Source organism: Agriterribacter sp. (assembly GCF_035444585.1).
Lineage (GTDB): Bacteria > Bacteroidota > Bacteroidia > Chitinophagales > Chitinophagaceae > Agriterribacter.
Genome location: NZ_DAOMOZ010000008.1, coordinates 1 through 49,060, shown reverse-complemented (window position 1 = coordinate 49,060; position 49,060 = coordinate 1). Strand labels below are relative to the sequence as shown.

The 49,060-nt window shown below is 43.0% G+C and carries 44 protein-coding genes and 1 tRNA gene; 26 read left to right on the top strand and 19 right to left on the bottom strand.

Features of this window, described 5'->3' with window-relative positions:
* Positions 1 to 348 precede the first annotated feature (348 nt).
* Positions 349 to 2,196, top strand: coding sequence for a molecular chaperone HtpG (htpG, locus tag PLH26_RS01725; protein ID WP_349770411.1), 1,848 nt, complete (start codon positions 349 to 351; stop codon positions 2,194 to 2,196).
* A 73-nt stretch (positions 2,197 to 2,269) separates the two neighbouring features.
* Here the strand turns inward: htpG and PLH26_RS01720 are convergent, their stop codons facing one another.
* The 3 genes from PLH26_RS01720 to PLH26_RS01710 are packed head-to-tail and all read right to left on the bottom strand — an operon-like array spanning position 2,270 to position 5,640.
* Complete coding sequence (locus PLH26_RS01720; RefSeq protein ID WP_324584247.1) at positions 2,270 to 2,953, bottom strand: class I SAM-dependent methyltransferase; 684 nt, start codon at positions 2,951 to 2,953, stop codon at positions 2,270 to 2,272.
* Complete coding sequence (recJ, locus tag PLH26_RS01715; protein ID WP_324584246.1) at positions 2,950 to 4,659, bottom strand: single-stranded-DNA-specific exonuclease RecJ; 1,710 nt, start codon at positions 4,657 to 4,659, stop codon at positions 2,950 to 2,952. The genes PLH26_RS01720 and recJ overlap by 4 nt, the downstream gene beginning before the upstream one ends.
* 18 nt (positions 4,660 to 4,677) lie before the next feature.
* The gene (locus PLH26_RS01710) at positions 4,678 to 5,640 is read right to left on the bottom strand and encodes a polyprenyl synthetase family protein (protein ID WP_324584245.1); all 963 of its coding nucleotides are present in this window, start codon (positions 5,638 to 5,640) and stop codon (positions 4,678 to 4,680) included.
* Positions 5,641 to 5,822: 182 nt separating this feature from the next.
* Between PLH26_RS01710 and PLH26_RS01705 the strand changes: the two genes are divergently transcribed.
* From PLH26_RS01705 to PLH26_RS01650, 12 genes are all read left to right on the top strand, one after another.
* Complete coding sequence (locus PLH26_RS01705; protein ID WP_324584244.1) at positions 5,823 to 7,478, top strand: OmpA family protein; 1,656 nt, start codon at positions 5,823 to 5,825, stop codon at positions 7,476 to 7,478.
* Between the two features lie 163 nt (positions 7,479 to 7,641).
* Positions 7,642 to 8,445 carry an outer membrane protein assembly factor BamD gene (locus PLH26_RS01700; RefSeq protein WP_324584243.1) on the top strand — a complete coding sequence of 268 codons (804 nt, stop codon included), beginning with the start codon at positions 7,642 to 7,644 and terminating at the stop codon, positions 8,443 to 8,445.
* Positions 8,442 to 8,786 (top strand): DNA-directed RNA polymerase subunit omega, encoded by a 345-nt coding sequence (locus tag PLH26_RS01695; RefSeq protein ID WP_324584242.1) that lies wholly within the window; start codon positions 8,442 to 8,444, stop codon positions 8,784 to 8,786. The genes PLH26_RS01700 and PLH26_RS01695 overlap by 4 nt, the downstream gene beginning before the upstream one ends.
* A gap of 106 nt (positions 8,787 to 8,892) precedes the next feature.
* Positions 8,893 to 10,089, top strand: a complete 1,197-nt coding sequence (gene coaBC / locus PLH26_RS01690) for a bifunctional phosphopantothenoylcysteine decarboxylase/phosphopantothenate--cysteine ligase CoaBC (protein WP_324584241.1) — start codon at positions 8,893 to 8,895, stop codon at positions 10,087 to 10,089.
* Complete coding sequence (gene porD / locus PLH26_RS01685; RefSeq protein WP_324584240.1) at positions 10,082 to 10,999, top strand: type IX secretion system protein PorD; 918 nt, start codon at positions 10,082 to 10,084, stop codon at positions 10,997 to 10,999. Before coaBC ends, porD begins: the two co-directional genes overlap by 8 nt.
* The gene (locus tag PLH26_RS01680; RefSeq protein WP_324584239.1) at positions 10,996 to 11,349 is read left to right on the top strand and encodes a DUF4296 domain-containing protein; all 354 of its coding nucleotides are present in this window, start codon (positions 10,996 to 10,998) and stop codon (positions 11,347 to 11,349) included. The genes porD and PLH26_RS01680 overlap by 4 nt, the downstream gene beginning before the upstream one ends.
* 88 nt (positions 11,350 to 11,437) lie before the next feature.
* Complete coding sequence (locus PLH26_RS01675; RefSeq protein ID WP_324584238.1) at positions 11,438 to 12,196, top strand: hypothetical protein; 759 nt, start codon at positions 11,438 to 11,440, stop codon at positions 12,194 to 12,196.
* A 106-nt stretch (positions 12,197 to 12,302) separates the two neighbouring features.
* Positions 12,303 to 13,721: a CCA tRNA nucleotidyltransferase gene (locus PLH26_RS01670; RefSeq protein WP_324584237.1), complete on the top strand. Its 1,419-nt coding sequence runs from the start codon at positions 12,303 to 12,305 to the stop codon at positions 13,719 to 13,721.
* 88 nt (positions 13,722 to 13,809) lie between these two features.
* Positions 13,810 to 14,376, top strand: coding sequence for an IS1096 element passenger TnpR family protein (locus tag PLH26_RS01665; RefSeq protein WP_324584236.1), 567 nt, complete (start codon positions 13,810 to 13,812; stop codon positions 14,374 to 14,376).
* 87 nt (positions 14,377 to 14,463) lie between these two features.
* A complete protein-coding gene (gene miaA, locus PLH26_RS01660) occupies positions 14,464 to 15,369 on the top strand; it encodes a tRNA (adenosine(37)-N6)-dimethylallyltransferase MiaA (RefSeq protein WP_324584235.1) in 906 nt (301 codons plus the stop codon).
* Between the two features lie 56 nt (positions 15,370 to 15,425).
* Entirely contained in the window at positions 15,426 to 16,877 is a 1,452-nt protein-coding gene (locus tag PLH26_RS01655; RefSeq protein WP_324584234.1) for a RapZ C-terminal domain-containing protein, read from the top strand.
* A 75-nt stretch (positions 16,878 to 16,952) separates the two neighbouring features.
* Positions 16,953 to 17,717: a nucleotidyltransferase family protein gene (locus PLH26_RS01650; protein ID WP_324584233.1), complete on the top strand. Its 765-nt coding sequence runs from the start codon at positions 16,953 to 16,955 to the stop codon at positions 17,715 to 17,717.
* A 109-nt stretch (positions 17,718 to 17,826) separates the two neighbouring features.
* Here the strand turns inward: PLH26_RS01650 and PLH26_RS01645 are convergent, their stop codons facing one another.
* Positions 17,827 to 18,351, bottom strand: coding sequence for a DUF6702 family protein (locus PLH26_RS01645; RefSeq protein ID WP_324584232.1), 525 nt, complete (start codon positions 18,349 to 18,351; stop codon positions 17,827 to 17,829).
* A 76-nt stretch (positions 18,352 to 18,427) separates the two neighbouring features.
* On the opposite strand from PLH26_RS01645, the gene PLH26_RS01640 reads away from it, so the two are divergent.
* The 4 genes from PLH26_RS01640 (at position 18,428) to PLH26_RS01625 (ending at position 22,873) form a co-directional block, all read left to right on the top strand.
* Positions 18,428 to 19,009 carry a HupE/UreJ family protein gene (locus tag PLH26_RS01640; protein ID WP_324584231.1) on the top strand — a complete coding sequence of 194 codons (582 nt, stop codon included), beginning with the start codon at positions 18,428 to 18,430 and terminating at the stop codon, positions 19,007 to 19,009.
* 37 nt (positions 19,010 to 19,046) lie between these two features.
* The gene (locus tag PLH26_RS01635) at positions 19,047 to 21,347 is read left to right on the top strand and encodes a M1 family metallopeptidase (RefSeq protein ID WP_324584230.1); all 2,301 of its coding nucleotides are present in this window, start codon (positions 19,047 to 19,049) and stop codon (positions 21,345 to 21,347) included.
* A 150-nt stretch (positions 21,348 to 21,497) separates the two neighbouring features.
* The gene (locus PLH26_RS01630; RefSeq protein WP_324584229.1) at positions 21,498 to 21,725 is read left to right on the top strand and encodes a hypothetical protein; all 228 of its coding nucleotides are present in this window, start codon (positions 21,498 to 21,500) and stop codon (positions 21,723 to 21,725) included.
* Positions 21,726 to 21,835: 110 nt separating this feature from the next.
* Entirely contained in the window at positions 21,836 to 22,873 is a 1,038-nt protein-coding gene (locus PLH26_RS01625; RefSeq protein WP_324584228.1) for a Fic family protein, read from the top strand.
* A gap of 294 nt (positions 22,874 to 23,167) precedes the next feature.
* Here the strand turns inward: PLH26_RS01625 and PLH26_RS01620 are convergent, their stop codons facing one another.
* Both PLH26_RS01620 and PLH26_RS01615 read right to left on the bottom strand, forming a co-directional pair.
* The gene (locus tag PLH26_RS01620) at positions 23,168 to 25,699 is read right to left on the bottom strand and encodes a bifunctional UDP-N-acetylmuramoyl-tripeptide:D-alanyl-D-alanine ligase/alanine racemase (protein ID WP_324584227.1); all 2,532 of its coding nucleotides are present in this window, start codon (positions 25,697 to 25,699) and stop codon (positions 23,168 to 23,170) included.
* A gap of 15 nt (positions 25,700 to 25,714) precedes the next feature.
* Positions 25,715 to 26,686, bottom strand: coding sequence for a TerC/Alx family metal homeostasis membrane protein (locus PLH26_RS01615; protein WP_324584226.1), 972 nt, complete (start codon positions 26,684 to 26,686; stop codon positions 25,715 to 25,717).
* Positions 26,687 to 26,888: 202 nt separating this feature from the next.
* Between PLH26_RS01615 and PLH26_RS01610 the strand changes: the two genes are divergently transcribed.
* From PLH26_RS01610 to PLH26_RS01600, 3 genes are all read left to right on the top strand, one after another.
* Positions 26,889 to 28,154 carry an adenylosuccinate synthase gene (locus tag PLH26_RS01610; RefSeq protein WP_324584225.1) on the top strand — a complete coding sequence of 422 codons (1,266 nt, stop codon included), beginning with the start codon at positions 26,889 to 26,891 and terminating at the stop codon, positions 28,152 to 28,154.
* Between the two features lie 92 nt (positions 28,155 to 28,246).
* Positions 28,247 to 28,687 carry a hypothetical protein gene (locus PLH26_RS01605; RefSeq protein ID WP_324584224.1) on the top strand — a complete coding sequence of 147 codons (441 nt, stop codon included), beginning with the start codon at positions 28,247 to 28,249 and terminating at the stop codon, positions 28,685 to 28,687.
* Positions 28,688 to 28,696: 9 nt separating this feature from the next.
* Positions 28,697 to 30,004, top strand: a complete 1,308-nt coding sequence (locus PLH26_RS01600; RefSeq protein WP_324584223.1) for an anthranilate synthase component I family protein — start codon at positions 28,697 to 28,699, stop codon at positions 30,002 to 30,004.
* Positions 30,005 to 30,010: 6 nt separating this feature from the next.
* Here the strand turns inward: PLH26_RS01600 and PLH26_RS01595 are convergent, their stop codons facing one another.
* Together PLH26_RS01595 and PLH26_RS01590 are read right to left on the bottom strand one after the other, a co-directional pair.
* Positions 30,011 to 31,171 carry a lytic transglycosylase domain-containing protein gene (locus tag PLH26_RS01595; RefSeq protein WP_324584222.1) on the bottom strand — a complete coding sequence of 387 codons (1,161 nt, stop codon included), beginning with the start codon at positions 31,169 to 31,171 and terminating at the stop codon, positions 30,011 to 30,013.
* 296 nt (positions 31,172 to 31,467) lie between these two features.
* Positions 31,468 to 32,058: an RNA polymerase sigma-70 factor gene (locus PLH26_RS01590; protein WP_324584221.1), complete on the bottom strand. Its 591-nt coding sequence runs from the start codon at positions 32,056 to 32,058 to the stop codon at positions 31,468 to 31,470.
* A gap of 184 nt (positions 32,059 to 32,242) precedes the next feature.
* Between PLH26_RS01590 and PLH26_RS01585 the strand changes: the two genes are divergently transcribed.
* Positions 32,243 to 32,316 (top strand) — tRNA-Ile (locus PLH26_RS01585).
* Between the two features lie 83 nt (positions 32,317 to 32,399).
* Here PLH26_RS01585 and PLH26_RS01580 read toward each other — a convergent pair.
* Complete coding sequence (locus tag PLH26_RS01580) at positions 32,400 to 34,052, bottom strand: M28 family metallopeptidase (protein WP_324584220.1); 1,653 nt, start codon at positions 34,050 to 34,052, stop codon at positions 32,400 to 32,402.
* A 232-nt stretch (positions 34,053 to 34,284) separates the two neighbouring features.
* On the opposite strand from PLH26_RS01580, the gene PLH26_RS01575 reads away from it, so the two are divergent.
* The 3 genes from PLH26_RS01575 (at position 34,285) to PLH26_RS01565 (ending at position 36,647) form a co-directional block, all read left to right on the top strand.
* Positions 34,285 to 35,007 carry an outer membrane beta-barrel protein gene (locus tag PLH26_RS01575; protein ID WP_324584219.1) on the top strand — a complete coding sequence of 241 codons (723 nt, stop codon included), beginning with the start codon at positions 34,285 to 34,287 and terminating at the stop codon, positions 35,005 to 35,007.
* Positions 35,008 to 35,094: 87 nt separating this feature from the next.
* Positions 35,095 to 36,288 carry a GTPase HflX gene (gene hflX, locus PLH26_RS01570; RefSeq protein ID WP_324584218.1) on the top strand — a complete coding sequence of 398 codons (1,194 nt, stop codon included), beginning with the start codon at positions 35,095 to 35,097 and terminating at the stop codon, positions 36,286 to 36,288.
* 23 nt (positions 36,289 to 36,311) lie between these two features.
* Positions 36,312 to 36,647, top strand: a complete 336-nt coding sequence (locus tag PLH26_RS01565; RefSeq protein WP_324584217.1) for a Rieske (2Fe-2S) protein — start codon at positions 36,312 to 36,314, stop codon at positions 36,645 to 36,647.
* Positions 36,648 to 36,709: 62 nt separating this feature from the next.
* Here the strand turns inward: PLH26_RS01565 and PLH26_RS01560 are convergent, their stop codons facing one another.
* Both PLH26_RS01560 and PLH26_RS01555 read right to left on the bottom strand, forming a co-directional pair.
* Complete coding sequence (locus tag PLH26_RS01560) at positions 36,710 to 37,501, bottom strand: carboxypeptidase-like regulatory domain-containing protein (RefSeq protein ID WP_324584216.1); 792 nt, start codon at positions 37,499 to 37,501, stop codon at positions 36,710 to 36,712.
* Complete coding sequence (locus PLH26_RS01555) at positions 37,461 to 38,942, bottom strand: xylulokinase (protein WP_324584215.1); 1,482 nt, start codon at positions 38,940 to 38,942, stop codon at positions 37,461 to 37,463. The genes PLH26_RS01560 and PLH26_RS01555 overlap by 41 nt, the downstream gene beginning before the upstream one ends.
* A gap of 259 nt (positions 38,943 to 39,201) precedes the next feature.
* On the opposite strand from PLH26_RS01555, the gene PLH26_RS01550 reads away from it, so the two are divergent.
* A complete protein-coding gene (locus PLH26_RS01550; protein WP_324584214.1) occupies positions 39,202 to 41,076 on the top strand; it encodes a BatD family protein in 1,875 nt (624 codons plus the stop codon).
* A gap of 160 nt (positions 41,077 to 41,236) precedes the next feature.
* Here PLH26_RS01550 and PLH26_RS01545 read toward each other — a convergent pair whose 3' ends face one another.
* The 8 genes from PLH26_RS01545 to PLH26_RS01510 form a co-directional block, all read right to left on the bottom strand.
* Complete coding sequence (locus tag PLH26_RS01545) at positions 41,237 to 41,662, bottom strand: hypothetical protein (protein WP_324584213.1); 426 nt, start codon at positions 41,660 to 41,662, stop codon at positions 41,237 to 41,239.
* A gap of 132 nt (positions 41,663 to 41,794) precedes the next feature.
* A complete protein-coding gene (locus tag PLH26_RS01540) occupies positions 41,795 to 42,502 on the bottom strand; it encodes a hypothetical protein (RefSeq protein WP_324584212.1) in 708 nt (235 codons plus the stop codon).
* A gap of 32 nt (positions 42,503 to 42,534) precedes the next feature.
* A complete protein-coding gene (locus PLH26_RS01535) occupies positions 42,535 to 43,086 on the bottom strand; it encodes an RNA polymerase sigma factor (protein WP_324584211.1) in 552 nt (183 codons plus the stop codon).
* Positions 43,087 to 43,109: 23 nt separating this feature from the next.
* Entirely contained in the window at positions 43,110 to 44,066 is a 957-nt protein-coding gene (locus tag PLH26_RS01530; RefSeq protein ID WP_324584210.1) for a transketolase family protein, read from the bottom strand.
* A gap of 37 nt (positions 44,067 to 44,103) precedes the next feature.
* Positions 44,104 to 45,159, bottom strand: coding sequence for a UDP-glucose 4-epimerase GalE (gene galE / locus PLH26_RS01525; RefSeq protein ID WP_324584209.1), 1,056 nt, complete (start codon positions 45,157 to 45,159; stop codon positions 44,104 to 44,106).
* Between the two features lie 19 nt (positions 45,160 to 45,178).
* Positions 45,179 to 46,039 carry a glucose-1-phosphate thymidylyltransferase RfbA gene (gene rfbA, locus PLH26_RS01520; RefSeq protein ID WP_349770410.1) on the bottom strand — a complete coding sequence of 287 codons (861 nt, stop codon included), beginning with the start codon at positions 46,037 to 46,039 and terminating at the stop codon, positions 45,179 to 45,181.
* A 295-nt stretch (positions 46,040 to 46,334) separates the two neighbouring features.
* Complete coding sequence (locus tag PLH26_RS01515; RefSeq protein ID WP_324584208.1) at positions 46,335 to 47,528, bottom strand: inorganic phosphate transporter; 1,194 nt, start codon at positions 47,526 to 47,528, stop codon at positions 46,335 to 46,337.
* Positions 47,529 to 47,586: 58 nt separating this feature from the next.
* A complete protein-coding gene (locus PLH26_RS01510; RefSeq protein ID WP_324584207.1) occupies positions 47,587 to 48,231 on the bottom strand; it encodes a DUF47 domain-containing protein in 645 nt (214 codons plus the stop codon).
* Between the two features lie 210 nt (positions 48,232 to 48,441).
* On the opposite strand from PLH26_RS01510, the gene PLH26_RS01505 reads away from it, so the two are divergent.
* A partial coding sequence (locus PLH26_RS01505) for a carboxypeptidase-like regulatory domain-containing protein (protein WP_324584206.1) occupies positions 48,442 to 49,060 on the top strand: 619 nt, incomplete at its 3' end.

Here is a 49,060-nt window from a genome sequence, read left to right as displayed (position 1 = left end):
ATAATTGTTCATTACCCTGAATTTTGGTTTAAAAAAATATGGGGTGCAAAGGTAGTTTTTTTTGCTATATCTTATGGAAATATTTATGTAGGTAGAAGGCACAGGGTAAGAGGCGTAAGGCAACCTGTAACCTGAAACTTGCAGATTGCAAATGCATATAGATGCAAAGGCCTGGAAGATAAGGCATAAAAAACATGGTGCGTTATGCCGGCAAAGCATTTTTACCCTATACCCTAACCCCTGCACCTTACGCCTACCCCCGGTTGTCAACCTGTCAGTAAATCTATCAGTGGCATTTTATTTGTCTGCTGGTTCCTGCTATTTATAACTTAACTGAATCTAAGCATTATGCAAAAAGGAAACATAAGGGTACAAACGGAAAACATATTCCCTATCATTAAAAAATTTCTTTACAGCGAACACGATATTTTTTTAAGGGAACTGGTCAGCAATGCCGTTGACGCCACTCAAAAACTAAAAACACTGTCTTCCATCGGAGAGGCCAAAGGCGAATTGGGTGAATTGCGGATAGATGTAAAGCTGGATTCCGAAGGTAAAACCCTCACCATTTCTGATAAAGGCGTGGGAATGACTTCAGAAGAAGTAGACAAATACCTTAACCAGGTAGCGTTTAGCGGTGCGGAAGAGTTCCTGGAAAAATATAAGGGACAAAATGAAAGCAATATCATAGGTCATTTCGGGCTGGGCTTCTATTCTTCCTTTATGGTGAGCGATAAGGTTGAAGTAATAACACAGTCATACCAGGATAAGCCGGCTGTAAGGTGGGAATGTGATGGCAGCCCGGCCTTTACACTCGAAGAAACGGACAGGCCGGACAGGGGTACCAATATTGTGCTTCATATTAATGAAGAAAACAAGGAATTTTTAGAGGCAGGAAAAATCAGGCAGATACTGGAAAAATTTTGCCGGTTCTTACCCATCCCTATTTTCTTTGAAGACAAGCAGATCAACAATACTGCTCCCGCATGGACCAAAAAACCTTCTGAACTGACAACAGAAGATTACCAGAATTTCTATAAGGAGCTATATCCTTTCAACGAAACACCGCTTTTCTGGATCCATCTGAATGTGGACTACCCGTTCAACCTTACCGGTATATTGTACTTCCCCAAAATTAAGCAGAGCTATGAAATACAAAAAGATAAAATTCAACTGTACAGCAACCAGGTATTTGTTACCGAAGAAGTAAAAGATATTGTGCCCGAATTCTTAATGTTGCTCCAGGGCGTGATTGATTCGCCGGATATACCGCTCAATGTAAGCCGGAGCTATTTGCAGGGCGATCCCAATGTGAGAAAGATCAACAATCATATCACTAAAAAGGTTGCCGATAAACTGGAAGAAATATTTAACAGGGACAGGAAAGCGTTTGAAGAAAAATGGGAACATATCGGCCTGTTCGTGAAGTATGGTATGATGACCGACGATAAGTTCCTGGAAAGGGCCAATAAGTTCCATGTATTTGAAGATGTGGAAGATGGAAAATTTTATACGCTTGAAGAGTACAGGACCGCAACAGAAGCCTTACAAAAGAACAAAGATGGAAAGCTGGTGATATTGTACACCACTAACCCGGTGCAGCAGGATGCATATATTCAGCAGGCCAAAGCCAAAGGATATAAGGTTGTAAAAATGGAAACCCTGGTAGACGCTGCATTCATAAGCCAGGTAGAGAACAAATGGGAGAATGTGCATTTTACCCGTGTGGATGCAGATATTGCCGATAATCTTATTGATAAACAGGAAGCCGGGGAAACCGTACTCAGCAAGGAAGACGCCGATGCATTAAAAGATCTGTTTAACGTTCAAAGGCCCGAGATCAATATGTCTGTTGAAGTGAAAGGGCTGAATGCTGATGCTCCGCCGGTAGTTGCCACGCGCCCCGAGTTTATGCGGCGCATGAAAGATATGGCCGCCGCAGGCGGGCCCATGGCCGGTTTTTATACCAATATGCCGGATGAGGTAACGCTTACTGTTAACGGCAATCACCCCGTTTTTCAAACTGTATTACAGGAAAACGATAAAGCTAAAAAAGAAAAGGTTGTGCACAACCTGGCCGACCTGGCCTTATTATCGCAGGGTTTGCTGAAAGGGAACAATCTTACAGATTTTATTAACCGAAGTGTGGAACTGATGAGCGGAACGCAGAAAGGTAAGATCATTCTGGAGAGCTGATAATTAATCAATAAAAGCAAATGCCCGGGTTATTGTTCCGGACATTTGCTTTTATGCTTTTTTGTTGAAAACGCTATGCTGTACTTTCTTTTTTCAGTATCACACCATCCAGCCACTTCAGCTTTCTTTTACGGTATACAGGCTCATATTCAAATTCGAAAAATGTTTCTATATACCTCGGGCTCACGTATAAAAAATAAATCGTGCGGGGGTATTGCTCTATTGAAACATTTACTTTTTCGAGGAACCCTGATATGGTGTCATCGCTAAAGGGATTGAACATAAAGAAAACAGATTCGTTGGGCTGTATATCATATTCCAGTACATTCTTACATAAAACTTTGTATTCCATTAGAGGAAACTGAGAACTGATCTTTTGCATATGCTGTTCTGCAATGCTGCACACTTCCTGTGCAAAGTCTACGCCTTTAATTGATGTAAATCCATAATGAGCCGCCACCACCATCGCCCTTCCTTTTCCACAGCCAAGGTCGGTAAAAGAGTTGTCGGCACAAATTTCACGCAACCGCTTCAGCAAAGCTTCCAGTATATAAAAATTTACCGCCTCGTATCTTGATGAATGCCGGATATCTCCGCCGGTAATGGTAAGCTGTGATAATTCAATGGGTTTGGAAGTATCAATCCCGAATCTTTTTTCTCCTCTTATTTCATGCATCAAAATAAAACCGGCAAGAACCGGGTTCCAGTTGAGGGCAAAATACCCGTATAATTTTATATAATTAAGCCATTTTTTCAATTGCTGCTCAGTCTGAGATCAATCACTTTTAATTGCAGGCTCTTTTCGCCGTTCCATTCATTTTCGTCAATAGTAAAAACAATATCAACAGGCTTTTGGGATTGGAGTATGCCGAAATGCTGTACCATATTAAATCCAATGCCGTTCATTACTGTATTGTTCTGCTTTATTGAAAATTTAATATGTTGTTCCTTCACAATTCTGGAATAGCCGGTGTCTGTAATTTTCCTGCATACAAAAACGGGTCGCAGGTTTTCGGGTCCGAAAGGCTCCATCTGGCAGATGATCTTATACAAAACCGGTTTAATATCGGCAAGTTCAATTTCCGCATCAATAAAAAGAACGGGGATGCGTTGGGCAGGTTTGATCTGAGCTTTAACTACTTCTTCAAATTTGTTGCTGAAAGCCTCTACATGTTCGGGACGCATCGTCATGCCGGCCGCTGCAAAATGCCCGCCATATCCCAGTAAGTGCTGCCGGCAGGCATGAACGGCCTCGTATAAATTAAAACCGGGCACACTCCGGGCGCTGCCGGCCACTATTTCGCCACTTTGTGTTAGCACTACAGTAGGCCGGTAGTATTTTTCTATAAGCCTGGAAGCTACAATACCCACCACTCCTTTATGCCAGTGCGGCTGGTAAACCACCGTTGTTTGCCGCTGTACCAGTGTTTCATCGCTTTCAATAATACTTAAGGCCTGCTCTGTGATGCTGCTGTCGGCTTCTTTTCTTTCATCATTGTCGGAATGAAGCATGCCGGCATATACAATGGCTTTTGCGTAATCTTCTTCAATGAACAACTGAACGGCTTTACGTGCATCATCCATGCGCCCGGCAGCATTTATACGCGGGGCTATAACAAAAACAAGGTTGGTAATATGGATCGTTGATTTTTGAAGTCCGCTTAATTCAATAAGCGCCTTTATGCCGGGTGAGGGGTTTTCGTTTACCTGCTTTACGCCATAATAGGCAAGTATCCTGTTTTCCCCCGTCATGGGTACAATGTCGGCTGCAATGGCGGTTGCCACCAGGTCGAGATAATTAAAGCATTCGTTTTCGTTGAGCCCCAGATGCCGGCTTAGCGCGCAAATGAGCTTAAACCCTACCCCGCACCCGCATAATTCTTTGTACGGATAGGGGCAATCTTTTTGTTTGGGATTTAATATGGCAGCAGCAGGCGGAAGTTCCTCGTCGGGCAAATGATGATCGCAAATAATAAAATCAACGCCCACCAACCCGGCATACCGCACAAGTTCTACCGATTTAATACCGCAATCCAGGGCTATGATAAGGGTAATATTATTCTCAAGAGCGTAGTCAATACCTTCCCTGGAAACGCCATAGCCTTCACGATAACGATGGGGAATGTAAAATTCCACATTTTCGGAGATGTAGATTTTTTGCAGAAAACGGAACATGCATGATACCGCCGTGGTGCCGTCTACGTCGTAATCACCAAATACGAGGATTTTTTCTTTTTTTTCAAAAGCGGTAACGATTCTCCCTACTGCCTTGTTCATATCTTTCATCAGCATAGGATTATGCAGGTCTGACAGTTGGGGGCGGAAATAATCTTTAGCCTGATCGTAGGTCTCAATTCCTCTTTGTATTAGTATTTTACACAGCGCCGGATGTATGGTAAGCGCATTGAATAGATGCTTCACTTTATTTTCGGGAGCCTCAAGTATATGCCATCGTTTTTCCATTGGTGTTTATTTGGCTAACTAATGCTTTCTGTCGGTTGTGTAATTTACCATTTCTTCCAATGCATCGCGCATTTCTGAGGGAGGAAATTCATGCAGCACCAGAAGTGCCTTTTCCCTGTATTCCAGCATCTTTTGCTCCCCGTATTCAATTCCTCCGGTTTGTTTTACGTTTTCTATCACATAATTCACTTTCTCTTTCCTGCGGTTCTGGTTCTTTATTATATATATGAGCTCTCTTCGTTTTGAAGGGGTGGCATGGTTTAGCGTATATATTAAAGGAAGCGTAATTTTTTTTTCTTTAATATCGTTGCCGGTTGGTTTGCCGATGCTATCGGTTCCGTAATCAAAGAGATCATCTTTTATCTGGAAAGCCATACCTGTATATTCTCCGAATTGCCTCAGTTTTTCCGTGATGTCTTCATCCCGGGATCCCGACCAGCCCCCTGCTGCACATGCCGAGGCCAGCAAAGAAGCTGTTTTGGTTTTGATAATTTCAAAATAAATATCCTCATTCAGGTTCAGTCCCCGTGCTTTTTCGATTTGTAAAAGTTCTCCTTCGCTCATCTGACGTACTGCATCGGAAAGAATATGCAGTATGCGATAATCCTGTCCGTTCAGGGATAAAAGCAACCCCTTGCTGAGCAAATAATCGCCCACGAGAACAGAAACCTTGGTTTTCCATAAAGCATATGTAGAAAAAAATCCCCTTCTTTCATACGATTCATCCACCACATCATCATGTACGAGAGTAGCAGTATGTAACAATTCCACCAGGGAAGCTGCACGGTAAGTTGAATCGTTGATGCCGCCGGCAAGTTTGGCCGAAAGTAAAACAAACATAGGCCTGAGTTGCTTCCCCTTCCGCTTTACAATGTACTGCATGATCCTATCGAGCAAAGGAACATTGCTTTTTACTGAAGCCTTGAATTTTGATTCAAAAACCGCCAGTTCATCCGATATAATTCGCTTTGCTGTATTCATCTTATAAAAAAAGGCATAAATGTTGCAACCAATACGTTCAGTCTGCTGTCTGACGTAAAACACTGCAAGTTAACTGTGTAATTTATTATTTTTAAAAAATTTGGTATTTGACACTCAATCAATACTTTTGCATATAACCTTTTGTAAGATCACCGTATTCACTCACTAATATTTTAGACATTATGGCAACCAAAAGGATTTTCTTACTACTGGGGGTTTTTACTTTGCTGACGACATACCTGTTTGCCCAGGAAACCACCGGTAGTTATGACTGGAGAGATTCTTCTTTAATTCCTTCAAAAAGACTGGGCCAGCATAACGAGTTTTTGAATAACCAGTATAATTTTCCTGCAAAGCCAAGAAGCCAGTGGGAACTGGGGTTAAAAATAGGAACGTTTAATATATTGGGAGATGTGGCATCGCAGTTTCCTACACCGGGATTTGGCGTACATGTAAGAAAGGCGCTGGGTTACCTGTTTTCTGTGCGGGCTGAATACGTATATGGTATGGCAAGAGGCGTGAACTGGAAGGAAAGAACGAGTGGATTTGCCAACCATTGGCGCGACGCAGGCTACGGTGCCGGACAAACCGTTTTTGATAACTATAAGGCAAATGTTCAGGATCTGTCATTGCAGGGTGTGTTTACTTTCAACAATATCCGTTTTCATAAAGGTAAAACAGGATTTGTAGTGTATGCACTCGCAGGCTTGGGTGCCACCGTATATGAAACAAAAACCAATGTTACACCGGGTACTGGTGTGTACAATTTCAGTACGATAGGAGTGAGCAATGTTTATAAAGACAGGAGGCAAACCATTAAGGATGTTAAAAATCTGCTTGATGCCGGAAGCTACAATACACTTGCTGAAAATGAAGGCAATGCAAGAGCAAAGCTTTTTGGTAAAACACTTCGTTTTTCCAGAACAGTAGGCGCAGGAGTTGCCATAAAATTAAGCGACAGGTTAAATCTGGCCATCGAAGACAGGTTAACTTTCACGGGAGATGATCTGCTGGATGGCGTTCGCTGGCAAAATACCAGTACTCCGGGAAATCCTGTTGCAGGCAGGGTACTTACCCCAAGCAATGATGTATATAATTATGCCAGCTTGGGACTAAACATCAATATCGGTTCAAAGGCTGTTCAGCCGCTGTGGTGGCTCAACCCATTGGACTATGCCTACAGCGAGCTCAATTCTCCCAGGCATATGAAAATACCCAAGCCGGTATTGGATGATGCTGATGGTGATGGCGTTGCCGATCAGTTTGATATGGAGCCCAATACCCCTGCCGGAGCCTCGGTTGATACACACGGTGTGAGCAGGGATACAGACGGCGACGGTGTGCCTGACTATAAAGACAAGGAATTGATAACACCAACAGTTTGTCAGCCGGTTGATGCCGATGGTGTAGGCAAATGCCCCTGCCCCGATGAGTCATGCTTCGAGGGATATGTTGCTAAAAGGGGAGGCAGTGACTGCGGAATAGGCGATTTACCGAGCATTTCCTTTAATGCCAAAGCATTTAAAATTTCACAGGATGCTGAAGCCGTGCTGGCTAATGTAGCAGACAGGCTTCGTCAAAACCCCAATTGCAGGGTGGTGGTAACAAGCTATACCTGTGAGCCTTCCAAGTCTTCACAACAATTGAGCTGGGACAGGGTAAATGTAGTCATTAACTATCTGGTAGAAAAACAGGGTATCAGCTCCGACCGGCTAATATTTAAATATGGTGAAATCGGCGGAGACTGCAATACCGTAGATCTTAGGGCAGCCGACATAAGCGATGAAGGTCCAAATACAGTTCCTGCACCACATCCTAACCTGAGAAGAAGAGGGTAATAATTTGATTATCAATAAATAATGATGATATCTCAAAGCTGGCTCAGCAAACAAACTGCAGCCAGCTTTTTTTTATCAATACCTTAACGTGTTGCTAAATATCAGAAGTTTACATTTATTCACCCAGATTGTATTATAAAACAATTATTTTTGCCCGCCTTTTATGAGAGTAGTTAAATATCTTTTTTTGCTGGTTGGCGCAGTTTGTATTTTTTCGTCCTGCTCGAAATTTTCTAAAGTAATGAAAAGCAAGGATTATGAGTATAAGCTCAGAATGGCGGATCAATACTTTGTGAAGAAGAAATATCGCTTTGCCCAGCAGTTATACGAAGACCTGTTCCCTGTGTTCAAGGGCTCTAACAAATTTGAAGATATTCATTATAAATTTGCCTATTGTGCCTATTATCTGAAAGATTATATCAGTGCCGAAAACCTTTTTAAAAGCTTTCTTGAATATTTTCCCAATAGTGCCAAAGCGGAAGAAGTAGACTTTATGCACGGCTTTTGTTATTTTAAGCAGTCGCCAAGGCCTGAATTGGATCAAACCAATACCATAAAAGCTATGGGACAAATGCAGACTTTTATCAATACGCATCCGGGATCTGAGCGCAATAAAGAAGCCCAGGAGATCATAGCACAATGTTATAGCAAATTGATAACCAAGGATTATAACAGCGCTGAGTTGTATTATAACCTGGGGCAGTACAAGGCGGCAGCTATTTCCTTCTCAACACTGCTGAACAGCTACCCGGATGCACCCAATGCAGATGAATTTAAGCTTTGGGTAGTAAAGTCGTATTATAAATATGCCTCTATGAGCATACCGGATAAGCAAAATGAGCGTTATGGACAGGCAATAGAAGAGGCCCAGGATTTCCAGGACAGGTTTCCCGAAAGTAAACTGTTGAAAGAAGCGGAACGTTACTTAACTTTGTCGCAAAACAATTTAAAAACCATTTCTCAATGAGCAGATTAAGAAAACAATGGGGGGCAAATACTACTGCCAATGTAGTAGAAACCAGGAATGTGATTGATATTAAGAGTAAGACGGGGAATTTATACGAATCTATTGCTATTATTGGCAAAAGAGCCAACCAGATCAATATAGCACTTAAAGAGGAGCTTCATAATAAGCTAGAAGAGTTTGCCAGTCATACAGATAGTCTGGAAGAAATTCACGAAAATAAAGAGCAGATAGAGATATCCAAGGCTTATGAAAGGATGCCTAACCCTGCACTACTCGCAACACAGGAGTTTTTTGATGATAAAATTTATTATCGTAAAAGCGATAACGACCTGTTCAGTTAAAGTTTTTACAGGCTGTACTTTTAAACTCTTTTGCGGCAATTAATACCTGCCGCTTTTGTATTTTTAGGGCACACTTGATGCAGCACCTTATTACAAGAAATATAAAATGCTAAAGGGAAAAAAAATTGTATTGGGTATTACGGGCAGTATTGCTGCTTATAAAGCCGTGTTGCTGGTAAGAAGCCTTATAAAAGAAGGCGCCGAAGTAAAAGTAGTAATGACACCGGCTGCAAAAGATTTTATATCACCCATTACCTTGTCAACGCTTTCAAAAAATCCTGTACTGATTGATATCTTTAAGGAAGACACCTGGGCCAATCATGTAATGCTGGGCCGCTGGGCCGATATGATGCTGGTAGCCCCTCTAAGCTGCAATACCCTCGCTAAAATGGCTGCAGGGATTTGTGACAACTTATTGTTGTCTGTTTATCTTTCGGCAACCTGCCCGGTAATGCTTGCGCCTGCCATGGATGAAGACATGTGGAAGCACCCTGCTACCGGGCGTAATCTCCAAACCCTCGCATCTTATGGCAACAGTATTGTTCCGGTATCCAATGGTGAACTGGCAAGTGGCTTATTTGGCGAAGGACGGATGGCTGAGCCTGAAACAATAATAGAATACCTGCTTCAGCATTTCAAAGATGCCGCAAGGCTGAATGGGAAAAAGGTACTGGTTACAGCCGGGCCAACCTACGAACATATTGACCCGGTTCGTTTTATCGGCAATCATTCCAGCGGAAAAATGGGGGTGGCCATTGCCAGGGAATTTTTAAACAGCGGGGCAGAGGTCACCCTGGTATTGGGCCCGGCGCCGGGAGCATTATATTTGGACGGGTTAAATGTAGTGCGGGTGCAAACCGCCGGTGAAATGCATGATGCCTGTCACCGGGTTTTGGGAGAAACAGACATTGCCGTAATGGCAGCTGCGGTGGCCGATTACTCGCCCGTTGCTATAGCCACCGAAAAGATAAAGAAAAAAGAAGAAAGCTGGTCTGTAGTACTGAAAAAAACACCCGATATTTTAAAAAGCCTTGGACAAAAGAAAAGAGATGACCAGGTATTGGCCGGCTTTGCGCTCGAAACCCATAACGAACGTGAAAATGCATTGACCAAATTACAGCAAAAGAATGCCGACATTATTGTACTTAACTCATTGCGTGATGAGGGTGCGGGTTTTGGAAAGGATACGAACAAGGTAACTGTTTTTGACAGAAAGGGCGGGGAGAAGACCTTTGACCTGAAACCCAAAACCGCTGTGGCTAAAGATATCGTTGATTATATAATTGAATACATTCATGCATAAAGTTTCAGTTTTATTGGTTGGGTTGCTGTTCTGCTGCTGCGTTTCAGCACAGGAGTTGAATGCTAAAGTGTCTGTAATGGCCGGACAGATTAAAAGCTCGGTTGATAAAAAAGCATTTCAAACTTTGCAAACGGCATTAACCAGTTTTCTTAATAACAGAAAATGGACAAATGATACGTATCAGCAGCAGGAAAAAATCGTTTGTAATTTTCTTTTAAATCTCACACAGGATATTGAGCCTAATGTATACAGGGCCGTTTTAACGATACAAGCAGGCCGCCCGGTATATAACAGTGGTTATGTTTCGCCCCTTATCAACTTCCAGGACAATGATGTAACCTTTAAGTACATTGAATTTCAGCAGGTAGAATTCAATGAGAGCAATATAATGGGCACAGACCCCGCAGCCTCTAATCTTACCGCCATATTTGCGTATTATGTTTACATGATACTTGGGCTTGATTACGATTCTTTTTCGCCCAGAGGTGGCGATCCGTATTTTAAAAGAGCTCAGAATATAGTGACCAACGCCCCCGATGGCCGTAATATTACCGGCTGGAAAGCCTTCGACGGGCAGCGCAACAGGTATTGGCTGGCTGAAAATTTCAACAACAGCAAATATTCATTGCTGCATGATGCATATTATGCCTATTACCGGTTGGGTATGGATAAAATGTATGAAAATGAAAATGAAGCGCGGCAGCAGATCCTTAACAGCCTCAATCATTTAAATACGCTCAGTACAGATAACCGCAATCTTATGGCGCTTCAGTTTTTCTTCCTGGGAAGAAGTGAAGAATTGTCGAAGCTGTTTAAAAAATCACCGCCACAGGAAAGAGTCAGGGCTTCGGAGCTGTTGCAAAGACTGGATATTTCTAATGCAGACCGGTATAAACAGGAATTAAAATGAGGATGGGTTTATATATTGTGCTGGCAGTTCTTTTATTAACAGGCTGTTCACGGAACAAAGTTCCGGATGATGTTATACAGCCGCATGAAATGGGGAATATCCTTTTTGAAATAACAATGGCCGAAGAGTTTGTGAATGCTTATGTAGCAAAGGATTCTTCCAAAAGCAGGGAAGCTGAGATCCAGAAAGAATACCAGAAGATTTTTTTATTGCATGAAATAACAGAAGCGCAATTTAAAGAGAGCTATGATTTTTACAGGTCTCATACCGGTATTTTTAAAACAATGATGGATTCCTTAAATGCCAGGGCCCAGCGAAAAAGAAATGAGCTGTATCATATGCCAAATTGATGCGCCATGTGGGTTGTTGTAACATACTGAGGGTTCAAATCAATATTCAGCAGGTTACTATACAAAAGACTAAAGAAAATTTTTACCAATGTTTACAAGCAAGGATGATCTTAAGCTGGGTTATGGTGTTGACATGGAAATAGGGAAGTTTTTGATTGACCGAAAAGTACCTGCCAATAATTTGTACTGGAAGAACCGGCTGTTGTATATTATACCGATGCCCGGTTATTTGTTTATACCCCTGTATATGGATCTGCAATTGCGGTTAGGGCTTCAAAAATCCGAATTGCTGTCGGAACCGCATCTGCAGTTGATGGAAAGCATATTGCACAGCGCGGCAAAGCTTGAGCATAAAGAAATTAATTTTGAAGAACATATTGCAGAGTGCATTGCCTTAACAAAGCCGCACTGTAAAAATCCATCCTTTCTGCAGGATCTTATTTATTATTTTTCGGGAGAAAAGGAAAAAGCCGGTGTAACACTGGGCACGCCGTTCAAATCCCTCACCCGCGCCGATGCTTACCTGTTCAGCCTGTGCTATTTTGAGTTTAATGATGCATTAAAAAAGAAGCTGGTGGATGCATGGTATGCTTTGATCACATATTATCTTATTGTTGATGACCTTGAAGATATTGAGGCCGATTTTGAACAACAGGAAGAAAATGCGGTGCTGGAAGCCGGCTTATCGGGGGAAGGGGCAAAAGCGATAGAGACCCTTATTCACCAAAGCTATCACGTAATGAACGCGGTAAACCCTGTAATAGCCAACCGTATTGATCACAAAAGACAGGTGATGAATGTAAAAGCAATTATCGATGCTTTTTTGCAAAAAAGGCAACAGGGTTAAAACCTGCTGGAACTTTAGGGATATATAAAAATGCGGCTGACTGAAAAGGAATATTTTGCCAAAAATTGCTCAAACAAAGTGACATCTTCTGCATCTTTGTGTTCATATGTTTATCAATTGCACGGAAAAGGAAAGATTTATTTTTAAGAAGATAGCCCATGCCGCAGAAGCGTTGAACATGGATTGCTATATCGTTGGTGGATTTGTGCGCGACAGGCTTATTGGGCGCCAAACAAGTGACGCCGACATTGTTTGCGTGGGCGATGGCATCGCCCTCGCACATAAAACCGCAGCACAGTTTTCTCCGCCGCCTAAAGTTTCTTTTTTTAAAAACTACGGAACAGCGCATATCCGGATAGACGGATTTGACATAGAGTTTGTGGGTGCCAGGCGCGAAAGCTATCGCTACCATTCCCGCAATCCCGAAGTAGTGCCCGGCACATTGCATGATGATCAGAACAGGAGAGACTTTACGATCAATGCGATGGCTGTAAACTTAAGTAAAGAGCATTACGGCGATCTTGTTGATCCTTTTGGGGGAATAGCCGATATAAAAAATAAGATCATCAGAACACCGCTTGATCCTGCTCAAACCTTTAGTGATGATCCTTTGCGTATGATGCGGGCCATTCGCTTTGCTTCACAGTTGCAATTTACCATTGATAATGATACGTGGCAGGGGATAAAAGATAATGTGGAACGGATACACATTATATCGCAGGAACGCATAACCGATGAATTGAATAAAATTTTACTCAGTGAAAAACCTTCTGTTGGCCTGGATTTGATGTACAGGTCAGGCTTAATGCACCTGGTTTTTCCGCAAATGGTTGATCTTGCCGGCGCTGAATATATAGATGGGTTGGGTCATAAAGATAATTTTTATCACACCCTCCAGGTGGTGGATAATATTTCGGCACATACAGATGACCTGTGGCTGAGATGGGCAGCAGTATTGCATGATATTGGCAAGCCGGCCACAAAAAAATTTGAAGAAGGACACGGATGGACATTTCACGGGCATGAAGTGGTAGGGGGGAGGATGGTCCCCAAAATATTTACCAGGCTGCGTCTTCCGCAGGACAATAAAATGCGCTTCGTAAAGAAAATGGTAGAGCTGCATTTGCGTCCCATCAGCCTTACAAAAGAAAATATCACCGATTCTGCCATACGCAGGCTTTTGTTTGACGCGGGCGATGATATAGAAGCATTGATGACTTTGTGCAAAGCAGATATCACTTCAAAGAATAAACAAAAAGTGAAACGATTTCTCGATAATTTTGAAATGGTGCGGCAGCGTTTGTATGAAGTGGAGGAAAAAGACCGGATACGCAACTGGCAGCCACCCATCACCGGTGAAATGATCATGGATATTTTTGGTATTGGGCCCTGCAAGAAAGTGGGCGATATCAAAAGTGCAATAAAAGATGCCATACTGGATGGAGAAATAGAAAACAATTATGACGCTGCATATGATTATATGCTAAAAAAAGCTATGGAGTTAAACCTCACACCTGTAAAGTAATGCAGTGCGAAAGGGGTATACATTATACTCGGGGATTTATATTATTTTTGACAAATCTTGTACGATATTCAACACCTAAAAAATACACATGGCTATTTTAAAGTTCAGGGCATATTTTGAAGAAGATGACAGTATTTACCGGGATATTGCCGTTAAGCACACCCAGTCTTTTTTAGATTTGCACTTTATAATTTTAAAAAGTTTTGAATTCGACAATAAACATCAGGCTACGTTTTACAGAAGTAACGACAAATGGCAGCGCGGACGTGAAATAAGCATCGAAAAATACGATAAGCCATACCAGGCCGAACCGCTTATTATGTCGGCTACTACCGTTGGCTCCGAAATACGCAATCCCAATGAAAAGTTCATTTATGTATATGACTTTTCCCGGAACTGGACTTTTTTGGTAGAGCTGATCAATGTATCGAAGGATGAAAATCCTAAATTAACCTATCCTGCCATTATCCGCAGTGAAGGAATAGCCCCCAGCCAGTATGGAACAAAAAGCATACTTGGCGACCGTTTCGTAGATGTGGAAGAAAAATACGATCTTACCAAAGGGGTAGAGGGCTTTGGCGAAGAAGGCGATAGTACTGATGATGATACTACGACAGAGGGTGAAAGCGGGGCAGACGATAAGGAAGAAGTATGATTGTGTATAGCGTTCTTATCACTTACCACGTCCGAACGCCCGCCTGACCAGATTCGGGCAGGCGGGCGGCACTTACCCCTTCTTTTAATGCCCGATAAAACCTGTATAATAATCGTTGGCCCTACAGCAGCAGGTAAAACAGCACTGTCCCTGCAATTGGCGGAATATTTTGATACGGCGGTCATTTCTGCAGACTCACGGCAATGCTACCGGGAACTGAATATCGGCGTTGCCAAACCGGATGCTGCCGACTTACAAAAAATCAAACATTATTTTATCAATTCCCATAGCATACACGAAGTGGTAAATGCAGGTGTGTTCGAAACCTATGCTTTGCAGGCTGTAGATGAAATTTTCGGCAGCCGCAATATCGCTGTTATGGCGGGTGGCACCGGGCTGTATATAAAAGCGTTTTGTTGCGGAATGGACGACATCCCGGAAGTTAAAGAAGAGGTGAGGCAAGGGGTGAGACAGCAGTACCATGTGCTCGGCATAAGCTGGTTGCGGGAAATGCTGCAGCAGCACGACCCGTTATTTTATACAAAAGGAGAAATGCAGAATCCTCAAAGGATGATGCGGGCGCTGGAAATAAAGTTGTCATCAGGTACTTCTATTTTAAAATGGCATTCCCTGCCGCAAAAGCAAAGAGATTTTTCCGTTATAAAAATAGGCGTTGAGCTTCCGCGCAAAGAAATATACCATAACATAAATAAAAGGGTAGACGCAATGATGGAGCAGGGGCTGCTGGAAGAAGTAAAAAGCCTTTACCCCTACCGAAACATCAATGCTTTGCAAACCGTAGGATACAGTGAGCTTTTTGACTATATAGATGGTAAGCTTACATTGCAGCAAGCGGTTGATGCCATTAAGAAAAATACCCGGCATTATGCAAAAAGACAGATCACATGGTTTAAAAGAGACCATACCATTAACTGGTTCGCTCCGGATAATAAAGTTGACATTATAGAGTTTATTGAGAAACAGGTACATTAGCTTACAGGCATTGGTCGTAGCGCTGATGTATTATCTTTGGCCGCTAAAATGCTTTCATGGCAGATACAGTAAACGAAGTAAAAGATTTTTTTGAGCAGTGGGCAAAGCAACCGGCGCGTGAATTGTTTACGCTCAGGCAGGCAGGCAGCAACCGCCAGTACTTCCGTGCTGCAGCAGCTTCCGGGTCTTTTATTATTACCAGCAATCCCAATAATATTCCCGAGAACAATGCTTTTATAGCGTTTGCCAGGCATTTTTACAGCAAGCAGCTTGCCGTGCCCGAAATACTTTTTGCCGACGATGAAAAAACCATGTATATCCAAACGGATTTTGGCGACATTTCCCTGTTTGACGTAATTAAGCAGGAAGGCTATAGTACAAGGGTGAAAGAACTATACCGTAAAGCCTTTGCGCAACTGGCCCGGCTGCAGGTGCAGGGCGGGGAAGGGCTCGACTATAACAATTGCATCGCTACCAGGTCTTTTGATAAGCAGGCCATTTATTCCGATCTTCTATATTTCCTCTATTATTTTGTACGGGCGCTCGATCTGCCCTACGATAAAAATTTATTGCTGAATGATTTCGAACTGCTGAGCAGCTATCTCATGCAGGAAGAGGCTAAATATTTCATGCACCGCGACTGCCAGAGCCGCAATGTGATGATCAAAGATGAACGGGTGTATTTTATAGACTTCCAGGGCGGCATGCAGGGAGCGTTGCAATACGACGCTGCTTCCATGTTATGGCAGGCAAGGGCTGCACTGCCCCACGAGTGGAAAGAGGAACTGGTGAGTTACTATTTTGAAAAAGTAAATGAGCTATTGAATAACAGGCTGAATAAAAAAGATTTTTTAGACAGCTATGACGGTTTTGTACTGATAAGGATGCTGCAAACACTGGGCGCCTATGGTTTCCGGGGGCTTTTTGAAAGAAAGCAGCATTTTATTACCAGTATCCCTTTTGCATTGAAGCAATTGCGCTGGTTTTTGGAGAACAAAAAAATACCCATCCGTTTGCCCGAATTGCAAAAAGTATTGTGGCATATTGTGGATGATTCGGTCATTGAGCGCTATGAAACGGTAAAAGCAACTCCCGACAGTTCACTGGTGGTATATATCAACAGCTTTTCCTACCGCAATGGGATACCCGAAGCAAATGCTGAAAACGGGGGTGGATTTGTTTTTGATTGCCGCGGTATTTTTAATCCCGGCCGGTTCGAAGAATATAAAAAGCTTACGGGCCGCGATAAGGAAGTACAGGAATTTTTGCTGCACAAAAGCGAAATGCCTTCATTTTTGCAATACGTGTATGGCATAGTGGATATTTCCGTAAATGATTATATCCGGCGCAACTTTAAGAGCCTGGTGGTGCATTTCGGCTGCACCGGGGGGCAGCACCGCAGCGTATTTGCGGCCGACAGTCTGGCCAAACACCTGCAGGAGAAATTTGGCGTAAAAATAACCGTGCATCATTTGGTGCAGGAAGCAAAGAATTGGGTGAATGGATGATGCAAGGAAGTAAGTAGTACGACTACTCACTACTCACAACTCACTACTCACAACTCACTATTCACAACTCACAATATGATGAGCAATACCCGTGAAGATTTTATACAAACCGAAAATGGCTTAACCGCTGCTATGATCTTTGCCGCGGGGTTGGGTACAAGGTTGAAGCCATGGACAGATCATCGTCCCAAGGCATTGGCCTTAGTGAACGGCAAGCCTTTGCTGCAGCGCAATATTGAATACCTGCAGCGATTTGGCATTGTAAACCTTGTTATTAACGTACATCATTTTGCCGGGCAGGTCATTGATTTTCTAAAAAGGCATCATTATTTCAACTGTAACATCACCGTTTCGCATGAAAAAGAGGAGCCATTAGAGACGGGTGGCGGATTAAAAAAGGCCGCATGGTTTTTACGGCAGCATAATCCTTTTTTTGTGATCAATGCCGATATTTTAACCAACCTTGATATCAATACCATGCTGCAATTCCACCGCCGGCATAAACCATTGGTTACGCTGGCTGTAACCAACAGGAAAGCTTCCCGTTCTTTTTTGTTCAATAACCACGATCAGTTGTGCGGGTGGCGGAACAATGTTTCGGGACAGGAAAGGATCTCGATCCCGGCAGCAGGTAACATATCCAAAGCATTCAGCGGTATCCATATCATTGATCCGGCCATTTTTGAATTGATCACAGAAGAAGGAAAATTTTCTTTGGTGGATCTGTATCTCCGTTTATCCCAACACCATTCCATCATGGGCTATGATCACTCCGGCGATGTATTGATTGATGTGGGTAAGCCTGAAGCCATTGAACAGGCTGAAAGATATTTTCATTGATTGCAGGTACCGGCTGCCGGCAATTGGCCATCAGCTTTCAGCTACGAGGATACAAACACTCCATCCTGTTAGGATAGCCGTTTACTGGTAATAAATTATTTCATTCCGGCTAAAATGAAAATTCAGTGCTGGTATCCGGGTACGAGAGCCTTGCGCTTTTCCGGTTGCCGTTCACCCTGGTGTGCATCATGTTTACCTGTTCCTTTTTGTATTCGTATAAAATGTCGTTGAAAACCCCGATGTTTTTTACCGCCGGGATATTGCCTGCCGAAAAAAAACACCATGCCGCTTCTCCTTCAATTTCATAGCCCACATAATTCAGTTTCACCGTTTTATTGTCTGCCTTTAAATAAAGGTGTTTTTGAATATACCCCGCGATTTGCTTGTCCAGCAAGGCTTTGTCCTGAGGGTGGTACAGGTCAGTTTTTGTATGATACATGGCTTTTAAGGCCTGTTCAAAATTATCTGTAAATATTTTACAGGCTACCTGTATCTCCTGGTCAGGATGGCTGTACTCAATTTCCGTTACACTCACATAATAAGGATGATATTCATGGCTTGGAGTGCCGGAAAATAAATTTCCTGTTGTAAAAAAAGGAAGGAGCAATAACCACTTGTATAAAGATATAGCCATCAGGCATCGCATTTTTTGTAGATACAAAAGTCTGATTTATTTTACTATTTCTGTGTTATCGCAGAGATTTGCCGGTATGAATGACTTTTTATTTTATTTCAGGGAAGGCATTTACCATATCACGGATATCAGGGGCTATGATCATATTTTATTTGTTGCGGCACTCTGTTTGCCCTACCTCATAAAAGACTGGCGTAAGGTACTGGTGCTGGTCACTGCGTTTACCATCGGGCACTCTGCTACACTGGCATTGAGCATATACAACAAAATACTGGTATCCAGTTCGTGGATAGAGTTTTTAATTCCGGTTACCATTGTAATTACCGCTGTGGAAAATATAACGGTAAAGCGGTTCGATTTCAAAAAGATCAATATACGTTATGCTTCTGCGCTGGTCTTTGGATTGATACATGGTATGGGCTTTTCTAATTACCTGCGCAGCATGATGGGAAAAGATGAAAGCATTTTTGCACAATTGCTGGCTTTTAATATAGGACTTGAGATCGGCCAGTTGCTCATTGTGCTGGTTGTTATGCTTGTAGCATTTATATTTGTGAATATTTTAAAAGCGCCGCGAAGGGAATGGCTGCTGTTTATTTCAGGCGGTATTTTCGCTATTGCTGTATTGATGGCTGTTGAAAGAGCGCTTGTATTGTAACCACGGTCTTATTTCTAATCAGGAAAACAACATAGTGATGAATAAAATCTTGTTTGGTTCCGTGCTGCTGGTAATATGCTGTACTGCCCGGGCGCAACATCTCAATAATCCCGGTTCCGATCATGGTAACCGCTTTGAACAATTGAGCTACTTACTGCCCACGCCCAATGAGTACCGAACAGCAAGTGGTGCCCCCGGCCCTGAATACTGGCAGCAACGCGCTGATTATGACATCAGTTGCGAACTGGATGAAAGCAATCTAAGCCTTAAGGGCACGGAAACCATAACCTATTACAATAATTCACCGGATCCTTTAAGCTATTTATGGTTGCAATTAGATGAAAACATCCACGATGCCAACAGTGATAATAATCGCAACAACCGTTCTGCCATGAAGTCGCAAATGAACGACAGGGAGTTAACAGACCTGGAGCCCTGGCGCAAAATGGATGGCTATGGAATAAAGATCACGCGTGTTGAGTCTTCTGGCAAAGCATTGCCTTATACTGTTAATCAAACCATGATGCGCATTGACCTGGCTGCTGCTTTACAGCCCGGGCAGAAATTTATTTTTAAGGTAGACTGGCATTATAAAATTCCCGACCGTACTTACCAGATGGGACGTGGAGGGTACGAGTTTTTCCCGGCCGATGGCAATTATGTATTTACCATGAGCCAGTGGTATCCGCGAATGGCCGTATATTCCGATTTCCAGGGATGGCAGAACCTGCAGTTTGCCGGTGGGGCCGAGTTTGCATTGACTTTTGGCAATTTTAAAGTGAAAATGACGGTACCTGCCGACCATATGGTGGCAGCCACCGGGCAATGCCGCAACTATAACCAGGTATTGACCGCTGCACAATTCAAAAAATGGCAGCAGGCTCAAAATGTTCATGATCCTTTGGAAATTGCTACCAGAGATGAAGCGGTAAATAACGAGAAAGATAAAAGCACAGAAAAGAAAACATGGATATACGAGGCAGAGAATGTGAGAGATTTTGCATGGACGGCATCACGTAAATTTATTTGGGATGCCATGCCGGTAAATGTTGATGGAAAAAGGGTAATGGCAATGAGCTATTATCCCAAGGAAGCGTACAATTTATATCGTAAATATTCTACGAAAGTAGTTGCACATACCCTTAAAACATATTCCAAGCATACCATACCTTATCCCTACCCGGTAGCCATTTCTGTAGAAGCTTCCAGCGGCATGGAATACCCGATGATCTGCTTTAACTACGGGCGCACCGAAGCCGATGGCACGTACAGTGAAGCCATTAAATACGGAATGATCAGTGTGATCATTCACGAAGTGGGACATAATTTCTTTCCCATGATCGTGAACAGCGATGAAAGGCAATGGTGGTGGATGGATGAAGGATTGAATACGTTTTGCCAGTTCCTTACCGAGCAGGAGTTTGATAACAATTATCCTTCACGCCGCGGTCCCGCTTATCTTATCACCGACTATATGAAGCAGCCTGAGAACAGTCTTGAACCCATTATGACCATGGGCGACAATGTGCTGAGCGTGGGATGGAATGCTTATGCCAAAGCGGCTACCGGCCTAAATATCCTGCGCGAAACCATCATGGGGAGGGAATTGTTTGATTATGCATTTAAGCAGTATGCCCGCCGCTGGGCGTTTAAGCACCCAACACCTGCCGATCTGTTCAGAACGATGGAGGATGCCAGCGGGGTGGATCTGGATTGGTTCTGGAGGGGATGGTGGTTTGGTACGGAGCCCGTGGATATTGCAGTTGACAGTGTAAAATGGTACAAATCGGATGATCCTCAGAATGCGCAGGCATTATCAAAAGAGTCTTTTACACATATCGGTCAGCAAAGAAATAAAGAAGATGAAAGCATCCGGTTTTATACCGATACCGACACCACGCTCCGCGATTTTTATTATTACAACCGCGGCGCCGATGAAAAAATGAAGCAGGATCAGCGGGACGCGTTGCTCGTTAAAGACGAAGCGAACAGTAAAAAATGGGCCGGTAAGCAGTTTTATGAGCTGAGCTTTTCCAATAAAGGAGGTATGGTGATGCCCGTTATCATTGAATGGACGTATAAAGACGGCACTAAGGAAATTGATCGTGTTCCGGTAACCGTATGGCGGTTGAATGAAGAAAAATTCACCAAGGTATTTATCAAAGACAAAGAAGTGGCTGCAATAAAAGTTGATCCCTACCGCGAAACCGCCGATATTGAGGAAGGCAATAACATGTGGCCGGTGAAAGAATTGCCCAGCAAATTTCAATTGTTTAAAGCCGCACAAGGTCCTGCAAGAGGCGCCAGCAGCGGCGGAAATGCCATGCAGAAGCAGTAACCTGTAAGGTCTTCCGGGCTGCAACGGAGCTGAGCAATACCTTGCAGGTTTCAGCTTCCCGGATAGCGGTCGGTACGCGACAAAGGAACGTCAGACCGCAGTGGAATGAGTCGAATTGACGGCTCTTGAGTTTATTCCTAATTTAGGACAATGAAAAGTAAAATCGAATACCAGGATGCTGCACTTGTAATTACATTGCCATGCACTGACCCTGCAGCTTTACATGCTCAATTGATGCAAAGTATCACTGCTGGTATTCATTATGCTTCGGCAGCGAAAGATAAAGCATCCAACTACCTGGACGAGATAGAGCCGATTATTACGCTGCTTAAATGTCTTCTGCCTGGCGAAAGAGAGCTTATGAAAGCTTACCAGTAAATCAAAAAGCTGAGAAGTAAATATTTCGGGCTCACTCAAAGTATAAAAAAAGCTCAAAATCTACTATAATTGAGCTCTATTCCGTATCTTTGTGAGCTCAATTTGTTGAAATGGACGATAAAGAACAGCGGGTAATTGATTTTATAAAAGAAAAGGGGGAATGTTCATCAAAAGAAGTTTTTGACGGGGCACACCTTCCTGTAAGCTATGCTACACTTAAAAGAATATTGGCAAAACTTATTGACCGGCATTTTCTTTCAGCAAAAGGAAAGGGAAAGGGCACAAAATATGTTGTTTCCCCTACTTATGAAATCATTCAGCCTATAAACATTGATAAATATTACGAAAAAGAAATTGATGACCGGAAAATTAAAGTAGGATTTAATTTTTCTGTTATAACTGACGTACTGGCATCATATAGTGTTTTTACCGAAATCGAATTACAGCAACTCGCACAACTTCAGCAACTTTTTGAAAAGAATATTTCTCTGCTTTCATCAAATGAATACAAAAAGGAACTGGAACGGTTATCAATAGACCTGAGTTGGAAATCTTCTCAGATTGAGGGAAATACCTATTCCCTGCTCGAAACAGAAAAGCTTTTGAAAGAAAAAGAAACTGCACCGGGAAAAACAAAAGAAGAGGCTATTATGTTGTTGAACCACAAGTATACCCTGGATTTTATTATTGATAATACAGACTACCTTTATCCCCTGACGGTTTCAAAAATTGAAGATATCCACAGTATGCTTGTAAAAGAGCTGGGCGTTGATCGAAACATTAGAAAAAGACGTGTAGGTATTTCAGGGACCAATTACCGTCCCCTGGAAAATGAATTTCAAATAGCGGAGGCATTGCAAAATGCCTGCAACGTGATCAATAATAAGAAAAGTGTATTTGAAAAAGCGTTGCTGGCACTGGTACTCATTTCATATATACAGCCGTTTATGGATGGAAACAAACGTACTGCAAGAATAGTGAGCAATGCTATATTGATGAATGCCGGATATTGTCCTTTATCTTTTCGCACTGTTGATTCTATTGACTACAAAAAGGCAATGCTGTTGTTCTATGAGCAAAATAACATTTCAAATTTCAAACGTATTTTCATTGAACAGTTCGACTTTGCCGTCAAAGCTTATTTTTAATCAGACCGTGTTATTGAAAATATATGGGTATGCGTATATGTAACCTTCATTATTGTTGGCGATACCCTGAACACATTATCTTTCTCATGAACACCGGCAACGGCAAAGAAACACATGAGGCATATGCTTTCGCTGAGATGGGAAGAACCTGAGGCCTGGGTTTATGCTTAGTGGGGCTGACTAAAAAGTAATATTTTGCCACATGAAAGCACGAAGAAAAAATAAATCTGGAGATCACGACTTTGTGTCTTAGAGCCTTAGTGGCACATCTTTAGTCTGAAACCTTGAATGAAGCTACTCCTCATAATACACCCGCTGTACCCTTTGAGAAATGCCGGTCATTATTTCATAAGGAATGGTTTGTGCCCATTGCGCTAACTGAGTAATAGAAAGTCCTTTCCCAAAAACAACAACATCATCCCCTTCACGTACGCCCGGTATATCTGTTATATCAATCATGGTCATGTCCATCGCAATATTGCCAACAACGGCAGCCGGTTTTCCGTTTACCAGCACCTTGCCGGCGCCATTGCTTAAATTGCGGCGGTAACCGTCGGCATATCCGATGCGTATGGTGGCAATAGTGCTGTCTCTTTGCAGTACGCCTTTCCGGGTATACCCGACCGTTTCGCCGGCTTTTATCTTTTTGATCTGGGCAATGGTTGTTTTTAATGTAACCGCTTCCTTAAGCTCAAGGATATGCATAGCCGTACTGTCGGCACCATACAGCCCGATGCCCAACCTCACCATATCAAGGTGCAGCTGCGGATGGCGGATAATGGCCGCCGAATTGGCGATATGGCGGATAAAGGAATAAGGCAATGCTTTTTGCAGTATGGAGCAGGCTTGCAGATATTGTTCGGCCTGCCACTCCGTAAAATCATCTAAAGCAGCGTCTTCGCTGCCCGCAAGGTGACTGAATACAGATTGAACGGTGAAAAGGTTATGACCGGCAAGTTCTTTGGCTAAAGTGGCTGTTTCGCCGGGTTCGAAACCGAGGCGGTGCATGCCGGTATCTACTTTTATATGTACGGGGTAGTTTTGCAAGCCCTGATCCTGCAAAAACTTCCGGAAAGATGCTAAAACAGGAAAAGAAAAAACTTCCGGCTCCAGGTTGTTTTCTGTAATAGCATGGTAGCTGCTTTCTTCCGGGTTCATTACCATAATGGGAAGACTTATACCTGATCTTCGCAGTTCCGCCCCTTCATCGGCATAAGCAACGGCCAGGTAATCTATTTTATGGAACTGCAGAATATTTGCTATTTCGTAGCTGCCGCTGCCATACGAAAAGGCTTTCACCATAGCCATCACTTTGGTAGAAGGTGGCAACAATTGCTGGTACTGTTTGAGGTTGTTCACAATAGCAGTAAGGTTCACCTCGAGAACGGTTTGATGCGCTTTTTGTTCCAATAGTGTGCTGATCTGTTCCAGTGCAAATATCCTGGCGCCTTTTATGAGTATGGCTTCGTCGTTGAACTGTGTGCCGTGAAAGCGGGTAATAAAGTTTTCTGTTGAATCATAAAAAGCCGTTTCAGCTACCGCCTGTTCAAATTTGTTTTTATGCTGGGAAAGATGGCTGCCTATGCCGATAAAACGGTTGATCTTCTTCTGCTGTAAAGCAAAAGCGATCTCACTGTACAGATTTTCGGGATCTCTTGTTTCGGCAAAGTCCGAAAGTATAACTGTGCGTTTGCGGTGTTGCCGTTGCTGCTCCAAAAAATCAAGAGCGATACGCAATGAGCTGATGTCTGCTATATAACTATCGTTAATAATGGAACAGTTATTAATGCCCCTTTTCATTTCGAGGCGCATTTCCACAGGTTTCAGCAGGGCCATGCGCTCAGTTATGATCTCATTGTTATACCTCATGGCCAGCAATACACTGCAGCAGGTAATGGCATTTTCTGTGTAAGCATCGTCTGTAAAAGGGATGTGGACGGTAAGTGAGGAGTGAGGGGTGAGGGGTGAGGGGTGAATGGTGAATGGTGAATGGTGAATGGCATTTATTGCTTCCCGGTTTACTTCAAGGCGGATGGTTGTATGAGCACCGGCTTTTTTAGTATCGGTTATCCGGATAGCACAATGCGCTTCCTTCCCCCAAAAAATGCAGGGAATGGCTGATGCTTCAATGGCTTCAACTGTCAGGGGATCATCACCGTTGGCGATCATCTGGTCTGCATCCCTGAACAATAACAGCTTTTCCTTTATTTTTTGCTGCTGATCCTTAAAGTTTTCATCATGCGCATCTCCCATATGGGTAAGCACGCCAAGAGTGGGCCGGATGATCTTTTGCAGGGCCTCCATTTCTCGGGGTTGCGAAATGCCGGCTTCAAACAAGCCAAGCGTATGCATGCTGTTCATTTGCCATACGCTCAATGGTACGCCGATCTGCGAATTATAGCTTTTAGGGCTGCGAACAATCTGGTGATCTTTTTCGAGCAGCAGGTTCAGCCATTCTTTTACAATTGTTTTCCCGTTGCTGCCGGTAATGCCCACCACCGGTATGCTGAACTGTGAGCGATGAAATATGGCAAGGGCCTGAAATGCGGTCAGTACGTTAATTACGCGTATGAAATTAGCGCCGGGATAGTCCTTTGCTTCAAATGAGACTTCAACAACAAAATTTTTAACGCCCCGTGCATATAATTCCGGTATAAAACGATGCCCGTTGCGCCGTGGCCCGGGTAAGGCAAAAAACAGGGAGGTGGCTGCATGCACTACTTTACGGCTGTCGGTAAGCAGGTTGTCAATTAAAGCGTCCGGGTTGCCGGCCTCCAGCTTTCCCTGCACGATTGCCGAAATTTTTCCGATGGGATAACTGCCCATTATACGATAATGGTTTTATGGTTCTTTTATTTGCTTTGGCATTTTCCGGTTATGATAAACAGAATACAAAATGGAAGCCGTAAGACATACTACGATTACTGCCAGCGAAATGTATATGGAAATATGAATATCAAAAAATTCAATCAGCATCTTAATGCCAATGAATATCAATACCACGGCAATACCCTGCTGCAGGAAATCGAATTTGTTTACCGCGCCTTTGAGCAAAAAAAACAGCGCCCGTAAGCCCAGGATAGCGAAGATATTGGAGGAATAGATGACCAGCACGTCATCCGGCGAAAAAGGAACGTCGGCCCGTTCCCGTACAATGGAAACAACGGTAGGAATAGAATCAAGGGCAAAAACAATATCAATAGCGGCCAGCATAAATACAACAACAGAAAGGATGGTGAAATATACTTTCCCGTTGCGTTTAATTATATATTTTCCCCGCGGTTCCATAGTAGTAAGCCGGAAATACTTTCTTAAGAACCGGTATAGCTTCGACTCTCTCGGGTTGAACTCTTCCTCATCTTTTTTAAAGAAAAGCTTGTAGCCGGTATACACCAGGAAAATGCCGAAAATATAGAGTATCCAGTGAAACCGTTCTATGAGCCCGATACCGATAGCTATAAAAATGATCCTGAAAACGATTGCCAGCAGTATGCCGATCAGCAAGGCCCTCGCTGTATCGGAGTCGGCTATCTTAAAAGAGCTGAAAATGAGTATGAATACAAAAATATTATCAATGCTGAGCGATTTTTCCATCAGGTACGCCGTCAAAAACTTGGTGGCCACTTTTGAACCGTCTTCAAAAAAGAGAAACACACAAAAAGCAATAGAGATCAACACCCAGAAAACGCTTTGGTAAAAAGCGCTCCTCATGGTTACGTGTGAGTTTTTTTTGCTGAACAAGCCAAAATCAAAAATCAGTGCTATCAAAAGAACAATGCCAAAAGTGAGGTAAGAAATTTCTGTAGGTGTCATTAAACCGCAATATTTCATTCAAAGATAGGGGCAATTTTTGATGACGGATAAATTGTTGAAAGCTATTGGGAAGAGTAGCAGGTGTCTGGTGTTAGGCGGTTAGCGTTTTATTTTTAAATTTTCAAATTGGCACATCCTCACATTTTATTTCCCTTATTCCCTTCATTCTTCTATTTTTGCGCTCTCCCAAATTTGCATTTCAATGGTTGATGTATTATTAGGCCTCCAGTGGGGCGATGAAGGAAAAGGTAAGATTGTAGACTATTTCGCGCCTGCATATCATGTGATCGCCCGTTTTCAGGGTGGGCCTAATGCAGGACATACCCTGTATGTAAAAGATAAGAAAGTAGTATTGCACCAGATCCCTTCCGGGATATTTCACAGCGATATCATTAATCTGATCGGAAACGGGGTGGTATTAGACCCGGTTACCCTTAAAAGAGAGTGCGAAACAGTGGCTACTTTTGGGGTTGATTATGCTAAGAATCTGTATATTTCAGAAAGAACCAATCTTATTTTACCCACGCACAGGGCGCTCGACAAAGCTTCTGAAGTATTGAAGGGAAATGATAAAATTGGCTCCACACTAAAAGGTATAGGACCTGCCTATATGGATAAAACAGGCAGGAACGCCTTACGGGTAGGGGATATCCTTGATAAAAACTTTACATCGCAATATATCAGGCTTCGGCTTAAGCACCAGAAGCTTTTAGACAGCATGCAGTTTCATGAAGATATTTCCGCGTGGGAAGACGAGTTTTTTGAAGGTGTTGAGTTCATGCGCCGGTTTAAGATCATAAACGGCGAATATTTTATTAATGAAAAGATAAGTGAGGGCAAAAAAGTACTGGCGGAAGGCGCGCAGGGGAGCATGCTGGATGTGGATTTTGGAACCTTCCCTTTTGTAACCTCTTCCAATACCATATCGGCAGGCGTATGTACAGGGCTGGGAGTGGCTCCGCAAAAAATTAAAGAAGTGATTGGCGTAACCAAAGCCTATTGTACGAGAGTGGGCAGCGGGCCTTTCCCTACCGAGCTGCATGACGGGGTGGGAGACGAACTGCGTAAAACCGGTAATGAGTTTGGCGCCACAACAGGGCGTCCGCGCCGGTGCGGCTGGATTGACCTGGTGGCATTGAAATTTGCCTGTATGATAAACGGCGTTACACAATTAGTAATGACCAAAGCCGACGTGTTAGACGCGTTTACTGAGCTGAAAGTATGTGAAAATTATAATATTAACGGAAAACTGCAGCAGCAGGTGCCTTACCAAATGGCAAAGCTGGCTATAGATCCGGTATATACTTCATTTAAGGGATGGGATACAGACATTACCGAAACAACTTCGTTTGCTTCCGTTCCCCAGGCTATGAAGGATTATATAAACCATATTAACGGTTATTTGGGCGCAGAGATAAAATATATTTCCAATGGACCGGGAAGAGACCAGATAATTCCGGTACTTTAATTGTTGTATTGTATTACAATAAAAATTATTTTTGAAATTATTTGGCTATCTCAAAATCTCGTAGAAATTTTACGTTGTTAATTTAGTCAGCTATGGCAAAATCTGAAAGAGAAAAAAAAGCTGCTGGCAGGGGAGCCTCTGCTAATAGTGGCAAAGCAAAGCCCTCAAAAGCCTCGTCCAAATCAAAAAAGAAGGAAGAAGATCAGGATGAAGAAGATGATGATCTGGAACTTGATGAAAAACCAGTAAAAAGGAAATCTGCATCTGCCTCTAAATCTGTAAAAGATGAAGATGAGGACGATGATGATGATCTTGAAGATGAAAAAGATGACTGGGAAAAGGTGGATGAGGATGATAACTGGGATCCTGATTTCGATGAATTTGATATACCCAAATCTAAAGCAAAGAAAGCAGGTGGGAAGAAAGGGAAAGATGATGATGACGATGATTTAGGCCTTGATGATGAGTTTAAGGACATGGGTTTGTTTGATGATGGTGGTCGCGGGTTTGATGACGATGACGATGACTTTTAATTGCATAGCGTGAAAAGAACTTTTTGTTCCTTTCCGGTTCATGATTTTCTACAGGTTAAAGAGCAGATGCTGAGTTGGGCAAACCAGTTCAGCATCTGTTGTTTTTTAGATGATCACCAATACCGTTTGCCGGAACACAGCTTTGAATGCATACTCGCCGCCAATGCGCAAAGCATTCTTCGGGCCGGCCCGCACAATGCATTTGAACTGCTTCAAATCTTTATTGATCAGCACAACGACTGGTGTTTCGGACACCTGGGATACGACCTTAAGAACGGGATTGAAGCGCTGGAGTCTGGTAATACAGATCTTCTGAAATTTGATGACCTTTTCTTTTTTGTTCCCGAGTTCATTTTAATACTTCGTGATACCGAGCTGCTGGTAGGGATGAAAGCTCCCGGGCACGAAACGATAGCCAATGCTGTTTTTAATGCCCCTCCCATACCCCGGGGCGCCGGCTTGCATATTGAAATAAAATCGCGGTTTTCCCGCCCTGATTATATAAACACAGTTCATAAGCTGCAACAGCACATATTGCGGGGTGATTGCTATGAAATTAATTTTTGCCAGGAATTTTACCATGAAAATGCGGTAATCGATCCGCTGCAGGTATACAGGTCGCTAAGCAATGAATCGCCCAATCCTTTTTCCTGTTATTATAAGCTGGAAGATAAATACCTGCTTTGTGCCAGTCCTGAACGTTATTTGCGCAAGACCGGGAACAAAGTCATATCGCAGCCCATAAAAGGTACAATGCACCGAAACGGCAGCAATGCCGGCGCCGATATATTGAATAAAGATGCATTACGGCAAAGTGCAAAAGAACGTTCAGAGAATATAATGATCGTTGACCTGGTGAGGAATGACCTGGCCAAGGTATGTATAGAGGGCAGTGTAAAAGTAGATGAGTTAACGGGTATATATGCTTTTCCCCAGGTATACCAAATGATCTCTACTATAAGTGGTGAAATACATAACCAGGCTTCTCTTACCGACCTCTTTAAGGCAACTTTTCCAATGGGAAGCATGACAGGCGCTCCCAAGAAAAGGGTGATGCAACTGATTGAACAATACGAGAGAACCAGGCGCGGCTTATTTTCGGGTTCGGTAGGCTACATTTCGCCCGAAAGAAATATAGATTTTAATGTGGTGATCAGGAGTATACTGTATAACGCATCAAACCGGTATCTTTCTTTTCAAACCGGTTCTGCCATTACTTATTACAGTAATGCTGAAGCAGAATACGAAGAATGTATCCTAAAAGCAGCAGCCATAAAAAAAGTGCTGAATTCAGATATTCAGCACTTTATCGGATAATCCCCTTTATTTTCTTCTTATATTTCTGTCTGCCCCTGTTGATATAATGGCCTTCGTGGGGAGGCTGATGGCTTCGGGATAGCTGCTGCGGTCATTACCGAAAGCCGTATTATTATTGGCCAGCATCACTTCAATGCACTCATTTAAGATTTCTTCGCGTTTTGCGTTGAATTTCTCCATTTTATCCTTTGGCAGCCTTAGGTCGTAACCATTGGTTATCACTTCTTTATCAAAGCCGGGGTTATACATACTGAATTCGGCGACTTCCATATCCAAATTCTTTGCCACTATGGATGTATTGTATTTCCCGCTGATGTGCAATACGGTTATTGTAGGGTTCAGGTTTTGTGCCCTGAGCTTTTCCATGTTTATTATAGGAACACGTTCTTCGTCCTGCTTTTCTAAAATATAGCGGGCAGCTACGAATTTCTTTACATGTGCCCTTGATTCAGCAGGTAAATAATACTGTAGCTTCCAGAAATCGCGGCTACGGCTTTTTTTGATAGCAGCTTCTACTCTCGACGCTCCACCATTATACGCTGCAATGACCAGCAGCCAGTCGTCAAATTGATTGTATAAAATTTTGAGATATTTTGCAGCAGCATTTGTGCTTTTGGCAAGATCCCGCCTTTCGTCCTTATGGCGGTTGATGGTTAAACCCATAAGCCTGCCCGTGGTTGCCATGAACTGCCAGGGTCCAACGGCGCCTTTACGTGATACGGCGCCATTATACAATTCAGATTCAATAAGAGCAAGGTATTTCAGGTCGGTAGGAAGCTCGTGCCGGATCATTATCTTATCTATCAGTGCCAGTTGCCGAACATATTTGGAGGTGATCTTTTCCAGCCTTGCTTCGTGTTTTTTTTCATAAGCCCTTACAAAAGATACAGACATAGGGTGCAGGCTGCTATAGGTGTTTTGCTTTGCTACCAGGGGTTTATCCAAAATGGTTACCTCTGGCGCCGCTTTAACTTCTTCTTTAACAATAACAACAGCCACGGTATTTTCGGCGGAAGAGCTTACAGCAGTTGTAACCATTTCAGTTGCAGCAATGCTGGTATCACTTTTTGGAGATTCGGGGTTGCCATGTATCTCTTTAGCCACGGAAGTGAAGGAAATACATAAAACAAGCGCTAAACAACCAAAACCTTTTAATAACGTATTCATATAAACTCAATTTTTTGGTTTTCTCCCCGTTTGCAATAATGATTCCAAAAAGGAAGGGTACAAAATAATTGGTTGATTCACAGGGGGTTAATGAATTCTTAAAGTTACGTGAAGTTAAATCAGAGGTATTGGAGGAGTGGAAAATCAAAAGTACTCCTTCAAAATGGATTGACATAGCATTAAACCAAAACTATGCCATGATTTATGGTAAAAACCATAAATCACGATCAAAAATTACGCCGTATTGGCATAGTCTTACAATGATCCGGAAATAGTGGCATATTAAAATGGGAGCTTTAAGCCGATTTTACTCCCGATAACACAGATCTGTGAATATCGAAACCTATGGCTGAGCCGATCTTTTTTAAGGCAAGCGTCATTTGATTTTCAACGGTTTTTACTGAAATATCCAATAATTCGGCTACCTCCCTGTATTTTAGCCCTTCTTCTTTAATCAGTTTAAAGATGAGCTTACATCTTGCGGGCAGACTTTGAACTGCTGTATGGATATTATGGATCATCTCTGTAGTGATCATTAATTGCTCAGGGTCGAAAAAGACGCTCTTTAATTCAACCCAATATTCATCCGGCAATAGATTTTGAAGACCTTTTTGCTTTTTCAGATAATTAAGTGCGGTATTGCGGGTACTGGTAAAAAGGTAAAATTTGAGGTTTGTGATGGTGTGTAGCGTTTTGCGTTTCTCCCATATTTTAATGAATACATCCGATACGACCTCTTCCGAAAGCTGCTTCGACCTGAGAAAGGAAAAAGCAAATTGCTGCAGAGAAGGATAAAAATGAAGGAAGAGTGCATTGTAAGCCTGCTGATTGTTGAAAAGCGCAACCTGTTGTTGTAATAGTTCAATATGTGCGTGGTGATTATCCATACAGCGCTACCTGCAATCGTTTTGGTCTTGCAAACTACGATTTTTAATACGAAGTTCTATTTGAATGATAAGATAATGTACAAATATGCTGCTTGAAGAAAAATTATTCCGAATGATGTTTTTTTCTACCTTTGCACACCATAAAATAAAAGCCGGTAATGATATTTTCTTCTTTGAGAAGAAAGGACCCTTAGCTCAGCCGGTTAGAGCACCTGACTCATAATCAGGGGGTCGCTGGTTCGAGCCCAGCAGGGTCCACGGATAACCGGTGGGGTTTCATGAAAATGAGACCCTTTTTTATTTTATTTCATGGGGAAGTAAGTTATCAATATCTGAACACCTTACCTGCTTTTCTCCCTTATCGCCTTAAACTCAGAGCCTGCCTTCCATTGCGGCCAGCTTTGTCCGTAAGCGAGGCGACGACCAACGCGAAACAGCAACTGAAGATCATCAATAGCACCGTCTAATTTCCAGGTAGCGGCATCATATTCATCGGAAGGACGATGGTAATTTTTTTCAGTATATATATCATTCATTTTTTTGCCATACCCGCTTTCTTTTCCAATAACATCAATACCGCTGCTGATATATAAAGCCGGGATGCCTGCTTTGGCAAAATTGAAATGATCGGACCGGTAATAATAACCCGCTTCGGGGTGCACTTCGGGTGTAATGGTACGGTTCACTTTGGCGGCTTCTTCCTGCAAATAATCCTCCAGCTCCGATTGTCCCTGCCCTACTATAATTACATCCTTCGTTTTGCCATACCAGTTCAACCCGTCCATGTTAATATTGGCCACGGTTTTATTAGACGGATAAACAGGGTTTTGTGCGTAATAGGCCGATCCCCATAATCCCTGCTCTTCAGCAGTTACAGATAAAAAGACAATAGTGCGTTCAGGCTGTGTTGGCAAACTTTTAAATCCCCGCGCCAGTTCTAATAACCCGGCTGTGGCACTTGCATTGTCTAATGCGCCGTTGTAAATAGAATCGCCGGTTTCATCGGGCGTTCCAATACCCAGGTGATCCCAGTGCGCTGTATATATAATGGTTTCATCGGGGTATTTGCTGCCTGTTATTTTGCCAATTACATTATTGGATTGATTGTAATTGGTTTTTACCCGAATGGAAGTTGATAAGCCCAGGTTTAAAGCTGTTCCTTTAAATCCCCGCACATCGGCTGAGGTGAATAAGGTAGTATCCTTACCGGCAGCGGTTAATAGTTTTTTTGCCGCCGGGCCCGATACCCAGCCGATCATATCGCATAATTGTTCCTCCCTGCCCCGTGGGTCTAAACGCAGGCGTGAGGCATTCCAGTTGTTTTGTACAACGGTAAAAGGATAGCTGGCAGCTTCGGTATTGTGAATAACTAAGCAGGCTTTAGCGCCCTGCCGGGCAGCTTCTTCAAATTTATAGGTCCAGCGGCCGTAGTAGGTCATCGTTTTTCCTTTAAACAAAGACGTATCACCTGCATTAAAACCGGGATCGTTCACCAATACCATTACCACTTTTCCCTTTACATCCAATCCTTTATAATCATTCCAGTTATACTCCGGCGCCACTACGCCATAGCCTGCAAAAACAAGCTCGTCATTATTGAGGGAAACAGCAGCATCTGTTTTGTTTGTCCATAGCACATAATCATCCGGCCCTTGTAAAGTAAAATTTCCTTTGGCCGATTTTACCTGCATAACGGGTGCGGCATCGGTAGTAATATTTACCATCGGCACCTCCTGGAAATAACTTTCACCATTGCCGGGTTCAAGACCTGCTGCAATGAACTTTTCTTTTAAATACTGGATCGTTTTTGTTTCTCCCGCGGTAAATGGTTTGCGGCCTTCAAAATCATCTCCCGAAAGTTCGGCGATATGTTTACCCAGGCTATCGGAGCTGAAAGCGGCAAGACCGTCTTCTTCTCCAAAAGTTGCTTCTTTGGGATTACAGGAGGCAAGCAGGAGCGTGGCAGATACAATACTTAAAAAGATGCGGTTCATAAAAGCGGTATTATAATAATGCGGCAAGTATAATAATTTTTTCACACTAATCTACCCCAATATCAATATCTTGCGCACCTTTTCCCGCGAAGATGAAGATCAGGCGCAGCTTGATCAGCCGCTTTGTTAGCGTTATTTTTGTTTTCCGGGTTCAGAAAAATGTCTTTTATATTTGTTCTCTTTAACCTTTTATTAACCTGTTGCAGGATACATTTGTCACTCAATTTAATTTATGAAGCGTTTCTTACCGGTTATTTCACTATTGGTATGGGGTAATTTTTTAATGGCTCAAACGGAAGGAGACACGCTTTCCAGGCAGGAAAGCACGAACAACAGCCAGCTTTCGCGCCGTGCTGCAGATCATTTTATGATCCAGATAGGTTATAATGGTTGGGGCGGAAGTCCTGATTCGTTCAGAACAGGCGGCTTAAGCAGAACCTTTAATATGTATTTCATGTTTGATTTTCCCTTCAAATCAGATGCACGGTTCAGTGCAGCCATAGGGGCCGGACTGGGTACCGACAATATGTTTTTTAAAGAAACTACCGTAGACCTGAGAAAATATCCCTTAAGCTTTGCACGTGATACGGTGAGCTCCTATAAAAAATACAAGATTGCTACAGGATACCTGGAAGTTCCCGTAGAACTGAGGTTCACCAGTAATCCTGCCAATTATAGCAAGGCGTTTAAAGTGGCTTTAGGCGTAAAAGTGGGGACCATGGTAGATGCGCACACCAAGGCTAAAATAACACGCGACAGGGAGGGATATGGCGGCTACACCCAAAAAGTAAAAGACAAAAGGAATTTTAATACTACCCGTTTGGCCGGAACACTTCGCGTAGGATATGGTGCATTTTCCATTTTTGGCACCTACCAGTTCAATGAATTCATCAGGGAAGGCGCCGGGCCAAATGTTAAGCCCTATTCTATCGGACTAACCATAAGCGGGCTGTAATTCACTACGGTATTTTAAAGGGAACGGATGTTGACAGCATCCGTTTTTTGTTGTGCATCGTTTACCTTTGCGGTTAAATTTTTAGGATTGATAGATAAAAAGGGCAAATTTTTGCAGGAAGAGAAAGCAGTCCTGGTAGGGTTGGTGCATAAGCTGCAAACCGAATACCAGTTGAAGGAATACCTTGAAGAGCTGGCCTTTCTGGCTGAAACAGCCGGCGCAAAAGCAGTAAAAAAGTTTTATCAGAAGCTTCCCCATCCTGATAGTAAAACATTCATAGGCAAAGGCAAGCTCGAGGAGATCAGGCAATATATTGAAAGGCATGGCGATATACAGGTTGCTATTTTTGACGATGAGCTTACCGGGGCGCAGATATCCAATATTGAAAAAATATTAGACGTAAAAACGATAGACCGCAGCGACCTGATCCTTGATATTTTCGCCAACCGCGCTAAAACATCCCAGGCTAAAGCCCAGGTTGAACTGGCGCAATATCAGTACCTGCTGCCGAGATTAAGGGGTATGTGGAAGCACCTGGAGAGGCTTGGCGGGGGTATAGGAACAAGAGGCCCGGGGGAAACAGAAATTGAAACCGACCGTCGGATTGTGCGTGATAAGATATCGCTGTTGCGTAAAAAGCTGGTGGAGATAGACAAGCAGGCTTTTACGCAACGAAAAGACAGGGGTGAATTTATCAGGGTTGCATTGGTAGGGTACACCAATGTGGGCAAGTCTACTATTATGAACGTACTGAGCAAGAGCGAAGTATTTGCCGAAAATAAGCTGTTCGCCACCCTGGATACCACTACCCGTAAAGTGGTTTTTGAAAACACACCTTTTTTACTGAGCGATACGGTTGGTTTTATCCGCAAGCTTCCCCATCACCTGGTAGAAAGCTTTAAAAGCACGCTGGATGAAGTGAAGGAAAGCGATGTGCTGTTGCACGTAGTAGATATTTCGCATCCACAGTATGAAGACCAGATGGCGGTGGTAAATAGAACACTCCAGGATCTCAAATGTTATGATAAGCCGGTAATTACCATTTTTAATAAAATGGATCTGTATGTAAAAAACACCTTCGATGAATGGCTGGATGAAGACACCAAAAAGCAACTGCTGGAAGAGCTGAAACAAAGATGGATGAATGCAACACAGGGTAATTGCATTTTTATATCGGCTACTGAAAAACAGAACATTGATGAACTCAGAAAGGTGCTCACCAGTAAGATCCGCGAATTGTACCGGGTCAGATATCCTTACAAGACTGAATTTTTGTATTAAGATAAACAGCTTCAGAACAACGCATGCCGGAAGAAAAAAGCAACTGGGTCAAGGTGGCTGAAGATATCGGTGATATTGATTTTGCCGCCAATAATATTGCAGAAAAAGAAGTGGGGAGCAAAAAAATATGCCTTGGGAAATTCTATAACAGGATTTTTGCCTTTGCGGCTGCGTGTCCGCATGCAGGCGGATCGTTGGCAGAAGGATGTATCAATGCATCGGGACATATTGTATGTCCGGTTCACAGCTATAAGTTTAATATGCAAACAGGTTATAATGTAAGCGGAGAGGGATATTATTTAAAACATTGGCCGGTAGATATAAGGGCAGATGGTGTTTTTGTAAACATGGGCGAATAGGGAATTGCTCAGGAATTATATAGGCACGAAGCCACTATGCGTTTCCCTTTTTTAAGTAAGCCCTAATTATTGCTTCTTCTTTTTGGGCTATTGTATTCTTTAAAGCATTCCAGGATGTAAAGGCCTAATTCCGCATCGTTCAGCATAACAACATATTCGTATTGGGGGCGATAATATCTCATGAAACCGTCTAATTCCGGGCTTTCCAATCCCGTAAGTTTTCGTACAAAAAGTTTGCTGTAGCGGTAGTCAATGTATTTTTCCTGCTCTTCTTTGATCAGCCATCTGTGTAAGAATTTCATATTCCTGTTGCGGCGAAAGCGAAATACATTGATCAGTTCATTGATGTCAACGCCGGCCCCGGCTCCAACGCTGCCCGGCGACAGGGTAGAAACGCGTAATCCCGGTCTTCGGTAATTAAAAACCCTTTCATATTCCCTGCGGTTTTGTAAAGAATCAAAGCGGTAATTGGGTTTTCGAACGGTTACGCCGGGCAGCTCAATGGCCGAAATTTGTATGGATATATCAAATGCAGCAGGGTTCTGAATTGTTTTCACCGGGTATTGGGGGGTAGCTTTTCCCAGGTAAGAAAACCATACTGAGTCTGCGGAGGTTACCCTGATCCTGTAAAACCCCATAGAATCCGTTTGTGTGCCGGATCCGGAAGCAGTAAGCACGCTCACTCCCGGCAGGGGTATCTTTTGTGTGATATCATAAACCGTTCCCTGTATCTCCTGTGCACGCATAAACAGCGGTGAAACGGTTAATGCACATGCTATAACAGGAACATATATACGATGATTGAGCCGTATACTATAATAAAGCTTTTTCCAGTAACCCCTTCCACCTTTCATATATACGCGTATATTCTTCATGATCGTTTGTAGGTTCAGCCAGGCCAACGGGTTTGTAGCTGCGGAAGGCTTCCTTTGGCGTAGTGTAAATGCCCGCGCCAATGCCTGCGCCAATGGCAGCTCCCACGGCGCCATCGTTTTCATACAGTTCTACCGGCGTGCCGGTAAAATTCACGAACAGATCGGTAAAAACATCACTTAAAAACATGTTGGCCTTTCCGGCACGGATAACAGACGGGCGAAGGCCGTTTTCCTTCAAAATGTCCAATCCGTAGCGAAAAGCACAGGCAATGCCTTCCTGTACAGCCCTGAACAAATGTGCCGGCTGATGCATTGTTAACTGCAGGTTACTGATCTGCGCCCCTGTCATTTTGTTTTGAAGCATGCGTTCGGCACCGTTGCCAAATGGCAACACCAGCAGTCCGTTGCTTCCCAAAGGAACCTTTGCCGCCTGTTGATTGATCTGCGCATACAACAAATGGCTACCGGCAGTATCTTTTACCCATCTGTTCATTATGCCGGTGCCGTTGATGCAAAGCAGTACGCCAATGCTTTTCTGTGTTGCATTGTGATTTACATGAGCAAAACTGTTTACTCTGGATTGCGGGTCGCCTGTGAGCTTATCACTAACGGCATATATTACCCCCGAAGTGCCTGCTGTAGCAGCTATTTCGCCGGGCTGCATTACGTTTAGCGATAGGGCATTGTTGGGCTGGTCGCCGGCCTTGTATGATACGGGAATACCTGCTTTTAATCCCAGGGTTGCCGCTACCGGCGCTGTTACACTGCCATGAACAGAAAATACGGGCTGCACTGCAGGTATCATTTTTTCGGAAAATCCATAATGGTCCATTACCTTGTTTGCCACAGCATTGGATTGGAAATCCCATAAAATACCTTCCGATAGCGCCGCAGGAGAAGTGGTTATTTCCCGGGTAAGCTGCATGGCAATATAATCGCCCGGCAGCATCAGCTTATCCACTTTTTCAAACACAGCAGGCTCATGTTGCTTTACCCATGCCAGTTTGGATGCGGTAAAATTGCCGGGTGAATTAAGCAAACATTGCTGGCAATAAGAAGCACCGATGGCTTCAAAAGCTTTGTTGCCGGTTTCAACAGCACGGCTGTCGCACCAAATAATAGACGGTCGCAATACGTTTTTGTCTTTATCAACAATTACCAGCCCGTGCATCTGATAAGCGATCCCTATAGCCGCTATTCTTTTTGGATCGTAAGCGCCGGAAGTATTAAGCTTTTGTATGGCCTGGCAGGTATATTGCCACCAGCTTTCGGGTGCCTGCTCGGCCCAGCCGGGGTGTTGCGAAATTATGGTAGCTTCAGTTTCAGGAAATTGGGCTGAAGCAACCAGCTTTGTATCGGCAGCATTAATTACAGATACTTTTATGGATGATGTTCCCACGTCGATGCCAAGAAGTAACATACAGTGAATGGTATTTGTTTATCGAATAACCGGAACAAGATACTAAAACATTGTTTGATTATGTGGCGTGCAATAATTGAATTATGTTTGGTTAAATATTTTTTTATTCACCACGGCTATTGTTAAACGATCGTAAAATGCGCCGGGCCAAACCGAGGCCTGTTTTAACGCAACTTTATCCCGGTCTCTTACGGTCAAATGCTATATTTGTTAGTGATAGTATTGTGATTGTTACCGGTGCGGGGGAAGAAAATAAAAAATGAATCGTATAGGGAAATATTTACTTCAGGTTGCATTGCTGCTGTTTGTTTTTTGCCTCACGGCCCGGGATAGTTCAGGGCAGGTAAAGGCCATCGCTTCAGCCAATAAAAATATTGTCCTGCAGGATGAATTGATTAAACTGCAGTTCAATATTGAGAATGCAGATGAAGTGCAGCAATTTGTTCCGCCTTCTTTTAAGGGATGTAAGGTGATTGAAGGTCCGCAGCATACTACGGGTGCTTCAGTTATTAATGGTGTTGTGAATAGTTATGTTTCTTTTGTATATGTCATACAACCTGAAGCTCCCGGTAACTATTCCCTTTCGGGCGCCTCTGCCAAAGTTAATAACCGGCGTTTTATTTTCAATACCATCAGGTTTAGAGTTGATCACGCAAAACACAACAATAACCACTATAGTTTTCAGGGCTATGATGATGTTTTACGGCAAGATTTGTACAGCGATTATATTCTCCGTAAGGGAGAGGATATTCATAGTAAAATACGGCAGAATCTTTTTATCAAAGTAGATGTTAATAAAAACCACTGCTATGAAGGTGAGCCGGTGGTAGCCACCTATAAACTATATACCCGCCTGCGCTCCGAATCAAAGGTATCCAAACGACCTTCTTTTAATGGTTTCAGCGTATATGATATAGTTGATCCTTCATCGGCACCCTCTACTATTGAAACGCTGAATGGCAAGGATTTTAATGTATACCTTATCCGCAAGGCGCAGCTTTTCCCGCTCCAGTCGGGCATACTTGAGCTTGATCCGGCAGAAGTAGAAAATTCCATTTCTTTTTTGAGTGCGGAAAAAGCAATGAAAGACAGGGGAGAGCATCTGCCTGAATTGCTGCGATCTTTTGAATCTGATGATATTTCACACGAAGGGATCGTAACGGAAAATGTAAATATCAAAAGCAACCCGCTGGCAGTAACGGTAAAAGCGCTTCCTGCCTCCGCCAGACCGGAATCTTTCAATGGCGCGGTGGGGAATTTCAGCATTGAAGCTACCGTTAATAAAAAAGAAATTGCTTTAAACGATGCAGCTCTCCTGAGGGTTATTGTAAAAGGCGAAGGCAATTTTGGGATCATCAATGCGCCCGCAGTACACTGGCCAAAAGATATTGAAGCGTATGAGCCCGAGATAAACGAAGATATTCTGAAAACCGTTGTGCCTATGCAGGGTTACAAAACCTTTGCTTTCACCATAACGCCTAAGCGAACCGGTAAAATAAAGATTGCTCCGGTTGAGTTCTCCTATTTTGATCCGCAGGTTGACCGGTATAAAACCGCAAAAACAGATTCTATTTTTATCAATGCCGTTTCTGTTGCAAAAAATAATATCTACAATGGTTCCGCGGTAGCTGAAAACGATGAGGTACGAACCAAAACCAGCAGGGCATGGGTAATGGGCATAGCAGTTTTACTGCTGGCATTGTTCGGCTTTTTTTTAGTGCGGTATATTCGTACGGCAGGTGTGCCTGCTGCCAGGGTGATTGGAGATGGCAGCGCCGGAACCGTGGCTGATAATGAGGAAGGAACACAGCCTGCTGTTTTATCTAATCCGTTGTTCCGCACACGTCTTATGCTTGTGCAGCAAAACGGGCAGGGGTTTTATTCCGAACTGGGAAAAGCGTTATGGAATTATATGGGTGAAAAGTTACAGATCCCCGGCACGCATCTCAATAAAAAGACTATAGAACAGCAATTGAGGATAAAAGGATTTGATGATATTATCATTTCACAGTTTCAATTGCTGATACAGCAATGTGAGGTTGCTTTGTATACTCCTGTTATTAATGAAACCGAAATGCAGTCTGTGTATGACCTTGCGGAAGATCTGCTGGATAACATTTCAAGACACCCGTAAGCCCTGTTCCGTATTCCTGTTTTATGGAAAGATATACCTGTGCCTTTTCTACACAGTCGGGGCCTTTAAAAAAATAAGGCCAGCCCTAGAAAGAGCCAGCCGTTGCTAACCTATGAAAAACACCAAGTTAAAATTAGGTAATTATTTGGTATTTAAAAAATCATTTGTGCTTACCGGATTGTGATCCGCCGTTCTGCCTCGTTTTTATTCTTTGCTGCATTTCTTTTCTCACCATCGTTTTAAATCTGTCCTCCGCTTCATATACCCGTCCTCCTCTTTCTTCATCCAAAATACTGCTGAAATCCTTCCTGTACTTTTTTCTTATATCTAATGCTTTCTGTTGTCGTTCAAGATTATCGCTTATATTTTTATTCCTTACTACAGCTCTTATTTCTTTTCGGTATTTGTTGAACAGCGGCCAAAATTTTTCGGCTTCATTTGACGAGAGCTGCAATTGCCTGGTGAGATACCCAATTTCAAGCATTTTTATTTTCTCTCTGCCATTTCCGGAGTCTGCAACTTCCTGCCCGTTCGCTAACAAGGCTGCAAATGTAACAAATCCGAAAAGTAAAAAAATCTTTTTCACGCAAAAAATTATTAATTTTTTCTTTTTGATAGAAAAGTTTCAAGAAAAATGATTAATTATAGCAATAATATCTATATGTTATCGGTATAATATTAAAAATTTAAAAAGCGGGTGGATCAAATTACGGACTCTTTATAAGGATACTTCTTTACCAGAAATGTCTTCCTCGTAATTGAGCAGCGCTTCGTAAGGTACATCTTTGAGCATATCCCCCAGATTTGAATCATCCATTTTAAAAAAAACAAAATCTGCAAATTCAGTATCAGTATCTTCTTCCAAAATCAACTCCAGTGTTTCGGGAACGGCCGAGAGGTAGCTTGCCAGGTCGGCATCGGAAACCTGAGGCAACTCCATTATAACAGGTTTTTGGCTATCATTTTCAGTGAACAGCATGGCAGGATTGCTGTGTTCATCCGTTGTTGTGTTCCGGAAGAACAATACACTTGTTGCGATAACTCCCGTTACAACGGCCGCTGCTGCATATTTCAGCCATACCGGCTTCCTGTTTTTAAAACCGGAATTTATCCGGAAAACCGGGGCTTCTTTTTTTACTCCGGCCACTTTTTCCGTAAGGGTTTGAGGAAGCGCATCAAAATAGCCGGCAGGAACATTGAATACCGGCTTGTTTTTTAACGATGCAATAAGAGGCGATAATGCCTTGATTTCTTCACCAGGCATCAAATCGGTATTCGCTGTGTGTTCCTTAACCAGTCTTAACAATCTTTCGGGTAACCCTTCAAAATAACCCGGCGGCACTTCAAAAACGGTATTGTTCTTAATTCCAGATATGGCAGGGCTGATCTCTCTTAATTCTTTCTCTATGTCGGAATTGCGTTTCATTAAATGTTAAGACTACGTTATATGTGAAAGGTTTAATGATTCAAAATAAAGTCTTCTATCTTTTTTACCGCGTGATGATAGCTGGCTTTTAGTGCACCTTCTGAAGTATCCAGTACTCTGCTCATTTCCTCATAAGGCATCTCATCGTAATAGCGCAGATTAAATACAAGGCGCTGCTTTTCAGGTAGTTCCTGAATGGCCAGCTGTAGTTTCCATTCTATTTTATTTGCATCAAAATCCTTGTCAGCTTTCAGTTGGCTGGCCATACTGCTCTCACTGTCAATAGATACTGCAGACTTTTTCTTTTGTTGTTCAAGATAGGTCAGCGATTCGTTGGTAGCAATGCGGTAGAGCCAGGTATAAAGTTGTGCGTCTTCGCGGAAGTTTTCAAGCCCGTTCCATACTTTAATGAATACGTTCTGTAAAACGTCATTGGCATCTTCGTGGTGAATGACCATACGACGGATATGCCAGTATAGTTTTTCCTGGTATTTTTTTATTATAGTAGTAAAGGCCTTCTCTCTGGTGGCGGGCATTCGGAATTCCTGTAGTAATAAAATATCGTCAGCACGATTGGTTGCCATACCTGGGTAAAATTTTAAATGCCTTATTTCCGATTTATCGCTTTTTCTGCTGCGGCAACAATATCAGGAGTGTCGAGCCCGTATTTTTTTAGCAGATCAAGCGGTTTCCCGCTTTCACCAAATGTATCTTTGGTACCCACGTATTCAAGAGGAGCCGGAAAATGTCTCGCGGCCGTCTGGCCTATTGCGTCACCCAGTCCGCCGATAATATTGTGTTCTTCTACGGTTACTGCACATTTTGTTTTGCGCAAGGTGGTTAATACAGCCTCTTCGTCTAATGGCTTTATGGTGTGTATATTCACTACTTCGGTGCTTATTCCTTTTTCTTCCAGTATTATTCCTGCTTCAATGGCTTTCCATACCATGTGTCCACAGGCAAAAATGGCAACATCGCTACCCTGCGAGAAATACTGGGCTTTGCCGATCTCAAACTTTTCACCGGCTTTTGTAAAGATGGGCCATACGGGTCGGCCGAAGCGCAGGTATACGGGTCCTTCATGATCTGCAATGGCAATTGTGGCGGCTTTGGTTTGATTGTAATCGCAGGGTACGATCACGGTCATACCCGGCAACATCTTCATCATGCCTATATCTTCCAGGATCTGGTGTGTGGCGCCGTCTTCTCCCAGGGTTAATCCCGCATGTGAGGCACATATTTTTACATTCTTCCCCGAATAGGCTACGGATTGGCGGATCTGGTCATATACCCTGCCCGTGGAAAAATTGGCGAAAGTAGTGGTAAAGGGAATTTTCCCGCCAATGGTCAATCCGGCTGCTATGCCTATCATATTGGCTTCTGCTATGCCGCATTGTATAAAACGGTCCGGAAAATCTTTAATAAATGCATTTAATTTTAATGAGCCTGCAAGGTCGGCAGTGAGCGCTACTACATTTGGATTTTTTTTGCCCAATTCGTAAATCCCATCTCCAAACCCGCTTCTTGTATCTTTTTGTCCGGCTACCTGTATGTCTTTTAGCATGATCTTATTTGTATATTTTTGTGCGCAAAATAATGGATTAATTCAACTGGATATTTTTTCCTGTAAACAATTTTTCGTCTTCTTTGAGCTTTTGTTCCCATTTCCAGGCGGTATCCAAAATGTTTTCCAGGGTAAATTCGGGCTGCCACCCCAGTTGTTCCCTGGCTTTATCGTTATTGGCATAAATAGCAACCACATCACCCGGACGGTTGGCGCCGATCGTATAATGCAGCGGTACACCGGTTACTTTTTCAAATGCCCGGATTGTTTCCAGTACGGTAATGCCCGAGCCTGTGCCAAGGTTAAATATTTCGGGATTGCTTTTATTTTTCTTATCTATCAAATACTGGAGTGCCAGTGTATGGGCATGAGCCAGATCGCTTACATGTATAAAATCCCGCACGCAGGAGCCATCGCGTGTAGGGTAGCCATTGCCAAATACTGTTATGCCGGGTAATTTTCCTATGGCAGATTGCGTAATAACCGGAACAAGATTCTGAGGCTTATCAACAGGCAGCTCTCCTATAAGTGCGGATGGATGGGCACCTGCCGGGTTAAAATAGCGCAGTAATACACATGAAGTGTCATTCACACGCGAAAATTCACCAATGATCTGTTCCCCCATTTGCTTGGTATATCCATACGGTGATTCTGCGGCTTTGGTAGGAGTGGTTTCAGTTACCGGTATATGATCGGGGTTGCCGTACACCGTACAGGAGGAAGAAAAAACAAAATAAGGGATTTTGAAAAACTCAACACATTTTAAAAGATTGATCAGCGAAACAAGGTTGTTCTCAAAATAAAGCAGTGGCTTTTCCACCGACTCTCCGACAGCTTTATACGCAGCAAAATGAATGATGCCCGCAATGTCGTCATTTTCCTCAAAAATGGCATTGGTATCATTAAAATCACATAGGTCAACCTTGTAATTTTTTATTTTCTTTCCGGTTATTTTTTCGATGCCTTCCAGCAGGCGTTCAGAAGAACGCGAGTTGTTATCAACAGAAACAATGTCAAACCCGTTTTCAACAAGGTCAACAATAGTGTGCGATCCTATGTAGCCACAACCACCGGTTACGAGAATTTTTTTCATAGCTGTCGTAAAATTTAATTCAAGATACTAAGTTCAGAAGATATTCACCATAACCACTTTTCATCAGCGGTTTTGCTATTTTCAATAACTGTTGTTTGTTTATGAATCCTTTTATATATGCAATTTCTTCTATGCAGGCAATTTTTATACCCTGCCTTTGTTCAATTACCTGCACAAACAGAGCGGCCTGCATTAGTGAATCGAAAGTTCCGGTGTCCAGCCAGGCTGTTCCCCTGTCCAGTACGGATACTTTTAACTTACCCCTGCGGAGGTACTCTTTGTTCACATCTGTGATCTCATACTCTCCTCTTAATGAAGGCTTTAAATTTTTGGCAATATTTATTACCTCATTGTCGTAGAAGTACAATCCGGGCACGGCATAATTGCTTTTAGGTTTTACGGGTTTTTCTTCTATGGAAAGCGCTTTCATGGCTTTATCAAAATCTACTACCCCGTATCGTTCAGGATCGCTTACCTGGTAAGCGTACACTATTCCCCCGTCGGGATCAATATTATTGCTCAGGGTGCGGCCCAAACCGCTTCCGTAAAAAATATTATCGCCCAATACAAGCGCTACTTTTTCCTTACCGATAAATGTTTCGCCTATTACAAATGCCTGCGCCAGCCCATTGGGCACTGCCTGTTCGGCATAGGAAAAACGCAATCCCAAATGGCTGCCGTCGCCAAATAATTTTTTAAAGTTAGGCAGATCGTGTGGCGTAGAAATGATGAGCACCTCCCTGATGCCCGCAAGCATAAGTGTGGATAAAGGGTAATATATCATCGGTTTGTCGTAAACCGGCATGATCTGTTTGCTGATCGCATACGTAATGGGGTGTAACCTGGTACCCGACCCACCCGCCAAAATGATTCCTTTCATTGGAAATATTGATCTGTTTGGAATAATATATCGTTTCTGCCGGAGCTTCCCGTTTTTTCTGAAATCTCAGCGTACGATGCGCGTCACCCGAACAAGAGCAGAAAAATTGAAGAGCTGCTTCAAAAGTATATTTGCCACAACGTTGTTAAGCCGCAAAAAAATAAAGCCTGAAGATCAGGACTTTGTGTCCTGGCGCCTTGCTGGTGTAACTTCTATACCATTCCTTTAAAGGAGCCCCGTTTTTTGCCCGGGACGAAGTTACCCACTTCGGGTTAAAATAAGGCGGATTAAAATATCAAAAAAAGAAATGCGAAAGCCAGTATATAAGCGCAGCCATAAGCGCGCTTATGGGTATGGTAATGATCCATGCCCACAGAAGATTAACGGTAACGCCCCATCGTACTGCCGACAACCGCTTGGTTGCGCCCACCCCCATTATGGCTCCTGCAATGGTATGGGTAGTGCTTACCGGTATTTTAAGATGTTCTGTAACAAAAAGCGTAATGGCGCCTGCTGTTTCAGCTGCAACACCTTCAAATGGCGTTACCTTGGTAATACGGCTACCCATGGTTTTTACGATCTTCCAGCCCCCGCTTAATGTACCCAATGCTATTGCAGTATAGCAGGCAATCGGAACCCAATAAGGCATTTCCTCAAAGGATTGGATGCTGCCATGTGAGATGAGGGCAACAGTAATGATACCCATTACTTTTTGAGCATCATTGCCACCGTGCCCGATGCTGAATGCCGCAGAAGAAACCAACTGCAACCGCTTGAACCATACCGTAGATCTGTGGGCGTTCAACCTGCTGAGGTAAAGGGTGAAAGTACACATTATGAATACAATCAGGGCCAGGAGCAGCAGCTTAAAATTGTGCGAATGAAAGATCACCTTCATGGTATAGCTTTCGTAATGCGACCGTAGCCTGGCCGGATCGAATTCCATGATCTGGGAAAGGGTTAATGCCGTAATTACCATAATAGCTATAGAAAAAAACTTGGGCCAAATGCTTTTCCTGAACGAATTAATAAACCATAAGGAAATAACAAAGGCCATGAGCATGCCTACCAACGGCGCTAAAAAAATAAACGCTACGATCTGCAATACCGGCGCAGCATTTATAGCATAAAATCCTGCATGGGCAATAGCTGCGCCTGTAAATCCGCCAATTAAGGTATGCGAAGAAGAGGAAGGTATGCCAAACCACCATGTAATGAGGTTCCATATAATGGCGGCCGACAGTCCGGCCAGCACCACCTGGAGGGTAATATAGCTTTCCTTTACGGTTTTTGCTATGGTATTGGCTACACCATGATCTTTAAAAATAAAAAACGCCACAAAATTGAACAGCGCTGCCCACAGAACCGCCTGGAAAGGAGTGAGCACTTTGGTGGAAACAATAGTGGCTATTGAGTTGGCGGCATCGTGAAAGCCGTTAATATAGTCAAAGATCAAAGCTAAAATGATGATTACAACTAATAAGGTCATACCTCCTGGTTTGAAAATCTGGTAATAAGGATCGCTGATGGTTTCAAATTCTCAAACATTATGCATATTTAACCAGGATAGATTCAATTACATTGGCTGCATCTTCGCATTTGTCTGTTGCTATTTCCATGGCCTGGTAAATTTCTCTCTTCTTTATTACTTCCTTGGCGTCGGGCTCTGTAGCAAATAAACGTTCAATGCTCATATCAAATATATCATCGGCCTGGTTTTCTATACTGTTTATCTTTACCAGTGATTCTGTGATCTGGCGAAGGTTTTTCATATCGCGCAATTCATGCACTGCCGTTTTAATGTGTTCACAGGCCTGAACGATCAGTTCTGCAAATTTTTGCATGCCCTGATCATTGGGGTTAACGCGGTAAAATTTAATTTTTTTGGATGAAGCAAAAATATAATCAGCAATATCATCTAACGCAGAAGCAAGATAATGGATATCCTCGCGGTCGAAGGGGGTTATGAAATTCCTTCCCAATTCCGTAAATATCTTATGGGTAAGGTCGTCATTTACATGTTCAAGCTCTTCAATCTGTGACGCTATTGCCGACCTTTCATCATAATCCGGTTCGTGAACCACTTCCTTTAATTTGCGGGCCATTTCCAGTACTTTAACGGCAACATCTTCAAACAACTGGTAAAAAACCCTGTCTTTCGGTAAAAAGATCTTCATTATAGAATTGATCATAACAGAAACTTTGGGCAAAAGTAAAGGTATCATTTTCTGCCTGTCCCCGATTTCAAGAGTTAATAATTTCTTAACATGACCATTTTTCTTACACATCTTGCGCACGCTGTTAACGTTGCGGTAATGCCGGGAACATATTTTGTTAACGCTGCGGTAATTATGGGTTAACACCCGGAGCGTTCCTTTGCCGAAAATTCAGGTATGCAAATTATGTGTAGGATCTGTGCAGTATTTATTTTTATGCTATCCTTTCTGTTTGTTCGGGCGCAAACCGCGCCATTGGCAGGTAAGGTGGTAAATGAAAAAAACGAACCCATCCCCGGCGCTTCAATCAAAATTTCCGACGCTTCAGGAGGAACCCTTACGGATACAGAAGGCCGTTATGTTCTGCATCTTTCAACCGGCAAAACATATGAACTGATCATTTCTGCAGTAGGTTATACCGAGAAGCATATTGACGGGGCAGAAGTAGCAGAAGGCGGGGGGAGCGAACTGAATATTATATTAGAAGCTGCCGCAAAGAACCTGGAAACAGTAGTGGTTACCGCCAGCAGGACCAATGCGCGGAAAGAAACGGTAAATTCAATCATTGCATTCCAGAAAAATACAAATACTGTTGCTTCTGTTATTTCGGCGGAAAGCATCCGCCGTTCGCCCGATAAAAACACAGGAGAAGTATTAAAAAGGATCCCCGGAGCCAGCATACAGGAAGGGAAATACCTTATTGTTCGCGGCTTAAGCGACCGGTATAACACGGCTCTTTTGAACGGGGTGCAATTATCTACTACCGAGCCCGACAGGAAAACATTCTCCTTTGATATTTTTCCTT

Coding starts and splice junctions, on each gene's coding strand:
- htpG (WP_349770411.1), top strand. CDS start 349: ATGCAAAAAGGAAACATAAGGGTACAAACGGAAAACATATTCCCTATC.
- recJ (WP_324584246.1), bottom strand. CDS start 4,659: ATGGAAAAACGATGGCATATACTTGAGGCTCCCGAAAATAAAGTGAAG.
- PLH26_RS01710 (WP_324584245.1), bottom strand. CDS start 5,640: ATGAATACAGCAAAGCGAATTATATCGGATGAACTGGCGGTTTTTGAA.
- PLH26_RS01705 (WP_324584244.1), top strand. CDS start 5,823: ATGGCAACCAAAAGGATTTTCTTACTACTGGGGGTTTTTACTTTGCTG.
- PLH26_RS01700 (WP_324584243.1), top strand. CDS start 7,642: ATGAGAGTAGTTAAATATCTTTTTTTGCTGGTTGGCGCAGTTTGTATT.
- PLH26_RS01695 (WP_324584242.1), top strand. CDS start 8,442: ATGAGCAGATTAAGAAAACAATGGGGGGCAAATACTACTGCCAATGTA.
- coaBC (WP_324584241.1), top strand. CDS start 8,893: ATGCTAAAGGGAAAAAAAATTGTATTGGGTATTACGGGCAGTATTGCT.
- porD (WP_324584240.1), top strand. CDS start 10,082: ATGCATAAAGTTTCAGTTTTATTGGTTGGGTTGCTGTTCTGCTGCTGC.
- PLH26_RS01680 (WP_324584239.1), top strand. CDS start 10,996: ATGAGGATGGGTTTATATATTGTGCTGGCAGTTCTTTTATTAACAGGC.
- PLH26_RS01675 (WP_324584238.1), top strand. CDS start 11,438: ATGTTTACAAGCAAGGATGATCTTAAGCTGGGTTATGGTGTTGACATG.
- PLH26_RS01670 (WP_324584237.1), top strand. CDS start 12,303: ATGTTTATCAATTGCACGGAAAAGGAAAGATTTATTTTTAAGAAGATA.
- PLH26_RS01665 (WP_324584236.1), top strand. CDS start 13,810: ATGGCTATTTTAAAGTTCAGGGCATATTTTGAAGAAGATGACAGTATT.
- miaA (WP_324584235.1), top strand. CDS start 14,464: ATGCCCGATAAAACCTGTATAATAATCGTTGGCCCTACAGCAGCAGGT.
- PLH26_RS01655 (WP_324584234.1), top strand. CDS start 15,426: ATGGCAGATACAGTAAACGAAGTAAAAGATTTTTTTGAGCAGTGGGCA.
- PLH26_RS01650 (WP_324584233.1), top strand. CDS start 16,953: ATGATGAGCAATACCCGTGAAGATTTTATACAAACCGAAAATGGCTTA.
- PLH26_RS01645 (WP_324584232.1), bottom strand. CDS start 18,351: ATGGCTATATCTTTATACAAGTGGTTATTGCTCCTTCCTTTTTTTACA.
- PLH26_RS01640 (WP_324584231.1), top strand. CDS start 18,428: ATGAATGACTTTTTATTTTATTTCAGGGAAGGCATTTACCATATCACG.
- PLH26_RS01635 (WP_324584230.1), top strand. CDS start 19,047: ATGAATAAAATCTTGTTTGGTTCCGTGCTGCTGGTAATATGCTGTACT.
- PLH26_RS01630 (WP_324584229.1), top strand. CDS start 21,498: ATGAAAAGTAAAATCGAATACCAGGATGCTGCACTTGTAATTACATTG.
- PLH26_RS01625 (WP_324584228.1), top strand. CDS start 21,836: ATGGACGATAAAGAACAGCGGGTAATTGATTTTATAAAAGAAAAGGGG.
- PLH26_RS01620 (WP_324584227.1), bottom strand. CDS start 25,699: ATGGGCAGTTATCCCATCGGAAAAATTTCGGCAATCGTGCAGGGAAAG.
- PLH26_RS01615 (WP_324584226.1), bottom strand. CDS start 26,686: ATGACACCTACAGAAATTTCTTACCTCACTTTTGGCATTGTTCTTTTG.
- PLH26_RS01610 (WP_324584225.1), top strand. CDS start 26,889: ATGGTTGATGTATTATTAGGCCTCCAGTGGGGCGATGAAGGAAAAGGT.
- PLH26_RS01605 (WP_324584224.1), top strand. CDS start 28,247: ATGGCAAAATCTGAAAGAGAAAAAAAAGCTGCTGGCAGGGGAGCCTCT.
- PLH26_RS01595 (WP_324584222.1), bottom strand. CDS start 31,171: ATGAATACGTTATTAAAAGGTTTTGGTTGTTTAGCGCTTGTTTTATGT.
- PLH26_RS01590 (WP_324584221.1), bottom strand. CDS start 32,058: ATGGATAATCACCACGCACATATTGAACTATTACAACAACAGGTTGCG.
- PLH26_RS01580 (WP_324584220.1), bottom strand. CDS start 34,052: ATGAACCGCATCTTTTTAAGTATTGTATCTGCCACGCTCCTGCTTGCC.
- PLH26_RS01575 (WP_324584219.1), top strand. CDS start 34,285: ATGAAGCGTTTCTTACCGGTTATTTCACTATTGGTATGGGGTAATTTT.
- PLH26_RS01565 (WP_324584217.1), top strand. CDS start 36,312: ATGCCGGAAGAAAAAAGCAACTGGGTCAAGGTGGCTGAAGATATCGGT.
- PLH26_RS01560 (WP_324584216.1), bottom strand. CDS start 37,501: ATGAAAGGTGGAAGGGGTTACTGGAAAAAGCTTTATTATAGTATACGG.
- PLH26_RS01555 (WP_324584215.1), bottom strand. CDS start 38,942: ATGTTACTTCTTGGCATCGACGTGGGAACATCATCCATAAAAGTATCT.
- PLH26_RS01550 (WP_324584214.1), top strand. CDS start 39,202: ATGAATCGTATAGGGAAATATTTACTTCAGGTTGCATTGCTGCTGTTT.
- PLH26_RS01540 (WP_324584212.1), bottom strand. CDS start 42,502: ATGAAACGCAATTCCGACATAGAGAAAGAATTAAGAGAGATCAGCCCT.
- PLH26_RS01535 (WP_324584211.1), bottom strand. CDS start 43,086: ATGGCAACCAATCGTGCTGACGATATTTTATTACTACAGGAATTCCGA.
- PLH26_RS01530 (WP_324584210.1), bottom strand. CDS start 44,066: ATGCTAAAAGACATACAGGTAGCCGGACAAAAAGATACAAGAAGCGGG.
- galE (WP_324584209.1), bottom strand. CDS start 45,159: ATGAAAAAAATTCTCGTAACCGGTGGTTGTGGCTACATAGGATCGCAC.
- rfbA (WP_349770410.1), bottom strand. CDS start 46,039: ATGAAAGGAATCATTTTGGCGGGTGGGTCGGGTACCAGGTTACACCCC.
- PLH26_RS01515 (WP_324584208.1), bottom strand. CDS start 47,528: ATGACCTTATTAGTTGTAATCATCATTTTAGCTTTGATCTTTGACTAT.
- PLH26_RS01510 (WP_324584207.1), bottom strand. CDS start 48,231: ATGATCAATTCTATAATGAAGATCTTTTTACCGAAAGACAGGGTTTTT.